Annotated in this window: 64 protein-coding genes (1 of these 64 cut by a window edge); 55 read left to right on the forward strand and 9 right to left on the reverse strand. The window is 42.6% G+C overall.

The window, feature by feature from the left end:
• Positions 1-206 precede the first annotated feature (206 nt).
• The 12 genes from G4D54_01150 (at position 207) to G4D54_01205 (ending at position 9,134) form a co-directional block, all read left to right on the forward strand.
• A complete protein-coding gene (locus tag G4D54_01150; protein QJA01115.1) occupies positions 207-809 on the forward strand; it encodes a hypothetical protein in 603 nt (200 codons plus the stop codon).
• Between the two features lie 11 nt (positions 810-820).
• Positions 821-1,591 carry a hypothetical protein gene (locus G4D54_01155; GenBank protein QJA01116.1) on the forward strand — a complete coding sequence of 257 codons (771 nt, stop codon included), beginning with the start codon at positions 821-823 and terminating at the stop codon, positions 1,589-1,591.
• Entirely contained in the window at positions 1,581-2,519 is a 939-nt protein-coding gene (locus G4D54_01160) for a MucBP domain-containing protein (protein ID QJA01117.1), read from the forward strand. Before G4D54_01155 ends, G4D54_01160 begins: the two co-directional genes overlap by 11 nt.
• A gap of 41 nt (positions 2,520-2,560) precedes the next feature.
• Entirely contained in the window at positions 2,561-4,591 is a 2,031-nt protein-coding gene (locus G4D54_01165) for a hypothetical protein (GenBank protein ID QJA01118.1), read from the forward strand.
• A gap of 16 nt (positions 4,592-4,607) precedes the next feature.
• Entirely contained in the window at positions 4,608-5,177 is a 570-nt protein-coding gene (locus G4D54_01170; protein ID QJA01119.1) for a hypothetical protein, read from the forward strand.
• 14 nt (positions 5,178-5,191) lie between these two features.
• A complete protein-coding gene (locus G4D54_01175) occupies positions 5,192-5,368 on the forward strand; it encodes a hypothetical protein (protein ID QJA01120.1) in 177 nt (58 codons plus the stop codon).
• Positions 5,369-5,372: 4 nt separating this feature from the next.
• A complete protein-coding gene (locus G4D54_01180) occupies positions 5,373-5,849 on the forward strand; it encodes a signal peptidase I (GenBank protein ID QJA01121.1) in 477 nt (158 codons plus the stop codon).
• A 104-nt stretch (positions 5,850-5,953) separates the two neighbouring features.
• A complete protein-coding gene (rpiB, locus tag G4D54_01185; protein QJA05131.1) occupies positions 5,954-6,394 on the forward strand; it encodes a ribose 5-phosphate isomerase B in 441 nt (146 codons plus the stop codon).
• A gap of 19 nt (positions 6,395-6,413) precedes the next feature.
• Positions 6,414-6,725: a hypothetical protein gene (locus G4D54_01190; protein QJA05132.1), complete on the forward strand. Its 312-nt coding sequence runs from the start codon at positions 6,414-6,416 to the stop codon at positions 6,723-6,725.
• An 11-nt stretch (positions 6,726-6,736) separates the two neighbouring features.
• Complete coding sequence (locus G4D54_01195) at positions 6,737-7,465, forward strand: DUF5131 family protein (protein QJA01122.1); 729 nt, start codon at positions 6,737-6,739, stop codon at positions 7,463-7,465.
• A gap of 16 nt (positions 7,466-7,481) precedes the next feature.
• Entirely contained in the window at positions 7,482-7,856 is a 375-nt protein-coding gene (locus G4D54_01200) for a transporter (protein ID QJA01123.1), read from the forward strand.
• Positions 7,857-7,904: 48 nt separating this feature from the next.
• On the forward strand, positions 7,905-9,134 hold the full coding sequence (locus G4D54_01205) for a serine hydroxymethyltransferase (protein QJA01124.1): 1,230 nt from the start codon (positions 7,905-7,907) through the stop codon (positions 9,132-9,134).
• Positions 9,135-9,468: 334 nt separating this feature from the next.
• On the opposite strand, the gene G4D54_01210 is transcribed toward G4D54_01205, so the two are convergent.
• Positions 9,469-10,356, reverse strand: coding sequence for a LysR family transcriptional regulator (locus G4D54_01210; GenBank protein ID QJA01125.1), 888 nt, complete (start codon positions 10,354-10,356; stop codon positions 9,469-9,471).
• Positions 10,357-10,462: 106 nt separating this feature from the next.
• On the opposite strand from G4D54_01210, the gene G4D54_01215 reads away from it, so the two are divergent.
• Both G4D54_01215 and G4D54_01220 read left to right on the forward strand, forming a co-directional pair.
• On the forward strand, positions 10,463-11,734 hold the full coding sequence (locus G4D54_01215) for a cation:proton antiporter (GenBank protein ID QJA05133.1): 1,272 nt from the start codon (positions 10,463-10,465) through the stop codon (positions 11,732-11,734).
• A 229-nt stretch (positions 11,735-11,963) separates the two neighbouring features.
• A complete protein-coding gene (locus tag G4D54_01220; protein QJA05134.1) occupies positions 11,964-12,770 on the forward strand; it encodes a hypothetical protein in 807 nt (268 codons plus the stop codon).
• A gap of 253 nt (positions 12,771-13,023) precedes the next feature.
• Here the strand turns inward: G4D54_01220 and G4D54_01225 are convergent, their stop codons facing one another.
• The gene (locus tag G4D54_01225) at positions 13,024-14,985 is read right to left on the reverse strand and encodes a BglG family transcription antiterminator (GenBank protein ID QJA01126.1); all 1,962 of its coding nucleotides are present in this window, start codon (positions 14,983-14,985) and stop codon (positions 13,024-13,026) included.
• A gap of 278 nt (positions 14,986-15,263) precedes the next feature.
• Between G4D54_01225 and G4D54_01230 the strand changes: the two genes are divergently transcribed.
• The 8 genes from G4D54_01230 to G4D54_01265 all read left to right on the forward strand — a co-directional run bounded on the left by G4D54_01230 (position 15,264) and on the right by G4D54_01265 (position 21,762).
• Positions 15,264-15,707 carry a PTS sugar transporter subunit IIA gene (locus tag G4D54_01230; protein ID QJA01127.1) on the forward strand — a complete coding sequence of 148 codons (444 nt, stop codon included), beginning with the start codon at positions 15,264-15,266 and terminating at the stop codon, positions 15,705-15,707.
• 13 nt (positions 15,708-15,720) lie between these two features.
• Positions 15,721-16,035: a PTS fructose transporter subunit IIBC gene (locus G4D54_01235; GenBank protein ID QJA01128.1), complete on the forward strand. Its 315-nt coding sequence runs from the start codon at positions 15,721-15,723 to the stop codon at positions 16,033-16,035.
• A gap of 24 nt (positions 16,036-16,059) precedes the next feature.
• Positions 16,060-17,148: a PTS fructose transporter subunit IIC gene (locus G4D54_01240; GenBank protein QJA01129.1), complete on the forward strand. Its 1,089-nt coding sequence runs from the start codon at positions 16,060-16,062 to the stop codon at positions 17,146-17,148.
• A 5-nt stretch (positions 17,149-17,153) separates the two neighbouring features.
• Positions 17,154-17,606, forward strand: a complete 453-nt coding sequence (locus G4D54_01245; protein QJA01130.1) for a hypothetical protein — start codon at positions 17,154-17,156, stop codon at positions 17,604-17,606.
• A gap of 38 nt (positions 17,607-17,644) precedes the next feature.
• A complete protein-coding gene (locus tag G4D54_01250; protein ID QJA01131.1) occupies positions 17,645-18,919 on the forward strand; it encodes a class II D-tagatose-bisphosphate aldolase, non-catalytic subunit in 1,275 nt (424 codons plus the stop codon).
• 279 nt (positions 18,920-19,198) lie between these two features.
• Positions 19,199-19,627, forward strand: a complete 429-nt coding sequence (gene tnpA, locus G4D54_01255; GenBank protein QJA01132.1) for an IS200/IS605 family transposase — start codon at positions 19,199-19,201, stop codon at positions 19,625-19,627.
• Positions 19,599-20,702, forward strand: a complete 1,104-nt coding sequence (locus tag G4D54_01260; protein ID QJA01133.1) for a transposase — start codon at positions 19,599-19,601, stop codon at positions 20,700-20,702. The genes tnpA and G4D54_01260 overlap by 29 nt, the downstream gene beginning before the upstream one ends.
• Positions 20,703-21,078: 376 nt before the next feature.
• Complete coding sequence (locus tag G4D54_01265; protein QJA01134.1) at positions 21,079-21,762, forward strand: HAD family hydrolase; 684 nt, start codon at positions 21,079-21,081, stop codon at positions 21,760-21,762.
• Positions 21,763-22,209: 447 nt separating this feature from the next.
• Here G4D54_01265 and G4D54_01270 read toward each other — a convergent pair whose 3' ends face one another.
• A complete protein-coding gene (locus tag G4D54_01270; GenBank protein ID QJA01135.1) occupies positions 22,210-23,958 on the reverse strand; it encodes a carbohydrate-binding domain-containing protein in 1,749 nt (582 codons plus the stop codon).
• Between the two features lie 187 nt (positions 23,959-24,145).
• Between G4D54_01270 and G4D54_01275 the strand changes: the two genes are divergently transcribed.
• From G4D54_01275 to G4D54_01295, 5 genes are all read left to right on the forward strand, one after another.
• Positions 24,146-24,862, forward strand: coding sequence for a response regulator transcription factor (locus G4D54_01275; protein QJA01136.1), 717 nt, complete (start codon positions 24,146-24,148; stop codon positions 24,860-24,862).
• Positions 24,863-24,864: 2 nt separating this feature from the next.
• Positions 24,865-26,193 (forward strand): GHKL domain-containing protein, encoded by a 1,329-nt coding sequence (locus tag G4D54_01280; GenBank protein QJA01137.1) that lies wholly within the window; start codon positions 24,865-24,867, stop codon positions 26,191-26,193.
• Positions 26,194-26,498: 305 nt separating this feature from the next.
• Positions 26,499-28,322: a leucine-rich repeat domain-containing protein gene (locus G4D54_01285; GenBank protein ID QJA01138.1), complete on the forward strand. Its 1,824-nt coding sequence runs from the start codon at positions 26,499-26,501 to the stop codon at positions 28,320-28,322.
• A gap of 261 nt (positions 28,323-28,583) precedes the next feature.
• Complete coding sequence (locus G4D54_01290; GenBank protein ID QJA01139.1) at positions 28,584-29,261, forward strand: hypothetical protein; 678 nt, start codon at positions 28,584-28,586, stop codon at positions 29,259-29,261.
• A 72-nt stretch (positions 29,262-29,333) separates the two neighbouring features.
• Complete coding sequence (locus G4D54_01295) at positions 29,334-29,645, forward strand: hypothetical protein (protein ID QJA01140.1); 312 nt, start codon at positions 29,334-29,336, stop codon at positions 29,643-29,645.
• A gap of 38 nt (positions 29,646-29,683) precedes the next feature.
• Here G4D54_01295 and G4D54_01300 read toward each other — a convergent pair whose 3' ends face one another.
• Positions 29,684-30,376: a hypothetical protein gene (locus G4D54_01300; protein QJA01141.1), complete on the reverse strand. Its 693-nt coding sequence runs from the start codon at positions 30,374-30,376 to the stop codon at positions 29,684-29,686.
• 437 nt (positions 30,377-30,813) lie between these two features.
• Between G4D54_01300 and upp the strand changes: the two genes are divergently transcribed.
• Genes upp through atpC form a run of 11 tightly spaced genes read left to right on the forward strand, consistent with a single transcriptional unit; the run spans position 30,814 to position 38,262 of the window.
• Positions 30,814-31,434, forward strand: coding sequence for a uracil phosphoribosyltransferase (upp, locus tag G4D54_01305; GenBank protein ID QJA01142.1), 621 nt, complete (start codon positions 30,814-30,816; stop codon positions 31,432-31,434).
• Positions 31,435-31,436: 2 nt separating this feature from the next.
• Positions 31,437-31,628, forward strand: a complete 192-nt coding sequence (locus G4D54_01310; protein QJA01143.1) for an AtpZ/AtpI family protein — start codon at positions 31,437-31,439, stop codon at positions 31,626-31,628.
• A 16-nt stretch (positions 31,629-31,644) separates the two neighbouring features.
• Positions 31,645-31,995 (forward strand): hypothetical protein, encoded by a 351-nt coding sequence (locus G4D54_01315; GenBank protein QJA05135.1) that lies wholly within the window; start codon positions 31,645-31,647, stop codon positions 31,993-31,995.
• Positions 31,995-32,702: a F0F1 ATP synthase subunit A gene (gene atpB, locus G4D54_01320; protein ID QJA01144.1), complete on the forward strand. Its 708-nt coding sequence runs from the start codon at positions 31,995-31,997 to the stop codon at positions 32,700-32,702. Before G4D54_01315 ends, atpB begins: the two co-directional genes overlap by 1 nt.
• A gap of 28 nt (positions 32,703-32,730) precedes the next feature.
• Positions 32,731-32,976 carry an ATP synthase F0 subunit C gene (gene atpE, locus G4D54_01325; protein ID QJA01145.1) on the forward strand — a complete coding sequence of 82 codons (246 nt, stop codon included), beginning with the start codon at positions 32,731-32,733 and terminating at the stop codon, positions 32,974-32,976.
• Positions 32,977-33,021: 45 nt separating this feature from the next.
• Complete coding sequence (atpF, locus tag G4D54_01330; GenBank protein ID QJA01146.1) at positions 33,022-33,540, forward strand: F0F1 ATP synthase subunit B; 519 nt, start codon at positions 33,022-33,024, stop codon at positions 33,538-33,540.
• Positions 33,528-34,079 carry an ATP synthase F1 subunit delta gene (gene atpH / locus G4D54_01335; GenBank protein ID QJA01147.1) on the forward strand — a complete coding sequence of 184 codons (552 nt, stop codon included), beginning with the start codon at positions 33,528-33,530 and terminating at the stop codon, positions 34,077-34,079. Before atpF ends, atpH begins: the two co-directional genes overlap by 13 nt.
• A 12-nt stretch (positions 34,080-34,091) precedes the next feature.
• The gene (locus G4D54_01340; protein QJA01148.1) at positions 34,092-35,612 is read left to right on the forward strand and encodes a F0F1 ATP synthase subunit alpha; all 1,521 of its coding nucleotides are present in this window, start codon (positions 34,092-34,094) and stop codon (positions 35,610-35,612) included.
• Between the two features lie 3 nt (positions 35,613-35,615).
• Complete coding sequence (gene atpG, locus G4D54_01345; protein ID QJA01149.1) at positions 35,616-36,455, forward strand: ATP synthase F1 subunit gamma; 840 nt, start codon at positions 35,616-35,618, stop codon at positions 36,453-36,455.
• Positions 36,456-36,466: 11 nt separating this feature from the next.
• Complete coding sequence (gene atpD, locus G4D54_01350; protein ID QJA01150.1) at positions 36,467-37,867, forward strand: F0F1 ATP synthase subunit beta; 1,401 nt, start codon at positions 36,467-36,469, stop codon at positions 37,865-37,867.
• Between the two features lie 2 nt (positions 37,868-37,869).
• The gene (atpC, locus tag G4D54_01355; GenBank protein QJA01151.1) at positions 37,870-38,262 is read left to right on the forward strand and encodes an ATP synthase F1 subunit epsilon; all 393 of its coding nucleotides are present in this window, start codon (positions 37,870-37,872) and stop codon (positions 38,260-38,262) included.
• Between the two features lie 573 nt (positions 38,263-38,835).
• Here the strand turns inward: atpC and G4D54_01360 are convergent.
• The 3 genes from G4D54_01360 to G4D54_01370 form a co-directional block, all read right to left on the reverse strand.
• On the reverse strand, positions 38,836-38,985 hold the full coding sequence (locus G4D54_01360; protein QJA01152.1) for a hypothetical protein: 150 nt from the start codon (positions 38,983-38,985) through the stop codon (positions 38,836-38,838).
• Positions 38,986-39,027: 42 nt separating this feature from the next.
• Positions 39,028-41,841 (reverse strand): sigma 54-interacting transcriptional regulator, encoded by a 2,814-nt coding sequence (locus G4D54_01365; protein QJA01153.1) that lies wholly within the window; start codon positions 41,839-41,841, stop codon positions 39,028-39,030.
• A gap of 189 nt (positions 41,842-42,030) precedes the next feature.
• Entirely contained in the window at positions 42,031-42,507 is a 477-nt protein-coding gene (locus tag G4D54_01370) for a PTS sugar transporter subunit IIA (protein QJA01154.1), read from the reverse strand.
• 550 nt (positions 42,508-43,057) lie between these two features.
• Here G4D54_01370 and G4D54_01375 point away from each other — a divergent pair.
• From G4D54_01375 to ychF, 16 genes are all read left to right on the forward strand, one after another.
• The gene (locus G4D54_01375; GenBank protein QJA01155.1) at positions 43,058-43,348 is read left to right on the forward strand and encodes a PTS sugar transporter subunit IIB; all 291 of its coding nucleotides are present in this window, start codon (positions 43,058-43,060) and stop codon (positions 43,346-43,348) included.
• A gap of 25 nt (positions 43,349-43,373) precedes the next feature.
• On the forward strand, positions 43,374-44,720 hold the full coding sequence (locus G4D54_01380) for a PTS galactitol transporter subunit IIC (GenBank protein QJA01156.1): 1,347 nt from the start codon (positions 43,374-43,376) through the stop codon (positions 44,718-44,720).
• Between the two features lie 122 nt (positions 44,721-44,842).
• Positions 44,843-45,061: a hypothetical protein gene (locus G4D54_01385; protein QJA01157.1), complete on the forward strand. Its 219-nt coding sequence runs from the start codon at positions 44,843-44,845 to the stop codon at positions 45,059-45,061.
• Positions 45,058-46,047: a dihydroxyacetone kinase subunit DhaK gene (gene dhaK / locus G4D54_01390; GenBank protein QJA01158.1), complete on the forward strand. Its 990-nt coding sequence runs from the start codon at positions 45,058-45,060 to the stop codon at positions 46,045-46,047. The genes G4D54_01385 and dhaK overlap by 4 nt, the downstream gene beginning before the upstream one ends.
• Positions 46,047-46,694, forward strand: coding sequence for a dihydroxyacetone kinase subunit L (gene dhaL, locus G4D54_01395; protein QJA01159.1), 648 nt, complete (start codon positions 46,047-46,049; stop codon positions 46,692-46,694). Before dhaK ends, dhaL begins: the two co-directional genes overlap by 1 nt.
• Before the next feature lie 19 nt (positions 46,695-46,713).
• Entirely contained in the window at positions 46,714-47,754 is a 1,041-nt protein-coding gene (locus G4D54_01400; protein ID QJA01160.1) for an alcohol dehydrogenase catalytic domain-containing protein, read from the forward strand.
• A 47-nt stretch (positions 47,755-47,801) separates the two neighbouring features.
• Positions 47,802-49,130: an RNA polymerase factor sigma-54 gene (rpoN, locus tag G4D54_01405; GenBank protein QJA01161.1), complete on the forward strand. Its 1,329-nt coding sequence runs from the start codon at positions 47,802-47,804 to the stop codon at positions 49,128-49,130.
• 14 nt (positions 49,131-49,144) lie between these two features.
• Entirely contained in the window at positions 49,145-49,927 is a 783-nt protein-coding gene (gene rhaD, locus G4D54_01410) for a rhamnulose-1-phosphate aldolase (protein QJA01162.1), read from the forward strand.
• Between the two features lie 153 nt (positions 49,928-50,080).
• Entirely contained in the window at positions 50,081-50,749 is a 669-nt protein-coding gene (locus G4D54_01415) for a class II aldolase/adducin family protein (GenBank protein ID QJA01163.1), read from the forward strand.
• Between the two features lie 558 nt (positions 50,750-51,307).
• A complete protein-coding gene (locus G4D54_01420; protein QJA01164.1) occupies positions 51,308-51,754 on the forward strand; it encodes a D-tyrosyl-tRNA(Tyr) deacylase in 447 nt (148 codons plus the stop codon).
• An 11-nt stretch (positions 51,755-51,765) separates the two neighbouring features.
• Positions 51,766-52,614: a bifunctional methylenetetrahydrofolate dehydrogenase/methenyltetrahydrofolate cyclohydrolase FolD gene (gene folD / locus G4D54_01425; GenBank protein QJA01165.1), complete on the forward strand. Its 849-nt coding sequence runs from the start codon at positions 51,766-51,768 to the stop codon at positions 52,612-52,614.
• Position 52,615: 1 nt separating this feature from the next.
• A complete protein-coding gene (locus tag G4D54_01430) occupies positions 52,616-52,813 on the forward strand; it encodes a hypothetical protein (GenBank protein QJA01166.1) in 198 nt (65 codons plus the stop codon).
• Positions 52,814-52,827: 14 nt separating this feature from the next.
• Positions 52,828-53,043 (forward strand): DUF951 domain-containing protein, encoded by a 216-nt coding sequence (locus G4D54_01435; protein QJA01167.1) that lies wholly within the window; start codon positions 52,828-52,830, stop codon positions 53,041-53,043.
• A 171-nt stretch (positions 53,044-53,214) separates the two neighbouring features.
• Positions 53,215-53,412, forward strand: coding sequence for a helix-turn-helix transcriptional regulator (locus G4D54_01440; protein QJA01168.1), 198 nt, complete (start codon positions 53,215-53,217; stop codon positions 53,410-53,412).
• Positions 53,413-53,417: 5 nt separating this feature from the next.
• Positions 53,418-53,828 carry an NADH-quinone oxidoreductase gene (locus G4D54_01445; protein QJA01169.1) on the forward strand — a complete coding sequence of 137 codons (411 nt, stop codon included), beginning with the start codon at positions 53,418-53,420 and terminating at the stop codon, positions 53,826-53,828.
• Between the two features lie 72 nt (positions 53,829-53,900).
• On the forward strand, positions 53,901-55,004 hold the full coding sequence (gene ychF / locus G4D54_01450) for a redox-regulated ATPase YchF (GenBank protein QJA01170.1): 1,104 nt from the start codon (positions 53,901-53,903) through the stop codon (positions 55,002-55,004).
• A 166-nt stretch (positions 55,005-55,170) separates the two neighbouring features.
• Here the strand turns inward: ychF and G4D54_01455 are convergent, their stop codons facing one another.
• Together G4D54_01455 and G4D54_01460 are read right to left on the reverse strand one after the other, a co-directional pair.
• Positions 55,171-56,526, reverse strand: coding sequence for a DUF3887 domain-containing protein (locus tag G4D54_01455; protein QJA01171.1), 1,356 nt, complete (start codon positions 56,524-56,526; stop codon positions 55,171-55,173).
• A gap of 62 nt (positions 56,527-56,588) precedes the next feature.
• Positions 56,589-57,443 carry a patatin family protein gene (locus tag G4D54_01460; GenBank protein ID QJA01172.1) on the reverse strand — a complete coding sequence of 285 codons (855 nt, stop codon included), beginning with the start codon at positions 57,441-57,443 and terminating at the stop codon, positions 56,589-56,591.
• Between the two features lie 209 nt (positions 57,444-57,652).
• Here G4D54_01460 and G4D54_01465 point away from each other — a divergent pair, with 209 nt between their 5' ends.
• Positions 57,653-57,671, forward strand: partial view of a transcriptional regulator gene (locus tag G4D54_01465; protein QJA01173.1) — the start only. Its footprint extends 305 nt past the window's final position; only the first 19 of its 324 coding nucleotides appear in the window; the start codon lies at positions 57,653-57,655; its stop codon lies off the right edge, out of view.

Below are 57,671 nucleotides of genomic sequence, written 5' to 3' on the forward strand. Positions count from 1 at the left end.
AAGGCACTTTAGAGCCAGCCATTAAAGATAGTATATTTGGTAGGCCTTCAGAGCGTGAATAACGCCGCTGGTAACAAACCCTTATAGGGATTACACAATCCATTAGTTCGATTAGTGGCTATGATTTATATAGTTGTGACCATATTGAGACCTCTTATATATATAATGTAAACATAAGATAGGAATTAAGATGAGGAGTGAATGATATGAATAAGAAAATGGTATTAATGATTTCCGCTGTTCTATTACTGGGCACATTTGCCGTCAGTGGAACAATTTCTTATATGGTTGCTAATACAGATGCAGAGCATAAGGTAAGCGCAGGTAATCTAAATGTAAAACTGATAGAGTCAGAAAAACAAGCTGCAAAGGTGGTACCTGGTGAGCGAATTGATTATCCGGTGAAAGTGAAGAATACAGGTGATTATCCACTCTATGCAAAAATAACGGTAAAAAAATACTGGAGTGAAGACAATAAAAAATATTATAACGGTAATTCTAGTTTGATTACACTACTCAATAAAAACGGGGATGATTGGATTATAGATGATGAAACCGATACGAATAATAAAGAGGTTGTATATTTTTATAGTAGAAAGCCGATTGAACCTAATAAAACGAGTTCAGAATTTATTAGTCAGGTTGCAGTCTCAGAGAACGTATCGGTTAAGGATCGCACTTTAAAATTAAATGTGGATTGTACCGTTGATGCCATACAGAATATCGATGTAAAAAACGCAATGATGGCTGAATGGGGTCTTGATGTGAATATCAGTGATGATGGTATATTGAGCATTGAGAATGAATAGGAGGCAGTAGTATGAAACATAGAAGACAATTGGCCGCAGTAATCATGGCTGCTATGCTGATAGGCGGTACCACTATTTTAAAAGCTGTAGAAGAAGAAAATCCGGGAATTGTATTCACCGGTGATTCTCAAAATTATTTCAGCTTCAATGTAGATAAGAATGAGTTTTCTAATAAATTTACTGGAATGATACCAGGAGAAACAAGAAGTGAGGAGTTTACTCTTTCTAATCAAGATGATAGGGAATTGAGATTTTATATTAATGCTTCCGTGCTTTCGGATCTTACGAATGACAATATATCAGCAAGTGGTGCTGTGTATACGATTACTTTGCTACGAGATGGAGAAGAATTTTATCGTGGTATAATTGGCGGGGTAGAAGGAACTCTCAAAGATCTGAATAGTGGAAATATCAGTCAGAATCAACTGATTGCATCTCTGAAAAAAGGTGAAAGCAGCAGAATAACAATGAAAATAGGAATCGACGGAGAGTCAATGAATAACGATTATCAAAATACAGTTGGTCAGCTGCGGCTGGAGTTTAATGTAGAGCAAGGGGAAGTTGCTACACCGGATGATGTAGTAATAAAAAAAGAGAATGTGATTTATGTAGAAAAACCGGTTAAAAAAACAACAGAAAAGAAAAAAGATAAAACAATTTTAGAAAGAATAAGTACAGGAGATACAACAGCAGTAGGGCTGCTGGCAGTAATCGTATTTATCAGTGGAGCAGCAGGGATATTGATAATAAAAAGAAAGGGTGTTAAGCAGCATGAAAAATAAACAGATAAGACGTGCAGTAACAGCAGCCTTTGTCATGATCGGAATGGTGATTTCGAGTGGATCTTTGCATGCAGCACAAAAACAGTATGAAGTGGTATTTAAAGCAGCGCTCCATGGTACATTTAATCAAAAATCACTCGATAGCAGATGCGAATTAGAAAATAGTAAAAAAGCTGTATGCTTGATAAACGCAGGAGCATTATTCCCAAAAGCACCGGAGGTCAGTGTGGAAAGCGGATATCGTCTGAAATCTGATTTCTATCGTGCACCTTCTGAGACGGTAGAAGAAAGAACGGTCGTTGTTGCAAAATACAGTAGGCTTATAAATGGTCTGGAATATTTGATTCGTTATGTTGATGAATCTGGAAATGATTTAACAACACCAATCATTCGAACTACGGAAAAAGGAATGGAAGAAACAGCTTATGCGAAAATAATCGAGGGATATCAGACAGATGCTGAAAGTAAAACGATGAGAATCGACAAAGACAAAACGGAAATTATATTCCATTATACATCTACCACAGAGGCAGTAGTACGGGTGGAGGAATCGACACGGACAGAAGAAATAATAACAAATGCAGAAACACCAATTATAGATATGATAAATTCACAACCAGAAGCTGCACCTGTAACTGTTAATAATCCATTGTCTGAAGTAAATCAAAATAATGCATCGAATGAGAATAATACGTCAAATGAAAATAATACAACCACTGAGAATAATCAAGATACTCCGTTAACAAATGGTAAAGAAAATAATAAAGATAATGGAACGGATGTGGAAAATAATGAAACACCAAAAGCCGGTGGAACAACCGAATTAAAGGATGTTCTGCCCTATGCGGCAGGTGGTATCGGTATCCTGTCAGTGCTGTTTGCAGCATTCTGGCTTATAAAGAAAAAGAAATTAAATGAACAGGAGTAAGAACCTGTGCATAGAAAAAAATCAGTAAGAGGAGGGTTCTTATGAAAGGGAAAAATATAAGAAAAGGTATTACCAGCGTTGCAATTCTATCATTGGTACTGTGCCTGATGTCAACAGGGGTAATGCATGCAGAAGATGATGAAACAGTATTCACACCCAGTCAGGACCAGTCTGCAGAAGAGAAGACTGCTGCAGGTGAGCAGGAAAAACAGACTGTTTCAGATACAACGGAGGAACAACAACAGACACCTGTTTCAGAAAATCAGTCAACGTCTGCAGCTACAGAAGAAGAGGATGAAAAGCAGGAATCACTTGAACCTGTAGGAAAAACAGAGAGCAGCATTGAGGAGAAAGATACTGCACTGACGGAAAAGATGCAGGATAGTACAGTAGGAAGCACATTGGAAGGCAATACAGGTGAGCAGCAGGATAAAGCGGACAAGCAGGAAGAAAAGGCAGCGAATATAAATAGGTTCCGTGCTGCTATGAGTTCTAGTCATTCAGGCAACCTGGTTTTTCAGGATCAGTCAGATACCGTATCCTCTGAAATCCGTAAGAAAACTGAAAATGGGAAGACTGTATATACTTTGTATGTAACAATACAGGAAGGAGCCGTTGGCGATCAAATTATTGATTTAGGTACAAAAGCTGTTGAACTTTTCGATAAAGAAATTTATTCACCTGGGGACAGTGCAAGCTATTCAGTTGTTATTGAAAATCATTCGGGTAAATCTTATAAGTATAAAGATAACTCATTTATTGTGACAACGCCAAATGCAGAGGGCTATGGTGTAAAACCTGATCCAAACTATCAAGTTATTGGCTTCGACGGTCAGGAGCTGCCGATTAAATTTCTTGCTGCCAGAGCATACAATGATGCATTGGTGAAACTCTATGGTGTTTCAGGGACAGCACAGCTTAGTTTAAGACATCTACTTGGTGTTTATAAAAAATTGGAAACCGATGGATATTATGGAAAAACATACACAGGTTCTGAAGCATTATCACGCTTCTATCTTGACTTCTACAATAATAAATATGGAAGTGCTGCAAAAGAATTATATGAACTTCCAACAGATGCCATTGTTGATATTCAAGGTGGATATGGAATTGCAAACTCAACATGGGTTACGATCACGACAACAGAATTGAATTCATTGGAATCGGAGTATGGTGAAATCATAGATAAGTATCTTGCTGTAAAAAACGTTTCATCAAAAAATGTATCAGTTCAGTTAAAAGAAATGGAGCCTCAGCTTTCAGCAACCGGTTATACATTTTTCTATAGAGAATTGTTGCATGTTGCTTATGGTGGTGAATCTACTGTAAAAGACTTTTTATCAAAAAGTCCCAAATGGACAGGTAATAACACTGCAATTGGAAATTATATGGCAAATACAAATGGAATTAGAGATAGTGTAAATAAATACATGAGAGACAATGCTGTTTTAAATACTAATGATAGCTTAAAAGCGGATCAGATACTTGGAAGTGACGATGGATCAAAAATGGTTCTTCATTCAGCATTTGCTTTAGATGGACCGCATATGGGGAATGCATATATGAGCTATCAATTTGCATGGTACAATACCATCACCTTGGAGGAGGCAGAAGAACCTGTTGGTAATATACAAGTAAATAAAACTATCAATAAGGAAGCTGTTGATTTTGCACAGGGTGATCCAATCTTTATATTGAAAGCTGAAAACATAAATACAAAAGATACCTATTACAAATTGGTTCGCTTTCATGAGAATAGTGCTGCTACACAAAGTGTAAGCTTTCATAATCTTCCCATCGGTACATATCGTATAAGCGAAATGATGGGCATCCGCTATGATTTTGGTAATGTCAGCGTTACAAGCAGAGAAAATTGTGCTGTAATAGACGGTCAATCCGTGACGGTTGATCTGAATGCAGCAGTAGCAGATAAAGAAGAGGCTGCAGCGGATATTACATTCTCTAATGTTAGAGTAAACGATACGTATCTGTCTGATAGTGATACCGTTGTCAACAGATTTCGAGTGGAAAATGGAGAAGTAAGCACTGTAACACAAGATTATTTAAAATAGAACTGGAGGTGTCAGAATGAATAAAAATAGAACGAATAAAGTACGCATACTGATAGCGGTATTTGCTGTAGCATTGCTTGCGATGCTTGTGGTACCTTCCTCCTATGCATATTTTACAGCAAGAGATACAGCAAAAACAGAATACACTTTTGCAAATATAGATACAGAAATTGAAGAGCCGCAGCCAGAACTGCAGCCGACCTACATTATCAAAAGACCAAGTATCAGAAATAATGGAGACACCGGTTGTATGGTAAGAGTGCGACTTAACGCCAGCCCTGAAAGGCTATTTAAGCAAGGAGCATTGGAACTGGATGTAAATACCGGCGAATGGATTAAGCGTGATGATTACTATTATTATAATAAGGTGCTGGAACCAGGAGAAACAACGAGTAGTGTAATAAATGGGATTTTCATTAAAGATAAAAATCAGCTGACAGAGGATTTTGATGTATCAATTACACAGGAATCCATTCAGTACAAGATCAGTAACAATGAGGAGTATTTAGATGCAAAAAATGCTGATGGTACGATCAATATGGATACTGCCAGTCGTATATGGGAAATTTACGAAAATCAAAGATAAGCGGAGGCATAGCCATGGAGCAAATACGAAGGAAGAATCAAACATTTATCATTGAAATAAAAGGTACAGAAAATCAATCCTGGCAAGGATGCATCACTTGGACAGATACGAATAAAAAAGAATGCTTCCGAAGTGCACTTGAAATGATTAAGCTGATAGATTCAACATTGAATGAGAATGAAGAAGTATAAACTGATGAGTATCGCTGGAACTATTTGTGTCGTTCTGGTAATACTTGCTGCTTTTCCTTTCACACTGCCTAGAATATTTGGAATTGAAATATATGGAATCCTTACAGGAAGTATGGACCCAGCATGTCCTACAGGTTCTCTGGTATATGTAAAGTCCGTTAACCCTGAAAGTCTGCAGGAAAAGGATATTGTCACATTTCAAAAAGGTAATCTGGTAATCACTCACCGTGTAGTAAAAAATGATGTTCAAAAAGAGGAGCTGATAACAAAAGGTGATGCGAATAATGCCAATGACATACAACCAGTAGCCTATAAACAAATTAAGGGAAAAGTTGCACTTACGGTTCCTTTACTGGGATATTTGGCATTAAGATTGAATTCTGCTGCGGGCATTTCTGTCTGTGTGATTATACTCGCCCTTGGTTTGATGCTCTGGGTACTTGGAGATATGATGAGTATAAAGAAAAAGTCGTTAAGTTAAAACGGCTTTTTTATAAAGAATTCATATATGAATATTTTCATATGACTTAGAGTGTTTTCTTGCTATAATATAGATGTTAAAAAGAAAAGGAGTGTAGAATGTATATGAAAATAGCGGTAGCTTGTGATCACGGTGCTTTTGAGTATAAGGAAATCGTGAAGGAAATGTTAACGGAAATGGGACATGAGGTCGAAGACTTCGGATGTCATGGATGTGAGTCTGTGGATTATCCGGACTACGCAGGACCGGCTGCACAGAGTGTCGCAGATGGTAAAAACGATAAGGGAATCGTTATCTGCGGGACAGGAATCGGTGTCAGCATTGCCGCCAACAAGATTAAGGGAATCCGTTGTGCGCTTTGCAGTGATCCGGTTAGTGCCAAACTGACAAGAGAGCACAATAACTCCAATGTGCTGGCGATGGGACAAAGAATCATCGGTGTGGAGCTGATGAAGGAAATTGTACGTGTTTGGGTAAATACCGAGTTTTCCCATGATGAGCGCCACCAGAGAAGAATTAATAAGGTAATGGCTCTGGAAAAATAATATGAGGAAAACTGCAGAAATGCTGCTGTCCTTGGCCGTTCTGTATGTATACGGATACCGTTTGAAGCAGCGTCAGGCTGCCTGTCCCTTTTATAAGGTTTGGCATGGAGATGAAGAAATCATACAAATACGTCTTTCCGGTGTCGTTTCTATTCAGAAAGGGCAGAGAAAGGTATTCGGTTATATCAGCAGCTGTGATGAGATGGAACAGGATATCTGGAAATTTCATGTCAGACTGCGCAGGCACGGCGGTATTCTCTGCTTTCGATATGCAGCGCAGAGTCTTCAGCAGCTTTCTGCGGATGGCAGTGTCCTGCATACATACAGGTGAGGATGAAGTCTATGGCAAACTGGAACCCCTGGCATGGCTGTCATAAGATCAGCGCCGGATGTGAGCATTGCTATGTATACCGGATGGACGAAAGACATGGCAAAGAAACCGGTGTTGTTACCCGTCTGAAGGACTTTGATAAGGTTTTGCACAAAAATCGCAAAGGTGAATACAAGATAGCATCCGATGAAATCGTCTATACCTGTTTTACCAGCGATTTTTTTGTAGAGGATGCAGATGCATGGAGAGATGAAGCATGGAATATCATGCGACAGCGCAGGGATTTATTTTTCTTTATGATTACAAAGCGAATTGACAGGCTGATGAAATGCATTCCGTATGACTGGGGAACGGGATGGGATCATGTGGGAATCGCCTGTACGGTGGAAACGATGGAGCGCGCAGCGTATCGTCTTCCCATTTATCAGGCAGCACCTCTGCGTCATAAGTATGTGGTATGTGAACCGCTGCTGGAGCCCTTAAACCTGAGGCCCTGGCTGGATGATAGCATTGAAGAGCTGATCGTCGGAGGAGAAAGCGGACCACAGGCAAGGGTCTGCCGGTATGAGTGGATTCTCGATTTGCGCAAGCAGTGTGAGGAAAAGGGCATATCCTTCTGGTTTAAGCAGACCGGTGCAAATTTTGTGAAGGACAATATTCATTACCGCATACCGCGCAGGCAGCAGCATTTGCAGGCAAAAAAAGCGGATATCAACCTGAATCCGGAAATCATCTTATAATGCTAAGGAGGAAGACATGCACAAAATCAACACAAGACTTGTTAAAATGATGAAGGCCGTTGAGCTTGTGATTGCCGTGTTGTTAATGATCGCCATCGCAATATCAACGCTGGCAACGGTATGCTTTGGGGCGGAGTCTCTTATGAATCAGAGCTTTCAGCTGGATGCCATACTGGAAAAGGCACTGACTCTGGTTGTCGGGGTGGAATTTGTAAAGATGCTGATTCTGCATACACCGGAATCAGTGATCGAGGTACTGCTGTATGCGGTTGCCCGTCAGATCATTATATCGCATGAAAGCGCCATGGAAAATCTGGTAGGAGTGCTGGCAGTGGCACTGATTTTTGTTGTAAAGAAATATTTCCTGATGAACGCAGAACAAAAGAAATGACAATATAAAAATCTGTGGTAAAATAGAGGCATTAAACGGAGGTAGCGTATGAACGATAAGAAAATTCAGGAAGCCATTGAAAGAGAAGCAGAGCGCCAGCTGTATAATATCGAATTGATTGCATCAGAAAATTATGTATCAAGGGATGTACTGGAGGCTGCCGGAAGCATACTGACAAATAAATATGCAGAAGGCTATCCGAGCAAGCGTTATTACGGAGGCTGTGTACATGTTGATGAGATAGAAGAAATCGCAAGAGAGCGGGCAAAGCAGCTGTTTAACGCTGAGCATGCCAATGTGCAGCCGCACAGCGGTTCTCAGGCAAATATGGGCGTATATTTATCTGTTTTACAGCCAGGTGATACCGTACTGGGTATGAATCTGACGGCAGGAGGTCATCTGACACACGGACATCCTTTAAACTTTTCCGGAACGTTGTACCGGTTTGTGGATTACGGTGTAACAAAGGACAGTGAAACAATCGATTATGAGGAGGTGCGCAGAGTCGCATTAAAGGAACAGCCGAAGCTGATTGTTGCCGGTGCGAGCGCGTATCCAAGAGTGATTGATTTTGAAAAATTCCGTGAGATTGCGGATGAAGTCGGTGCATATTTCATGGTGGATATGGCACATATCGCAGGACTTGTAGCGGCAGGAGAACATCCAAGCCCGGTACCTTATGCGGATTTTGTGACAACGACGACACACAAAACACTGCGCGGACCCCGCGGTGGATTGATTCTCTGTAAAAAGGAGCATGCGGCACTGCTGGATAAAAAGGTGTTCCCCGGAATGCAGGGCGGACCGCTGATGCATATCATAGCGGCAAAGGCAGTTTGTCTGCAGGAAGCGATGCAGCCGGAGTTTAAGGCTTATGCGAAACAGGTTATCGCGAATTGTGCAGTGTTGAGCAATACGCTAAAGGAAGAAGGCTTCCGCATTGTGAGTGGAGGAACGGATAATCACCTGATTCTCGTCGATGTGAAATCCTCTCTGGATATGAGTGGAAAGCTGGCAGAAAAGCTGTTGGATGAGGCCGGTATCACCTGCAATAAGAATACAATCCCATTTGAAACGGAAAAACCGTTTGTAACGAGTGGTATCCGTCTGGGGACTGCGGCTATGACAACAAGAGGCTTCAAAGAAAATGAATTCCGTCAGGTTGCTTTATGGATCAGCCGTGTATTGAAAAATGCAGAGGATGAAAAGGTGCGTGACGAAGTACGAAACGAATTGCGTGCACTTACTGTTCAGTTTCCACTGCCAAATGAAGGATAATTGTAACGATGCTATAGGAGTGGTTTAGAATTCTTGAAACTGGTGGATCTAAAAAATCTGCCAGCTGCACCAAAAAATCAGACAAGAGGTCAAACATCTCTTGAGGCTGGAGGATCTAAATGCACTCCCAGCCATAACCGTAATTACACATAATACCGTCCAGCCTCTCATCTTATGCCAGGATATAGAGGAAAAGAAGCCTCTCAAATGCTTGATGTATACAGGCATACGGGAAGCTTCTTTATTTTTTTATAATACTCTTGAGAAAGCATCCGAATATGAAGTCCACTCTTTTTCATATGAAGGCGCGGAAGCAGTATCGGATAGAAATGCTTTACTGTAGCTTGCTATAGGTCTTTTTCAGCTCAAGCAGCACATCCACATGCTGAAAATCCTTCGGATATACCAGATTGATCTCCCGTATCATTGTGGAATTGGTGATGGGGATGGTTTTGAGCCGTCCCTTCTGTTCATCCTCCTTGCAGGCATTGTGTGACATGATGGATACACCCATGTTGCTCATGACAAGTTCCTTTATGGTGGCGAGTGAATCCGTTTCAATCAGAATCCGATAATTGCGGATAGAGTCACGCTGTGATTCCAAATAATTCTCGAAAATCTCTCTGGTTCCTGCTTCTTTGGAACGTAGAATAAAGCTTTCTTCAAGCAGCTCATTCATATTCACACTACTGCGATTTGCCAGCGCATGCTGCGGTGATACGATCAGACAGAGGTAATCGGTATCCAGAAGAATGGATTGATATTTATCTGATGTCAGCCGTCCGTCGATTATCGCAAAATCTGCTTCATATAATTTCAGTTTATTATAAATATTATTTATGGAATCTGTAATCAAATTTATATGCACATCGCTGTGTTCACGACAGTATGCCGCAAGCAGCTGAGGAATGTAATACTCACCGGCGGTCGGTGTTGTAGCGATATTAAAACGATGCAGATTGTTTTTTGCGTCCTCCAATGCCTGGTGTGTATTGTTGTATACTGCCATCATGCGGTGGGCATATTTCACCAGTATCTCACCTTCCGGCGTCAAAATCAGATGTTTTCTGCTCTTGTGAAAGATTTTGATTTGGAATTCTTCTTCCAGTTGTTTAATCTGATGACTGATGGCAGGCTGTGTGAGATGTAATTGCTTTGCTGCTTTTGTATAGCTCTTGCAGGTGATCAGCGTCAGTAGCGACACAATTTTTGTATCAAGCATAGGATATCCTCCTTATAATAAATTATATTGATAATAAGCTAAATTATTATAATTAGATTTTATCATCGTTTTCTCATATAATCAATGGTGTGAGGAGGCGGTTATGATGATAGCTGAGGTTTTACAGAAACAAGGGAATGCAGGAATCATTCTCTCTATAGCCATTATTCTGCTCGCTGGCTTTCTTTGTTCCAGGGTTACAAGAAAGCTGCACTTCCCCAATGTGAGCGGTTATATAATTTCGGGGATACTGATCGGTCCCTGTGTATTGCATCTGATACCCTTTGAGATTGTTCAGGGGATGGATTTCATGACGGATATCGCTCTGGCCTTTATCGCCTTTGGCGTAGGTAAGTATTTCAGAAAGGATGCTCTGCTGAAGCAGGGAGGAAAGATTCTAACGATAACGATATTTGAAGCACTGACTGCCGGTGCCTGTATCACCATTGCCATGGTGACGTTCTTTCATCTGCCCTGGTCCTTTTCGCTTCTGCTCGGTGCCATCGGGTGTGCGACAGCACCTGCATCAACCATAATGACGATACGCCAGTATCATGCAAAAGGCAACTTTGTGGATACTATTCTGCAGGTCACTGCGCTGGATGATGCGGTTGCTCTGATTGCGTTCAGTGTCTGCACAGCACTTGTGGAATTCATGCATTCGGATCAGGTGCTGGAATGGTCGCTGATCCTGCTTCCGATTTTGTGGAATGTTCTTGCTGTGGGACTTGCTGTTTTACTGGCATGGGTGCTGAACCATATCATCAGTGAAAAGCGCTCCAGTGATCATCGTCTTGTTTTGGTAATTGCTATCATTCTTTCTCTGACAGGAATCTGTAGCTGCTTTGCTATATCACCACTGTTATCCTGCATGGTGCTGGGTGCTGTTTATATCAATTTATCCGGAAACAAAGACCTGTTTCGTCAGGTAAACGGCTTTACTCCGCCCATCACCCTGCTGTTCTTTGTGTTATCCGGTATGCGTCTGGATTTACGCGCTCTTGTATCCTGTGGTCTGATTGGCATCGTTTATTTCTTTGCACGTATTCTTGGAAAGGCAGTCGGTGCATGGACAGGGGCAAGTCTGTCACATGCCAGCACATCAGTACGGCAATATCTGGGTCTTGCGTTGATACCGCAGGCAGGCGTTTCCATCGGCTTGGCTATTCTCGGACAAAGACTTCTTCCATCTGCGGAAGGAACAATGCTTTCGCTCATTATTCTATCGAGTGCAGTCCTGTATGAGATGATCGGTCCCGCATGCGCTAAGCTGTCACTAAAGCTTTCCGACAGTATCGCAAATGATGAAGGACGGGAAAAGGGAAATGGTGCAAATCATCTCAAAGTGATTTCACAGAAGCTGCATGGAAATCAATAACTTTCACGTTCTGCCCACCTTCCGCATGCTTCCCAGGAAAAAAAGGGATGCACATACCTTGATGAGCATCACGTATTTCGTAATTCATGATTCCCATATAATGAGATGCAAAAAACTATTCTGTAATCTCCTCTTTATGAAATAGACTTCTTAAATATTGAAGCTGACAATGGTATACTATAGGAAGAGAAAGGAAAGGGAAGCAATGGAGAAAATTACGAGGGTATTTATGACAGGTATGCTGTGTCTGCTGGTGAGCGGCTGCAACAATTCAGGTAACAGCACAGCGGCAAAGGAACAACAGGAAACCCTGTTTAATGAACTGAACCGTGCGGCGGAAAAGTGCGTTGAACGCGGTAATCTGCAGATCGACTGGCAGTATGCAGGACAACAGGATTTGAAATGCGATGGCAAAGAGCTGGAGGAAATCAATGTGGGGCCGTCAAGAAACATAACATTATATGATTTTAAGCACCAGCGAAGCATATCCTATTTCTATGCGCTTGAAGATGCCGACCCGCAGGTGGAAGATAAAATCGGTATGGCCTGCAGCTACATCAACGGCTATTATGTAGAACTGAGCTTTGCGGAAGTACAGGGAAAACGAACCTTTCAAAAGGCAGAAAACCGTAGAAATAAACGTAAGGAAGCATTTCCATATACGGAAAATGATTTTGCCATGATTGTCCGGGATGTTGATAAGGACTATTTTCATATCGAAAAGGAAGAAAACGATAAGGAAATTGTCTATACGCTGACAATGTCGGATAAGGATCAGACAAATCAGCGGTATAAACAGGATGCGCAGGAGCGGGGAGAGGATGCAATGCGTATTGATAATTGTACACTGGATACAAATGAAATCATTGATCAGAAGCTCGTATATCATGTAAATACAGACGGTTATCTGAGCTTGGTTGAAGCTTCAACGACATGGCAGATCAATGATGTGAAAAAAGAAGTAAAGTATACCGCTTCCTATGAAACCTTTGATACATTTGATAGCAGTGTATTTGAAGAGGCGATAACATATTAGGACAAAAGCGCTTTATGGTGGCTGATGAAAATGTATAGGCGAATTCTAATTTTATAAAGATAACTGCTTCATGAAAATAAAAACGCTTTGTTTAACTTTCAGCTTTAGTAAATACGGTCATAAAAACAGACGATACAAAGATCGTCTGTTTTTTAGGCCTCTCGTTTTGCTTCCTATATCTGTTGGATTAAAAACCATAGGACGGCCAATTTTATAGAAAGAAAGCATTGCTTTTTTCATTATGGTCAGAGTTTTATTGACAGTGCTCCTGCTTCATGCTTTTTCCATACAGCACACCGATGATTTCCTCAGCTGTAGATGCTTTCTGGATATTCCCGATGAAATCCTCAGAGCTGATGAGGTGATATAGATCCTTCAAAAGCTTTCTCATAGTATCCTTTTGTTCAAAGGAAACAGCTATGAATAATACCACGCTCACCATACCGTCACGCCAAAGAATCGGATCATCCAGCGTAACCAGCACGATGGCGGTCCGGTTGACATACTTATCAGATCCGTGCGGTATTGCGATACCATTTCCGATTTCCGTAGAGGAAACCTTTTCTCTGTTCTTTACGCTGTCGAAAAAGCCATGCTCCACATAACCCTTTTGTAGCAATATACTGTTTGCCTTCTCCAGAATCTCCTCTTTCGTTTTGCATTTTTGATGAACCAGAATCGCATCGGTACTGATTGCCTGCAGCAGATAATGGAAGCGGGATTCTCTGACATCCCGAATAAGCCTTTCATAGGCTTGCGAGATTCTCTGTATATCCAACCTGTCCGCAACAGGAGAAATCACAACAGAGGGGATATCGCTGATATCCAGATCCATGGTGGATATGATGAAATCAAAATGGCGGAGGTACTCTGTTTTTAAATCGTGGATGCTGATAAGCTCAATTACGTCAAAGGTCGGCAGATTGATTTTTATTTGATTTTCTATCAGCATCGCATTCGCCTGTCCGCAGTTATAAACAATAGCTATTTTTTTCGAGAGGTTATGACGCTCCAAAGCAGCCTGAAAGTGAATGAGAATAAATCCTATCTCATCATCGGATAATGTGAAACCAAGCTTTTTCTCCAGAATACTGGAGGCAAGAGAAACGACCGAGAACATGGCGGTATACTGCTGTTTGATTTGCAGAATAAAGGGATGTGTAATCTTGATATTGTTTTTTAATCGGGCGATCATCGGAATGAAGTGCTTCGACAGTCCTGTCTTTAATATATCATCGGATGAGAAATCTGCATTGAATATATCGCCGATTGAGGATATCAGCTCATCGACGGTTTCCTGAATGATAGGGGAATACCCGGCTTTTGCGCTTTGCTCCTCATGATATACACCAGATAGACGGGCATTGACCCATCGGGTGTCAAGGTCATTGATGGTAATGCTTTGGGTATGCACGAGCCATTGTATCATTTCTTCTGTGATTGGATAGGTTTTTAAAACGTGAAGCTCTGTAACCACCGGTCTGACAGGAGCTTCTGTCAGCTCACAGCCCTTTCTGATTCTTTGAATAAAAATGGAATACGATATGAAAATCTGTGCGTAATAATTGGTATCCAGATGGAAACCAAGCTTTTCCTGCGCTATATCAATCATTTTCTTTGCGATTGACTGTGTGTCCTCATCGACATATCTGGATAAGATCTTACGACAGAGGCTGAAATCCATGATTTGATCCTGTTGCGTCAGAGAGCTAAGCTCCTCAAATATAAACTTGCGCTTTGCACTGCGTATACGCTGCTCCTTTGCGGTGATCCTCGTGCCGCTTTTACTGCGGCTCAGCAGAATATCCAGCTGTCCCAGCTCTGCCTCCACCCTTTCCAAATCCTTAACGATGGATGTGGAGCTGACACGGAATTCATCCGACAGCCTTCGTACGGAAATGCTTTCGTCAAACATTAAGAGCTTCTCCATGATTTTCTTTCTTCTGCTTTCACTTGTAAAGGTTTCCTGCATCTCCTGTTGCATGGATTTTTGCAGCTTTACAAGAGCGTTTCTATCACCCTCCATACGGATACCCACCCCGTGCTTTGCCGTGATATCCAATCCGTATTCTCTCATATACCAGCGCAGCTCTGTTATATAATTGGAAATTGTTTTATTTGATACCATGAGCTTCTCTGCGAAATATCCGGTTTTACGATAATCGCTTTCTTCAAGTAAGAGATTCAGAAACTTTGTAAGAGCAGATGCTTTCATATGATTTCTCCTCCTGCTTCATTAAGACAGAAACTTCCTATCTACATCATAAAACGAATTCATAGAAATTGAAATAGCAACTTGCTTCTGTTCAAAGTGGAAAATAAAATACACCTGTGCGTGAGGCAGAAGTGGGGGTGCAGTTAAAACCAGCAAAAGATGAATATCGCACGGATATATCTGCCGTGTGTTTTTCTTTCCACAACTTGTGGAATAGAGTTGGTATTTCAAAAAAAGACCCACACAGATACAATGAGGGCGTAGAAAGGAGTGGTCAAATGTTTGAACAGTCGATTGTGAAGGTGTCCGAAAGAAAATTCCGGACAAAGAAAGAAATCATAGCCTACTTATCACAGCTCGCTGCAGCTGCAGGAAAAATCGATGATATGGACCGCTATATCACAGCAGTGCTGCAGCGTGAGGAAACTGCATCAACTGCGGTGGGGTTCAAAATCGCGATACCACATGGGGAATCAGATGCCGTCACGCAAACCTTTGTTGCGTGTGTTCAGCTGAAGCATCCCGTTGTGTGGGATCATGATGAGGTCGATCTTGTATTTATGATCGGAGTGCCGCTGTCGAGCAGAAACAAAGAGCACCTTCGTATTCTTGCAATGCTGAGCCGTCACTTAATGAAGGAAGACTTCCGCAGAGAATTGCGTGAAGCGAAAACGGATGATGAATTTTATGAAAGGATTAAATTTTTAGAAAACGAAAGATAAGGAGGAAGCGGTTATGAAAATCGTTGCAGTAGCTGCATGTACCATCGGTATTGCACACACTTACATGGCACAGGAGGCCATTGAACAGGAATGTAAAAAACGCGGATATGCATGTAAAGTGGAAACACAGGGCGGTATGGGAATTGAAAATGAATTGGATGAGGATGAAATAGCGGAGGCAGATGCTGTCATCCTTGCCATTGCCATCGGTATTGAGGGAGAAGAACGTTTTGAGGAAAAAGAGGAAGCCGGAAAAATCATTAAAATCGATCCGTCCGTAGTGATCAGAGATCCGGCAGAAATCATCGATCGGGCAGAGAAATTATAACATTAAATAAAGTGAGGAGAGCTTATGTTTAAAACTATAGGAAAAGATTTAGTTAAGGCGTTTAATACCGGAGTATCCTATTTCCTTCCGGCTGTTGTCATCGGCGGTGTGTTCCTTGCATTTGCGCTGGCAACCGGTGAGGCAGGCAGCGACGGCATGAAGATAACAAATTCCTTTATGCAGAATATCAATACCATCGGTTCTGCAGGTATGGCGATGATGATTCCGATGCTGGCAGGGTATATCGCATACTCCCTGGCTGGAAAGCCTGCACTGGCACCCGGTATGATTATCGGTTATATCGCAAACAATCCGGCTGGAGATAACAATGTTTCTACAGGATTTCTGGGGGCGATGATTATGGGGATTCTGGTTGGCTATGTGTGCAAATGGATCAAAAGCTGGAAGGTGGGACCGACGATCAAGTCCATTATGCCGGTTCTGATTATTCCAATCATATCCGCGTTGATTTGCGCTCTGGCGTATCTATATATTCTGGTTGGACCTCTGGGGGCGTTGATGAAGGCTTTGACAGAGATGCTCAGCGGTATGCAGGGGGGCAGCGCAATCCTGCTTGGAATTGTAATCGGATTGATGACAGCATTTGATATGGGTGGTCCCATTAACAAGACGGCATCAGCATTCACAATGGCACTTATGGCTGAGGGGCTGTATGGACCAAACGGCGCATTCCGTGTTGCCGTGGCAATCCCACCGCTCGGATTGGCATTATCCACCTTTATTTCACGTAGAAAATATGATAATGCTGAAAAACAGCTGGGAGTTACCAGCGCCTTTATGGGATTGATCGGAATCACTGAGGGAGCGATACCATTTGCCGTAAAGGATATCAAGCATGTGCTTCCCGCAATTATGGGAGGCAGTGCCGTGGGTGCAGGTCTTGCAATGATGCACGCCATTGAGTGCTATGTACCTCACGGCGGAATGATTGTTGCTGCTGCGACGAATAAGCCGCTGCTGTATACGCTGGATATGGCAATTGGTGTCATTGTGACTGCACTCCTGCTCATGATTCTCAAACCGAATCTTGAGGATAAGGAAAAAAAGAAGGTTGGAACAGCCGCTGATCAGGGCAGTATGCCTGTGAAATAGCTGGTATGCTGCACACAGTCGTGTTGGGTATGGATTATAAAAGGGCTGTATTGTATGAAACCCGTAACATGGAATCCCACAGGCAGTTCACCTTCATCGGGGATGAGAATGCAGAGAATAAATACAGGCGGAAGGAAGATAGCAGCGATATTTATAGGGAATCGAGCGTATATCTGCTCAGGAAAATGGAGCCGCAGGACTGTCATGCACTTGTCTATGCGGATGAGGTAATGCTGGTGAATGACACAGATCAGATAAAGCTGTATGCAGACTATCTTACAGCTGTGTTCAGCATGCGCGCTCAGACGAATTTTGGACAGCCGCTGCAGATTTTATATGAAAAGGAAGCAGAACAAGCCGTACAGTGTTTTCTAAATAAAGTCGTACAGCATTTGTGTCCGTCAGCAGCTTTCTGGTATTACCGGATGGTCACAAGAAAAGGATTGGCGTCATTTTAATAAATAGCCGGCAGGCGGGAAAGGAAGATAGGATCGATATGAATAAATTACCAATAAAAAAAGTCGTAGAAGGACTATTAAAACTGCAGGATACAGGGGAAAGTGCAACGCTTCTTGGCATTGGGCCGATGTCACCGAATCTGTTACAGGCAAGCTTTGAAATTGCAAGAGATTATGATTTTCCGCTCATGTTTATCGCAAGCAGAAATCAGGTTGATGCAGATGAGCTGGGGGGCGGCTATGTCAATGGCTGGAATCAGAAGCGCTTTCGCGAGGATATCCGTAAGATTGCGGATCAGGTAGGCTTTGACGGTCTTTACTACCTCTGCCGAGATCATGGAGGTCCATGGCAGAGAGATAATGAACGTAATGCCCATCTATGTGAAGAAGAAGCTATGAAGCTGGCACGTCAGTCCTATCTTGCGGATATAAAAAACGGGTTTGATCTTCTGATGATTGATCCGACAAAGGATCCGTTTGAAATCGGAAAGGTGATTCCGCTGGATGTGGTTTTACAGAGAACGGTTGCACTGATTGCTTACTGTGAAGCAGAGCGTAAACGTCTTGGACTGCCGGAAATCGGTTATGAGGTAGGTACAGAGGAAACTAACGGCGGATTGACATCCACTGAAAAATATCATGATTTTATTGAAAAGCTGGAGAAGGAGCTGCAGGCAAACGGTCTGCCGATGCCGACCTTTATCGTTGGACAGACAGGAACACTGACCAGAAAAACCGAGCAGGTGGGCACCTATCATTTCCACAATGCGTATGACCTTGCTGCTATGGCTAAGAAATACGGTGTTGGATTGAAGGAGCATAATGCGGATTATCTAGATGATGTGACGTTACTGGAGCATATTCCTGCAAATGTGACCGCAAGCAATGTCGCTCCGCAATATGGTACAGAGGAAACAAGAGCATATTTGAAGCTGTGTGATGTGGAGGATATTTTGAAAAAGGAGGGTCTGATAGAAAAAACCTCTGATTTGAGAAATACTCTGCTGGTTAAGGCAATCAAAACAGAGCGCTGGAGAAAATGGATGATGGGCGAACAGCGCAATCTGCAGGTAGAGGATATCTTACAGGACAAAGCACTGTCACTGGATATTCTGGATATCGCAGGCCACTATGCTTTTCATGATGCAGATGTCATTGAAGAGCTCAATGTGCTGTATGAAAATCTGGCGAAGCATCACATTGACGGACAGCGGTTTGTTGTTGATCATATCAAGCGTCCGCTGCAGCAGTATGCGGAATGCTATCATCTAAAGGGTGTCACAACCCGCATCCGTAAGACAATGAAAGAATAGTATGATACAGAAGTCAGAAAGGAAGGTCTGGCTTCTGTTTTAACAAACAACAGGCAGAAGTCCCCCATCTCTACGACGATAAGTAGATGGAGGGATACTCTGTATACCCTATGGGCGCACTCTGTGTACCTTACAGGCATACTCTGTACACCCTACGGGCGTGAATGCAGCCATATTACCTTTGGCTTTCCCTTTACAAGCATGGCAAATCAGGCCGTTTTGTGGTATAATATGAGTATGAAAACGATTTCGGTCGATATAGCAAAATGAGGTGTATTTATGCTTGATTTAGACAGTAATGCTCATTCGGTGTTTGCTCTCCATTATCATTTGATTATGACAACGAAATATCGGCGTCGTGTGTTCAATGATGTCATTAGTGGTCGTGCAAAAGAGATCTTTCTTCATATTGCCAGATCCTATAACATCTCTCTTCAAGAATGGAACCATGATGTCGATCATATTCATATCCTGTTCTCTGCTCACCCTAACTCTTGTCTCACAAAATTCATCAATGCATATAAGAGTGCCAGTTCACGTTTATTGAAAAAAGAGTTTCCTGAAATTCGTGAAAAACTTTGGAGGGAAGCATTTTGGAGTCAGAGCTTCTGTTTGATCAGTACAGGAGGAGTCACCACCGACATCATCAAAGCTTATATCGAAAGTCAAGGTGAGAAGAATGGTGTCAAGAAAAGGGTATCAGTTTAGAATCTATCCACACAAGGAGCAAGAGATCCTCTTTATCAAAACATTTGGTTGTACTCGTTTTTTATATAATCATATGTTAGATGACAAAATCAAATATTATGAAGAAACTAAGAAGATGAAACAAACGACCCCTGCATCCTATAAGAAGGATCATCCATTTCTCAAGGAAGTAGATTCTTTGGCATTAGCAAACGCTCAACTTCATTTAGAAGCTGCTTTTAAAAAATTCTACAAAGAAACAGATATCGGCTTTCCGAAATGGAAATCAAAGCATCAGGCGAAACAAAGTTACACGACGAATATGGTCAATGGAAATATTAGATTATTTAGTATGATACAAAATCAAACGACCTATCTACGTTTACCAAAGGCAGGTAATGTAAGGATCCGTATGCATCGCATACCACAGGGGATCTTAAAAGCAGTGACGATAAGCAAACAGCAGGATCGTTATATTGCGACATGTCTGTTTGAATATGAAAACAAAGTAGAAAGGAAAGAAGTCGTACATGTATTAGGTCTTGATTATTCGCAAAAACATCTATATGTTGATAGTGAAGGTCATGTATGTGACTATCCTCATTTTTATCGTGCAAGTGAGAATCGATTAGCAAGAGAACAACGCAAACTTTCCAAGATGGTCAAAGGAAGTAATAACTATAAGAAGCAAAGGAAAAAGATAGCCAGGCTACATGCCCATATAGGACAGCAAAGAAAAGATTTTCTACATAAAGAAAGCAGGAAGATAGCCAATTCCTGGGATATGGTTGTTGTAGAAGATATCGATATGAAGGCAATGAGTCAGGCATTGAAGCTAGGAAAGAATCTTATGGATAATGGCTTTGGGATCTTGAGAAATTATTTAAAATACAAGTTAGAAGATGGAGGGAAACGATTTATAAAGATCGATAAATGGTATGCAAGCAGTCAGCTATGTAATCACTGCGGAGCAAAGAATAAGATAGGGTTAAATGAAAGAACCTATCAATGTCCGAAATGTGGTTATATAGAGAATCGTGATATCAATGCAGCAAAGAATATACGTGATGAAGGCATACGATTCCATATGAGTTAGGAAATAAAAGATATAAAGAACCGCTGGACGAGCGGGGATAGCTTGCTTATGCTTAGGACATTGGTTCTATCGAACAAGAAGCTCCCACTTCTATGCTAGTCTTAGCATAAGTGGTGAGAGTACGTCACTTGTAAAGCGGATATGATAGACTACGCATAGGGTTTAACAGGATCGATCTTGGAAAAACCTGGTCTATGTAATTGGCTGGCGAACAGCCGACAGAAAATAGAAGGAGAAAATCCGATCCTGCTGTTAGAGAACAGATTTTTATAAATATGGCATATCTGCATAAATCACGCTTGACTGCTGTATGATTGTTGGATACAATCTCTGTGAAAGAAAATGTATGTGCAGAAAGCCTGCAGGAGGTAAGACGATGACAAAACAGATAACACATATATGCTTCGATCTGGATGATACATTGTATGAACAGATCACGCCCTTTAAACAGGCTCTGCTTTCGGTAAAGCCTGTGCAAGAGGAGTTGCTGCGGGAAATCTATGCAAGCTTTCGCATGCACAGCAATGAACTGTTTTTCCTGCATCAGAGAAAGGAAATTTCCTTTCAGACCATGCATATAAAACGGATACAGCTAGCAATGGCAGATTATGGTATTTCGATAAGTGATAAGGAAGCAGAATGCTTTCAATTGAATTATCAGCAGGGACAGTATGCGATTTCATTAAGCAAAGACACTGTACAGCTGCTTGCATATGTAAGCAGCAAAGGTGTGAAAATCAGTATGATCACCAACGGGCCGGAAGAACACCAGCGAAGAAAAATAAAGAGTCTGGGTCTGCAAAGCTGGATTGAGGAAAAGGATATCCTTATTTCATCTGCAGTTGGTATTTCAAAGCCGGATTCACGCATCTTTCATATGGTGGATCAAAGCGCTCTGTATGTTGGAGATTCCTATGAAAATGACATCATCGGGGCGAAAGGGGCCGGATGGGATGTTATCTGGCTGAATAAGTACGGACTGCCGGATAAAAGCGGTTTGGCAGATTATATCGTACAGAATGACGGAGAACTTCTGCAGCTGATCAGGCAGCTTATTTGAAGTCATGCCGCTTGTACTTCAGTTGATTTCATACGAAGTAACCGCGATGGCATGAATCTGAAACAGCGGCTTTTCACTTGCGGCTGAACTAGAATGTCTCATATATCATGTGGGGTACAAAGGGTTTTCCATTTGTATGAAGGTACACCGGCAGACAGTATTTTTTAAAAGAAAAAGAGGTGCATATGAATATTTATATAATGGTGTCTGATAGCATATGATTTCACATATTCATTTATCGCAAACAGGCAGTACCTTGCTTTTATATGAAAAAAGTCAATGCTCAGCATAGGTTCTTTCTTACATTAGGGTGTTTGCAAACAGGGAGAAATCAACTTCTATTGATAGTTACGATAGTGTTGATTTCTCCCTGTTTTTATTTACCCACAATCGAGTAAGAACCTCTGCATACAGTCATTGACTTTTCTATTTGTTTAGAGCTATCTGTTACATTTTATCTTTTTGATTTTTTCTTCTTAAGAGCAGACATCCCATACCTGTCAGTGTGACCGTGGACAACAGATACCATAACTCTATGTATGTCGTATTCCCGGTAAACGGAGCTTTAGATTTTTCTTTCTTGATTTCCTTAGCATCACTTGAAGGGGAAACCGGCTGCTCCTGATCTTTCTCAGCTGCCGTAATTATTGTGAAGCTGCATTCCGCAATACCGGTTGAAGAAATGATTCGTAGGGTGTGCATACCCGGCTGCAGCTGCTTCGTGCAATCCGGTAACAGAGTGATTACGGTACTGCCTTCCTTAACCGTGTATTGATTTGGTGAAATGATATTTTCGTCTATTTCCAGTGCAATGAATTCCTCATAAGCGGTATTGGCTGTAAATGAAGCCTGTTCCCCTTGCCGTATACTCTGATTGGCACCCTGTACGATTAATGCAGGAATGACGGGTGCTGGCTGCGGCTTTAATTCCAGCTGATTGATTGCATCTACCAGCGATTTTGCATAGGTATCCAGTATCTTTTGCTCTGTGATATTTTTATCCCATGGAATATTCAGTATGAGATCATACAGCTTCTGTCTGGACGCATCTGTATAGCACTCTATCTGTGCCGGTACTTTCTGCAGAGCATCGTGTATTCCCGTATAATCCGCAGAAAGATAAACCAGTGCATCTATTTTTGCTTTAATATCCGTATACATAGCATCTACTTCGTCCTGCTCGTAAAAGTGTTTATCCATCTTAACAGCCTTCATACTCTCCTGCAGGGCGTTCCATCCATTGGACATATAGAGTGCTTCATTCAGATCGTTTACCTGTTTCAGTAATGCATGCAGTCTTATGTAATCAGCCGGCTGCACCTGCAAAGTTACGTTTCCTCCGTATAGCTGGGGAGCCTTTACATCCCATGAGGTAAGATCATGTATGATGATATTCCCCAGTATATTGGATATTGCTGTCCTTGTTGAGTGTATTGAGATATCAGCATTAGACATCGTGATATCCGCATCCACCTGTTCTCTGCGGTTTCGATACAGGCCGCGGTCTGCCTGAATGGACAAGGCGCCCCCGTCAATGGTGATTGCATTATATACAGCACTGCCGTCATCTGTAAAAATACCGATACCATCCGGTGCGTTAATATCCAGGGTACCGCCGTGCAGCTGAAATTCACCTATCAGATACAGGCCTTCCGACCCTGTCACAGTAACGGATACGGCACCACCATTTTGTATATAAGACTCATTGGTAACAAGCCCTCCCAGAAAAGCGTTTTCAGAATCAATGACAAGGGACCCACTGTTCAAAATCAGATTATCCAGATTTAAACCGCAGGGGGCGTTTAATTCAAGACTTCCATCGCCTTCGACTGTTTTTGTTTTGTACTCTCCGGGAAAAAGAATCACCCAATTCTCTGCCAAGCCTGTTTGGGTACAGGTGATGGTATTACGGCCCTTCAGGATGATGGATACATCCTTATCTCTAGGCAGTATGATACCGTTAGTATCTGTGGTATCCAATGTGAAATCCTGCAAAATAAGCGTATAGGAGCCATCTGAATTTTTTATCCACTGCCAGCCTTCTGTGGCATTTTGAGCGGAATCCGCTGCCTTTGACAAATCAAGTTTCTGTGTCCGTACAGTCGCAGCTCTCACAATAACAGTATGCATACCGGCCGGACATGTCCATATGGAAATGAAGATAAGAATTAGAACAATTCGAATTTTTTTATACATCACGGCTTCCTCCCTTTATGTTTATGTATTATCCGATGTTTTACAGCTTCATTATTTCAAAAACTTCATCATAATACTATAAAATGTGCATGAGCCGTAAAATCCATGCATAAGCCGGAAGAAAGCAGGTAAAATACGTGCTATAATTTGAAGGAAGAAGAATCTTTCTTTTGGGAGGAGAAACGATATGATTGTAGCTGTCTGTGATGATCTGCAGGCTGATCGTGACGTGCTGGTAAGCTATTGTAAACGATATAAAGATGAATATAAAATGCCAATGGATATTCTGCAGTTTGCGAATGCCGGTGAACTGCTGCAGAGTCAGCAGGCCAGAGCATCAGATCTTATTTTTCTTGATATTTATATGGAAGGTGCCAGTGGTATGGATGCCGCGCATATATTAAGGAATAAGGGATTTGACGGAGCAATTGTGTTCACTACGACAAGCCAGGAGCATTATGCACAGGGGTATGAGGTGGAAGCACTGCATTATCTGAATAAACCGGTGACATGGGAAAACTTTTTAGAAGCAATTCACAGAGTGAGAAAGCATGCAGGCAGGGATGTGAAAACGATTCGGGTAAGCAATGGAGCCATGTTCTTAGATGTGCCATTGGATACGATTTGTTTTATAGAAGTTTCAGGAAGGAAAACGATCCTGCATACCACCCGTCACAATATCGTCAATCGTGAATCACTGTCTCTTATAGAGGAACGTCTGGGTGGAGATCCGTTTTTAAGATGTTATCGTTATTATATTATCAATATGGATCATGTTTTACGTTTAAATGATCAGGGATTTCTTATGACAAATAAACAACTGATACCGATTTCAAGAGACAATCGCAGAGAAATCAGAACGCATTATCTGTCCTATGTATTTGATAAAGTGGAGGTGAAGTGAGTGTGCACGTTGTATGGGAGTTAATCGTAACCTTCATTGAGGTTTCCATGACTGCAGGATTTGTTCTATATGTGTTGCAGGATCATTTGAAAACAGGCAGAAGTAATACCATGCTTGGGGCGGCTGTTATTGTATCGATGATAAGTATCCTTGATACGGCTTTTTCCAATACGATCAGTTATCTTCTCCCGTTTGATTATACAACTCTGACAGGTATGGTATGGCTGTTGATTGCATATGCTGCCATATCTTACGCAACAGAGGAACCGCGAGATCGGGTACTGTTCCTTCTCTTTTTATCCATGAATGTATTGCTGCTAAGCAGAAGCACGACGCTGCTGATTTATCATGTTATTTCTCCTGAACTCCTGCAGGGTGAATACACATGGATGGATATCGCCGGTTACGGGATTCCCAATATCTTCATTACATCCGGATGTGCGTACATTACAAGTCGCTATTATCAGAAACTGAGGTTTATTCATACATCAAGTAACCATCTATATCTCGTTCCATTGTTTTTCTATTTTTTAGCTGCATTTCAGATAAATCTGTATCCGGTTGATGAATATGTGTTTGTACTATTTATGAAAGTTATCGTAATTCTTTGTGCTTTTATGACATATTCCCAAATGATTCAGGCGGTGATCAATGCTGCTAAGGCGGTACAGGAAGCAGAGTTTCATAAGCAGCTCTCCTATCAGCTGAATATTGAGAATACACGTATTTCAGAGCTGGAAAGCCATGCCGAGGAAATCCGGCATATTCGCCATGACCGCCGCCAGCATGTACAGGTATTGCGGGGATTGCTTGAGCATGAAGATATTCAGAAGGCGCTCGAATATCTTGCGGATTATGAGCAGAGTATGGCAGAAGCTATTAAACCATCACTTTGTGAGAATTTTGTCGCAGATACCTTGTGCAGAAGGTATGCTGCACTGGCTGAGCAGTCAGATATTCACTTGGAAATTACAGTGGCGTTTCCACAGAATACAGGCATTGCCGGCAGCGATATCGCTATCATACTGGGGAATTTGTGGGAAAATGCAATCACTGCTGCCTTGGACTGTACGGATGCAAAACGTTTTATCTGCTTGTGGATACAAACACAGAAGGACAAGGTACTCATACGCATGCAAAATGGCTACGTCGGAGAAATTCATTTTGAAGAAGATAAATTTTATTCTACAAAAAAGGGAAGAATAGATAGAGAAGGCGTCGGCATTCGCAGTATCAGAGCGGTTGCGGAGAAATACGGCGGTCTAGCGGAATTCACGTATACAGATGATACTTTTACAGCCTCAGTAGTGCTGTATATCTCGGCCGAATAGAGGGGATAACTGTTAAGCAACCTTATAGGAATTACTTACATGTATAAGGCATGATAGAATCTTGTGCTGGGCTGGTATTTGAATGATTCTGATAAATGAACGAGCTCGCATAAGTGTTATAGTAAACTAGAAATTTAGATTATATGTTAATGGTGCATAAAGCAAACTCTGGCTTTACTAACATGCTATTGTTCTTATTTAACTTACTCTGTAAGATAAGATGGTTGCTTTACATTGTATTATTGAAATAATATTGACGAATTAAACATAAAGGAAAATATGTGTATGGAAAGGATATGAATATCATGAAATCTAGAAGTAATGTGAGAGTGGCAAGGAAGAATTTGTTGACATATAGTATTGCAATAGGTGTTTGTGTGCTTCTGATGGGTTTCAACAGCCAGGCGGTACAGGGAAAACAAATAGTGTATAATCACCAGGGACAGACTAAACAACTATTGCCAGGTGAACAATTCAATACTGATGGTATAACATATTATGTTAGAAATGAATCGAGTGAGGTCATGGTTTATAGTGGGAGATCCTTAAAAGGGGAAGTGGACATTCCGGAAAGGGTTTATGACTTTTCAAATACAGAATACACGGTAACTTCTATAAAACCAGATGCGTTCAGAAATAATTCTGAAATTTTGCGAGTATCAATACCGGACAGTGTCACAACCATAGGCGATGCGGCCTTTATGGGATGCAACAGGTTGACAAGTATAGATTTGGGAAACGGTCTTCGGGAAATAGGGTCAGAGAGCTTCGCAGATACTGCACTAACTGAAATCATTATCCCAGGGAGTGTTACTTTGATAAAGGATAAGGCATTTAGCTCCTGTGCAGATCTGAAAAAGATAGAGCTGACAGATCATATTAAGGCGATAGGCAATAATGCATTCTTAGATTGCAGCAACTTAAATGATGTCATATTAAAAGTTCTGCAACAATTCGATTACGAATCTGCTGGTAAAATTAATGGAATTCTGATACCGAACCATAAAAGTATCACCTCTATAACAGTTGATGATGATGCGATATTTACAAATCTATCTGACAGCAAAGTAGAAATTATCGGAAGAAATCAAAATGTTTATACTGTAGATGAAGGAAAAACATTATCCTATGCAGAGCCAATGCGATTTCATATCGCTGAAATGAAAGAACATTTGTACACTTTCAACTTATCAGGCATGCTGCCTAAAATACCTGCAGGCCAAACATTTGGGAATATAGAATATACAATTAAAACAGGAGGCACTGCTGGAAATGTGTTAAGTGGTGAAGCAAAGGTGGAAGGAGAAAACCTGTTGTGCCCGGTGAAGGCAGTATCATCGGGAGGCTCACAAGATATTACAATCTCATTTCAGAGTGATCATTATACTATTATTGATGCTGTATTAACTTTAGAAGTCATTCCTGTAAAGCCGTTAACCATAGAAGGAATCAGTATGTATGGTGGTGTCTATAATGGAAAACCATATTCTTATACTGGAAATCCGGTTGTGAAAAACAGTAGTCATAATGTTATGAATGATGTGCAGCTTACGTTCTTATATGAGAGTGAAGATGGCGTCTATTCATCTGAAAAAGCTCCCAAAGATGCAGGTAGTTATATATTAACTATATCTGCATCAGATAAAAGTCTTCAGTATACAGGGACTACACGACTGAAATTTGTTATTGCAAAGAAAACTGTGACGGTGAAAGCTGATAATCAGATTATGACAGTCAATAATAAGCTTCCGGAATTTACTGTAAACTATGAGGGCTTTATAAATAATGATAATGAGAATAATGCAGCTTTGGACAGCATTGCTGTTGCAGAATGTAGGACGAATGGAAATACATTAGGAAATTTTGATATTACTTTTAGCAGAGAAGCAGTTTTAAATGATACAGCGGGTAAAAATTATGAGATTAAAGAATATAAAAATGGGCTACTCACAGTAAAATCAGCTGTAATAAAGCAGGATACAACTAAGATAGAAAAACCGGAAAGTGTAGGTGAGTATCCAAAAACAGGAGATAATAACAATCTGGCTATATGGATGGGATTTCTGTTCGCTTCTGTCGGGCTTATTGGATATATTCATTTAAAACGAACTCACAGTAGAAAAAAATAAAGATAACAGTTTTTTTTAATGATGAAAATTCTTCCAGCCACAGATGAATGAAAAGCTATACCGTTATTCATATGAATGTTATGTTGACAGCTTTTCAGGAGAATTAGAATAATTTCTATCCCGCGTGATACCGAACAAGTGTGTAAGAACGTGCTATAATATAGACGAATGGAAAAAAGGGAAAATACCTGCTTATATCTATTGTTATATAGGCAGGGAATCTTCTTATGTATTTTTCATATGAATAAAAAAGGTGATTGCGTGAAAGAAAAAATGACGAAGGAACAGAAAAAGCAACTGCTCAAAGAAAGGAATACTCCACCGCATTTAAGTATTCTTGAAGAAATTGGCAATGCCATCAGTCATGGTGCAGGAGCTGTCGCGGCTCTGATTGGAATGATATTACTGCTGCTGAAAGCAGACAGTAATGCAAAGATAGCGGCTGCACTCATTTTCGGCGGCAGTATGTTTCTTCTGATGCTGATGAGCTGTCTGTATCATGCGTTTAAAAGTGATTCCAAGGTAAAAAGGCTATGGCGCAGATTTGATTACACTTCCATATATTTTCTGATCAATGGAACGTTTGCCCCAATCTGTCTTGTGTTTGCGAACAGTTCACTGGCTCTGCTTCTGTTTGCGATACAATGGCTCCTGGCACTGGTTGGGATTATTATGATTCTGGTATATGGACCCGGAAAATGGCCGGCACTGCATTATACATTATATTTTGTGATAGGATGGAGCGGTGTGTTTTTTCTTGGGGATATGTATCAGCATAATCAGCCGCTGCTTTGTATGATACTAATGGGAGGAGTGGTCTATACACTCGGAATGATTCCGTTTTCCAAGCACCACAAGGGTGCGCACTTTTTATGGCATCTGTTTGTACTTTCCGGAGCACTTTTGCACTGGATCGGAATTTATTTCTTTTTGTACTGATGGTTTGATTTTTTTTGGCCCTTTTCTTAACAGGCTGCCATTTATGCAGATTTCTTTTGGGGTGCGATGCCGTTGACAGGAATGTTAATTGCCATCCTTGCTATATATGGCGTAATGCATTTTATTAGGTGCTTTCATGAACTGATAATCTATGCAGAATATAAAACCAGTCATCGTGATGACTGGTTTTATGGTAGTGATGGTATTACAAGAGAAGATACTTTGTATGAATTCGCAGCATCCCGTCATAAACAGTTCGAATTTGATTGTGCAGACGGATATAATCATAGCCATCATGCAGCTGCTCAAAAGCGAGCAGCTGACTTCTTATCTATTCTGAAAAACATTTTGATTATCTCTTTCAAAAAACAGCAGTTTTTTTAGGTATGCATGCATTTACTGTAGCTCTCCATCCGTATCGTTTATTTTAATTTTTCTATTACTGATTTCAGAGACTCCATCTCACCAGTGACGTTATTACGGACGTTTAATTTGTTTAAATCGTAAGCTTCGTGCTTTACTTTATTCTGAGCAGGTAAATCAATCTCTCTTAAACCGTCTCCCATATCAAGAAAAGCATATAAATTCTTATCCTTATAGTGTTTCATTAGGGCGAGATAGCATTTTCCTGCCTCTATTTCCATAGTAGGTTCAAATGTCGCATTATAATAGCGATTCTCTCTTTTTTTACGGTATTCCTGTGTTGTTTCATTATAAAATTCAGGATTTCTTATCTGCTCATATTCATTGATGGGAATAAAACCACCTTCCTTTGCATACGTGTAAATGTTATTTTCTTTTATAGTCCCATGTACTGTCTTATCAACAAGGAATTTTCCATATGTAGTCGGTGCAGCATCAAAAAAGTTCATATCTGAATAATCAATGCTAATGACTTTTATAATTGCAATATCGGTAGCTGCTTTTTTTAAGTCTTTTTCATCGCGGGATAAAGTGCAGCGCATAAGCTCATTCAGCTCACTATTCTTTCGTATTTCATCAGAGATAAAGGTGGAGGTAGGATATTCAATGATTGAAGGTTTCGGAGCGTTTTCAGCTTTCATTGAGCATCCACTCAACAATATAAAGCTTATAGAAATAAATATTCTTTTCATGGTATTCTCCTTTGGTAGATATATTATGACTAAATAGTTAAATTACGTTCGAATATGCGCCTGTCCTTAAAATCATATATTTAATAATCTGATTTGTAAAGAGGAGATGTCTTTTAAACGGAGTTAATGTCACTGGAATCGAACAAACCTGTTCCTTAAATTCAAAGATTTAAAACCGCTTAGAATTTTTACATGATGCTTATGGATTCAGGGATTGAAAAAATGCAAAGAATAAACATTTTCAGGACATACATAATATATAGGAAAGCACTTGAAAAAGGTGGTGAAAAAATGCACAAAAGGGGGAAAAAGCAGGGTGTTCATGGTATAATAAAAGCAACGTGGCCAGAATTTATACAATTCATTTGAATTGTCTGTCTACTGTTGGAACGGATTATGGTACGCTATATCCGTATTGATTATGTAAGGAGATTATTATGCTGAAAGTCTTACAACATCCATTGATTACGCATAAGCTGACACAGATGCGTAAGAAGGAAACCGGAACAAAGGATTTCCGTCAGAATCTGGACGAAATCGCAGGCCTGATGGCTTACGAAATTTCCAGAGATTTCCCGCTTCAGCCAGTCGAAATTGAAACGCCTGTCGCAAAGACCACAACCTATGAGCTTGCGAAGGAAATCGTACTGGTGCCGATTCTTCGTGCAGGTCTTGGAATGGTGAATGGAATCTGTGATTTGATCCCTACCGTTAAGATTGCACATGTGGGGCTGTATCGTGACGAAGAAACACTGGAGCCTCATACATATTTTGAAAAGTATCCGAAGGAAGTAAAGGATGCCATCGTCATGATTGTCGATCCGATGCTGGCAACCGGAGGGAGCGCAATCGCGGCCATTGACATGGTGAAGAAGCAGGGGGCGAAAAATATACGCCTTGTTTGTCTTGTTGGGGCTCCGGAAGGAGTCAGAGCTGTAGAAGAAGCACATCCGGAAGTGGATATCTATCTTGCGGCACTGGATGAAAAACTGAATGAAAAAGGGTATATCGTACCCGGACTTGGAGATGCAGGAGACCGTATTTTCGGTACGAAGTAGTCATGAAGGAAGCGTATCAGGCTATGCGGCTGATGTTTACCATGGTACTTGCCTGTGGGGCAGCGGTATGGATCGGTGCCTGGCTGGATGATGTATTTCATACCTCGCCATGGTGTCTTCTGATTCTGTTAGCCTACGCCATCATCTCCAGTTTGTATCTGATGATTCGAAAGCTGGGTGATGATCATGAATGAAACAAGGAAAATGGGAATGGAGATCCGTATACTTACCCTGCTGCTCTGTGCGGCAGGCTGTGTGGTCTGCATCATCCTGTTTCCCGGAGCCTGGAAGCAGGGCGTTATGGGTATTCTGATCGGCTCCTTAACCGGTATTATGGGCTTCAACATGATCCAGAACATGGTTGGGCACATTGACGGGGAACTGGCGGATATCAAATCCCGTGCATTTCGCTCCTATACGCGAAGATATATGCTGTATGCCGTTATCTTTGCCTTAAGCGCCATTGCAGGGGCGCATATTGCGGCTCTGCTGGTGGGAATGCTGCTTCATAAGTGCAGCATTCTGATTTACAGCTGGAAACACAGAAAGGAGGATGAGTAGTGGACGATAAGTTTGACGGAATCGTTTTGACACTGTTTGGACACAACATCGAATTTCAGCAGTCGATTATCAACTGGCTGATTCTCTGTGTGCTGTTTTCCATATTCTTTATCTGGGCCGGCAAAAAGTTTGAAAAGGCCGATGTTCGAAAGGCGCCGTCAGGAATACTTCTGATTACAGAAATGATTACCGGGCTGTGTACCAATATTATCGGAGATAACCTGAAGCATGAAACGAAGCATTATCTGTCGTTTCTGGGTACACTGACCATGATGATGGCCGTCAGCAATCTTTTGGGACTTCTCGGACTGCAGCCACCGACATCCAATCTAAGCTTTAATGTTACCCTTGCACTGATGATGTTTCTGACCATTCAGTATAACGGTATCAAAAAAGGCGGGCTTGGCGCACGTCTGAAGGAGCTGACGGAGCCGATGTGGCTGCTTACGCCGTTGAATGTCATTGGTGAGCTGGCACTTCCGATTTCGCTTTCCATGCGTTTGTTTGGAAACATACTGGCAGGCTCCATTATTATGCTGCTGGTGTATACAATGATGCGAAGCTTTCTCCCGTTCGGAGTACTCGGCTACATTGCGACACCGTTTCTGCATGCGTATTTTGATGTGTTCTCAGGTCTGATACAGACCTATATCTTCTTCACGCTGGCAAGCTTCTTCCTTAGTGAACAGGTTGCCCCGGAAGAATAACAAATGATGTTAACAGGAGGAAAAAATTATGGAATTCAATGAATATTTTGTACAGGGTATGGCACTGTTAGGTGCAGGTATTGCAATGATCGCCGGACTAGGTCCTGGTATCGGACAGGGTATCGCTGCCAGCAAGGGTGCGGAAAGTGTTGGACGCAATCCGGATGCTGCAGGTAAGATTCGTTCCATCATGGTACTTGGTATCGCTTTGGCGGAAACAACCGGTATCTATGCATTGATTGTTGCCTTGATTCTAATCTTCATGAAAGGGTAATGTCATTCATCATGAAGCTATGAAGAAAGGAGGTATTCGCATAGTATGGATTTTGATATAAATGCCTATCTGCGGCTGAATCCAATGGATATGATCATGGTCTGTGTATCAACGCTGATCATCATCGCTATTGCAAAGCATTTCTTCTGGGACAAGGTGCTTGCCTATCTCGATGCACGCAAGGCTGCCATTCAGGCAGATATTGATGCAGGTATGCAAAGCAGGGAAGCAGGAGAACAATACAAGCGCCAGTATGAAGAGCAGATGGCCAATGCCCGCGGCGAGGCTCATGAAATACTGGAAAGTGCCAAAGCCAATGCCGTTCAGGAGAAACGTGAAATTCTGGCTGCCGCAAGAGGTGAAGCCGAAGCGGTGAAGGAAAAAGCACGGAAGGATATCGAGCGTGAAAAGGTACAGGCTCGTGCAGAAATGAAGGATGCAATCGTGGATGTGGCATTTGAAGCCGCAAAACAGATTGTTAATAAAGAACTGGATGAAAGTACACATAAGCAGTACGTGGATGATTTTATCGAGCATGCAGGTGATGAGTCATGGCAGGCATAGCAGCAAAAAGCTACAGTGATGCACTGTTTGCACTTGCACAGGAGGAGCAGAAGCTTGATACATTCAAGGCAGATGTATGCATGATGGATGAACAGCTGAAGGCGTATCCCGATTTCATGCGGGTACTGACGCATCCCAAGATTCACAAGGAAGAAAAGAAACAGACGCTTGCGTCTGTATTCGGCAGTGAAGTCGATCATATGGTTTTGAATTTTGCGAAGCTATTGATCGATAAAAGCCGTTTTCAGAGTTTTCACGATATTACCAGAGAGTTTGTAAAGCAGTATAACAAGGTAAACAATATCGAAGTGGCACATGTCCGTACAGCAAAGAAGCTGGATGCTGCGGAAATTAAGCGTCTGAAATCTATGCTGGAGGAAAAGCTTTCGAAAACTGTGGAATTACACATACAGGAGGATCCGGATCTGCTTGCGGGACTGCGCATAAAGATCAATGATATGGTTCTGGATAATACCGCCAGAAGCCGTATGGATAATCTGAAACAGCTGGCACAGAGTGAGCCTGTGCAGGAAAGTTAGAGGTGAGTGCGAGTGAGCTTAAAGCCAGAAGAGATAAGTAAGCTGATCAAGGATCAGATTCGCAGATATGATGAGGATCTGGAAATCGATGAAACTGGTACGATTATCACCGTTGGTGACGGTATCGCGCTGATTTACGGTTTACAGAATGCGATGGCCGGTGAGCTGCTTCGTTTTCCCGGAGATATTTATGGAATGGTACTGAACCTGGAGGAAGAGCACGTTGGTGCTGTTTTGATGGGGGATGACTCCAACATCCGTGAAGGCGATGAAGTAAAACGTACCGGTCGTATCGTAGAGGTTCCCGTTGGTGACGGTATGCTGGGACGTGTTGTCAATGCACTTGGACAGGCAATTGACGGAGGAGAACCGATTAAAAGTGATAAGTTCCGTCCGGTAGAGCGTGTGGCACCCGGTGTTATGACAAGAAAAAGTGTACATCAGCCGATTCAGACCGGCTTGAAAATCATTGATTCCATGATTCCAATCGGTCGCGGTCAGCGTGAGCTGATCATCGGAGATCGCCAGACCGGAAAAACGGCGATTGCCATTGATACGATTATCAATCAGAAGAATAACAATGTAAAATGCATCTATGTTGCCATTGGTCAGAAGGCCAGTACGGTAGCACAAATCGTAGAAAAGCTGCGTTCCCACGGTGCCATGGAGTATACGACCATTGTATCCTCCACCGCAAGTGAACCGGCTCCGTTGCAATATATTGCGCCGTATGCAGGTTGTGCAATCGGCGAGGAATGGATGGAAAACGGTGATGATGTGCTGATCGTTTATGACGATTTGAGTAAGCATGCGGTTGCCTATCGTACCATGTCCCTGCTGCTGAAGCGTCCGCCTGGGCGTGAGGCATATCCGGGAGATGTCTTCTATCTGCATTCCCGTCTGCTGGAGCGTGCGGCAAAGCTGAATGATGAGCTTGGCGCAGGAAGTCTGACAGCTCTGCCAATTATTGAAACACAGGCTGGAGATATTTCCGCCTATATTCCGACAAATGTTATTTCCATCACCGATGGACAGATCTTCCTGCAGACGGAGCTGTTCAACAGTGGTGTACGTCCTGCCGTTGACAGCGGTCTGTCCGTTTCCCGTGTAGGTAGTGCGGCGCAGATCAAGGCAATGAAGCAGGTGAGCGGTTCCCTGAAGCTGGAGCTTGCGCAGTTCCGTGAGATGCAGGCCTTTGCGAAATTCGGAAGTGATCTGGATGCGGCTACAACAGAAACACTTGCCCACGGTGAGCGTTTGACGAAGCTGCTGATTCAGAATCAGTATGATCCGCTTCCGGTAACCCATCAGGTGTTATCACTGTTTGCGGCAAAAAACAAATTTCTGAAGCCGGTTAAGGTGGAGGATGTTCAGCTGTATGAAAAAGAAATGCTGAAGTACATGGAGCGAAACCATGCGGACATCTTAACGGAAATCGAAGAGAAGCAGGCGCTGGATGATGCATTGAGTGCGAAAATCAAGGCAGCATTACAGGCGTTTGAGACTGAATTCAAGAATATGATAGAAGGATAATGTATGGCAGCAGGTAAACTGGAGATCAAGGCGCGCATCCGCTCTGTAGAATCTACCAAAAAGATTACGAAGGCGATGCAGCTGGTAGCCACCAGTAAGCTGAAGAAACAGAAACAGTACATGGAAGAAAACAGGGAATATGCACACTATCTGAAAGAAACCGTGCAGGAAATTCTGTCTTCCATCGAGCATTCCAGACATCCGTATCTGCAGAAGCAGGAAGGAAAACCGTATACCATCGTCTTTACAAGTGACATGGGGCTGTGTGGCGGCTATAATGCCAACATCTTCCGTATGCTGCAGCATGAAATCGGCAATGAGGGTGACTTTGTCATCATCGGAGCTCGTGGAGCCAACTGGATTCACAATAAGGATTTTCATGTTGTGCAGAGTGAAACGGATCTGGAAGAGGACTGTTACAGTGAGCTGGTCGGTGTAGCTGATCATGCATTGGAACTGTACCGCAAACAGGAAATATCGGAAATACGTATTTTATATACACACTTTGTTAATTCTGTAACCTTTGAACCGAAGCTGATTACGCTGCTTCCGGTGGAAAAGGAGGAACGAGAGAAAGCAACGACTGCAGAAACCATCTTTGAACCTGCGGGTGACCGTATTCTGGATACCCTGGTACCGATGTACGTGCGTTCCCTGCTGTACAGCTATTTCCTGGAAACGAAAACGAGTGAACAGGCAAGCAGACGTATGGCAATGGAAAGTGCAACGGATAATGCAGAGGAGTTGAAGGAAACTCTCGAATTACAATTCAACCAGGCGCGACAGGCCGCAATTACCCAGGAAATAACGGAAATTGTCGGTGGTGTCAACGCTATGGAATGAAAGGAGCAGCCATGAGTAAGAATACAGGAAAAATCGTACAGGTCATTGGCCCGGTAGTCGATGTTGCATTTGAGAACGGAGATTTGCCGCAGCTATTGACCGCTATTGAAATTCCTCTGAAAGACAGTGAATCTCTGATTGTCGAAGTTGCTCAGCATATCGGTGATGAACGTGTCCGCTGTATCGCTATGGGCGGTACAGATGGTCTGGTTCGTGGAATGGAAGCCATTGATACAGGATCCGCAATCCGTGTACCGGTGGGAAAAGAAATTCTGGGAAGAATGTTCAATGTCCTCGGACGTGAAATTGATGGTCTGGGACCTGTAGGAACGGATAACACACTGCCGATCCACAGACAGGCACCGGGCTTTGAGGAGCAGCAGACATCCGCAGAAATGCTGGAAACAGGAATTAAGGTCATTGACCTGTTATGTCCATATTCCAAGGGTGGTAAGATTGGTTTGTTTGGTGGTGCGGGAGTAGGTAAAACCGTACTGATTCAGGAGCTGATTCATAATATCGCCAAGGAACATGGTGGAATGTCCGTCGTTACCGGTGTAGGGGAGAGAACCCGTGAAGGAAACGACATGTATCATGAAATGAAGGACAGCGGTGTCCTTGATAAGACCGTACTGGTTTACGGACAGATGAATGAATCACCGGGTGCCAGAATGCGTGTCGGTCTGACCGGGCTGACGATGGCGGAATATTTCCGTGATCACGACCATCAGGATGTATTGCTGTTTATTGATAATATTTTCCGTTTTACCCAGGCGGGAAGTGAAGTAAGTGCCCTGCTGGGACGTATGCCAAGTGCAGTAGGCTATCAGCCGACACTTGCGACAGAAATGGGACAGCTGCAGGAGCGCATTACATCCACGAAGGATGGTTCCATTACCTCTGTTCAGGCAATTTATGTACCTGCGGATGACTTGACAGACCCGGCTCCGGCTACCGCATTTACCCATCTGGATGCGAAAACAGTTCTGGACCGTGATATTGCGGCACTGGGAATTTATCCGGCTGTTGATCCGCTGGAATCCAGCTCCCGTATATTGGATCCGCTTGTTGTTGGTGAAGAGCATTATGAAGTTGCCCGCGGAGTACAAACTATTTTACAGCGCTATAAGGAGCTGCAGGACATCATTGCCATTCTGGGTATGGACGAGCTGAGTGAGGAAGACAAGATTATTGTCAACCGTGCCCGCCGTGTCCGTAACTTCCTGTCACAGCCATTCCATGTTGCGGAGGTGTTCTCCGGAATCAAGGGCTGCTATGTATCCCGTGAGGATACGGTACGCAGCTTCAAGGAACTGCTGGATGGTAAATACGATGATCTTCCGGAACAGGCCTTCATGTTCGCATCAACGATTGAAGAGGTTGTCGAGAAAGCCAAGGCGCTGGAAAACTGAGTATGATCAAAATCAAGATCATTACGCCGCTGGGTCTTTATAAGGAAGGCGAAGTCGGCGGCGTGCATGTACGGACGGTGGAAGGAGAAACGACAATTCTTCCCAACCACATGCCAATCGTTGCAATGCTGACAACATGCAAATGTTCTCTTATGGAAGGCAGTGAATATAAGGATTATGCAATTGCTGGCGGACTGCTTCAGTTTGCGGACAATGAGATGCGTATCCTTGCAGATGCGATTGAAGGCCGTGAGGAAATTGATATCGAGCGTGCCAGACGTGCAAAACAACGTGCTGAAGAGCGTTTGAAGAAAATGGATAACCGCACCAGCATGAAACGTGCTGAGGTCGCATTGGCAAAAGCAATTAACCGTATCAAGGTTTACGGTGGTTAAAATTATAGGGATATCAGAATCATCTGGTATCTCTTTTTTGTGAAGTGAAGCAATTGAATATATATTATAAAAATTCATGATTTGTTTACTTTTCAGCGTACCTGCAAAATTATAGTTTATGCCATGGCTATAGGCAATGTATAAGACTCTATGGTAAAGAATGCAGTGAGTTCTTTGACGGGCAGATTTATGATGCGTTCAGGTTTGTGGATATCATGCAAAGCGCTGATAAAAGCATTGATTGTTCATTATGTTGATGTATGTTTGCTGAATCCTCCCGCAAAAAAAGAAAGGAATGTAGAAGTCTGTATTTATATCCGGGAAAAGCAGTCTTACTGAAAAGGATATCACTCTGTTCAATAAGCAATATCCTAAGCTTAAAACGGGTATCTATATTCCAGCCTATTGATTTTAACTGTTCCCTGACATTCTTCGTAGTGTAGAAACGATTTTTTCTAGCTTGCGGATGTAGACGAAAAAGGGAATCCAAATATTTATGAAATACAACAGATATTTGAATTTCCCTATGTATATGTATTCGTTATGGATGAAGTACTGTATAACTATAAAAGCTTACTTCCTTCTTCTCAACCTGTCAAAGCCAATTTGTATGAGGACAATCAGAAAAGCGATGAGCATATTTTCCAATGCAGCTGACCGGTTGAAAACCATCATGATCAACACAATAACCGTATATTCGATTAAGTAGATTTTTCCATTCATATTCGTTCTCCTCAAAATGCTGCCTGCATCGCGCTTCCACTGTTATGCAACAGCTGCATCATATGTATTCGGATACAGGGTGATCATCATATAACAGATTTCATCATCACTGATCTCAATTTCAAAGGCCTCCTCAATGGACTTGATATGGCTTCTTATTTTCTGAAAAATCTCTTTATTACTGTCCAAATAGGGCGTCTTATGGTCAAATATGATTGTCTTATTTGCTATGATACGCTCAATCATAAAACCGATATGGATAATTAATGAGAATCCGGTAGAGGCTCTGTTTTTTTCTTCATACTCCAGATCATCAAAAAGATTTTCTAAAAACTCCGCGGCAACCTTCTGAACAGCCAGTGGATTTACATACATAACATGCTGGGCCAGAAATCCTGCAGCTTCCTCTGCACTCTGGTCTGTTTTTTTATGCTTTGTCTTTTGTTCGCTTACTCCTGTTTTGTTCAGAAATTTAATGAAATTCTCCTTTTTATCATCGGTAACCAGTTCGGATATATGAAAGAAAGGGGCATCCACATCAATATGTACATTTCCAATGACTGCAACCAGATTGTAGCTGTCCACGATTTCCTGATAGGTCTCATTTTTCTTTTGAAGCTCCTCATTGCTTAACGCAAATACATGGATGTAGCCAAGCGAATTTTCCTTTAATATTTCAACAATCATATTTTTAAATGCGATACTTGTCCCCTGACCGGATGAACATGCGGATATGATTGCAGGCTCTTTCTCTGAGCTTGCAAAAGCAGGCTCAAAGCGGTTTTTAATCAGATATTCATTATAGGTGAGGTCAATATGCTCATTGCGATTCAGCATGATGTGCGCAAAGTCCAAAGCAATCGCTGTGGATACGTTTGGAATCGTATGTGTGGGGATACCGGTATCTCTGGTCAGCTTATGTCCAAAATCCAGAAGAGAGCCCATGTCCGCCAGAATCATCACACCCTTTTTGAGATGCAGACTCTCGATTTCCTCCATAAACAGCTGGTAGCTCTGATTGACATCCTGTGTCAGCGGCATATCAAATGCCCTTACAAAATCCGTATGCAGCAGGCGGTTGCATACCTCTGCTATGCTGGATGCCGTATTGCCATGAGCAAGAATATATAAGGCAGCCTTTGATGAATTATCCGGAACAATATCACTTGTAATATTCTTGATCAGCAGCTGAAAGAACTTTTTCTCATCCGTTGGCAGACGCAGAGAAAACTTGCTTTCGATCCTGTCGATCATATCATCAACAATCGCATCACCTGTTTTCACAGGCACGGAGCTGCTCTCCGTCAGCTTTATTTTCCGCAATCTGTCAATAAGAAATTTTAAATGAAAGGCCAGAACGAGGATGCTCTGCTCCGTTATTTTTACAGACAGGCGGTTTTGTATTTCCTTCATGACCTCCAGTGAGAAATCGACAATGCGCGGCTCGATAATCTTATAAAGCTCATCCTTGTTTACTGTTTTAAAATACATGCTGTTGAGAATTTCGTCATAATAGGAAGACACTGCGGAGGATATGCGAATTGCGACCTCATCGCTCGTCAGTCCCTGTCTGGAATAATTGCGAATCTCATCAATCAGACTGCAGTATGCTTCTTCATTCAGTACGTTTTCCTTTACATGTGTAATCTCATTGGAAGGTGTGATTACCAGGTCATAGTTGTAATTCTCATAATTGTCGGTGAAGGTATATCCGATTTTCCTATACTTTTTATAAGCCTCTCGGATATTGTCTGACAGAAATACATAGGGAACCTTGATTTCACCGAATTCCTTGGTTTTACTTTCAAGGAAAGAGCGGGCACAAAGTATTTTTATTTCAGAGGCAAGCTGTCCGATATTTTCTGTAAAATCATACAGGGTGATGGCTTTCACAATATCCGCATCAATGATATAGGTACGCTGTGTAAGGATCGCCTCCTTGGAAAAGAGATGCTCCATGATTTTCAGCTTTTCCTGTAGCGGGCGCTCGCGCAGCGGCGGCAGATTGATCGTAAGAGGGATTCTGCGCTTAAAGGTTTTCAACAGGACATCCTTCGGATTTTCTGTTGTAGCTCCAATGATGAGGATATCCGCTTTCCGTATCGTATTTGCTTCCCCCATCTTGCGGTACTGTCCGGTATCCATAAGATAGAATAACAGCTCCTGTCCCTCCGGAGGAAGTCTGTGAATTTCATCGAGAAACAATATTCCGTGATTAGCTTTTTCAACAAGACCCTCCGTTTCCTGATCCGCGCCGGTAAAAGCGCCCCGGATATGTCCGAACAGCTGTGACAGTAAAAGCTGTGGATTGTGATAGTAGTCCGCACAGTTGAATTCCACGAAGGGATATTCCTTTTCACTCATACCTTTTATTTTTCTGCCATAGTCATACATTGTATGCGCGAATAATGTCTTTCCAGTGCCGCTTTCTCCGGTAATCAGTGTGTGCAGCCCCTTTGGCGGGTATAAAATTGCGGACTGCGCCTGCTTAATCTGTAAAGACTGGCTGCCGTCATGGCCAATCATGATGGAAAAGGAATCTGCCTCCTGTTCTTTTTTGAAAAACAGATTTCTGATTTCCTCCGGGGTATAAACACTCTTTTCCAGGTGAACATGCAGTTCCTTCTTTACGATATCCACAGGAACAAATAAAACAGGTCGGGTTTCAATTTTAATAAACAAGCCGTTCTTGACAGCCGTATTCAGCATGGTACTGACCGTCGAACGGTATGTGTTAAAGTGATCAGCGATATCCTTTGCTGTGATTCCGAAATTCTCTTTCTTCTGAATTCTGTTTTCCAGATATTCCCTTGTAATGACAGAATAGATATAATCGAATACTTCCTGCTCAGACATATCTACACCTCTTTTCTTTTATGAATGCATCGTTTGTTTTACCATGATGCAGCAGTACGTTTATTAATGAATGTGCAGTTTGCCATTGTGCAAAAGAGCACTGCAAATGCCTTTCTCTATTGTATTGCATGATATCTGTGCTTTGTTTCTGCGTATGAAATGTTGCAGAAACGTACAGACAGCACCCGTTTAGGATAAAAGCTCAATCAATGAGTTCATAATCTCCTTTGGCGTGGTGGAAGCTTTAATCCGCTCCATGGATTCCTTCTCTGAAAACATTCCGACAAGCTTTTGCAGAATTGTCAGCTGATGCTCAGCACCATTCACAGCGAGCGTAAAGATGATATTTACCGGTACGGTTTCATTATCTGATCCCATTAGTGTGAAATCCACAGGGGTTTTCAGCTTTGTAATGATGATTGCCGATTTCTTAACCGTATCCCTTTCCATGGGATGAGGGATTGCAACCTTAAGTACCTCCGTGGGTAATGCTGTCGGGTACAGCTTTTCTCTTTTGATAACTGCATCCGCAAACCCTTCCTTAACATATCCCTTCCGGTATGCATCCTCACCGATTTTTTTGATAGCATCCTCAAAATCCTCTGCTTCCAGTGTTAATTCTATCAGTTCTTCAAATAATAAATCCCTTATATTGTATTTTTCCATAATTGAATACCTCCCGCTTTTTATTAAAGCAAAAATCTTGCCAAACTATGGAATTATAAGCTGATTCTGAAATATATCTGAAAATTTATGAGAAAATGCTTCCCTTAAGCTCCTGTTTATCGTGCTGAAATTTATCACTATGCTTATGCAGATAACATGCAGAGGTTGTTTGTGATACCATAGGGGCATGGAAAAGCTATAATTTACAGAGCATATTCGTTCGTGATTGAAATCTCATTTAAAATTATAGCATAGAAAATATAAAAGAAATAATAAATAAATGCAGTTATCTGTAAGCATGCATGAAAGGGATATACGTTATAAAAAGAGCGTTGGGGAATTTGGGTTACATATATAAGGAAGCATATTGGAAAAACAGCCATTCTGTAAGACATAAGAAGAGGCAAAAAAGCATTTTTGCATATAGCTTCCCTATGCTTTCTCCGGTGTAAAAACAGAAGAAAAAGTGTCTGTTCACTGGAATTGGCAAAATTTTTGCTTTATTAAATAGGCGTAAACGACCTGAAAGATGGTTAGAAAGGAGAATGAGATGAAAACAATTATCGTTGCTTGCGGAGGTGGTATCGCAACCTCGGCTACATGCGCTACAAAAATCAATATGGCGCTGGAAGAACGCGGATTGAGTAATCTGGCGAAGGCCGAGGCTGTCGATATCAAGTCACTTGATAATTTCATCAAGACTGCAGATGTCTATGTATCCATTACCCCGATGCGCGGTGTGGTACAAAGCTATGACATTCCGGTAATCAGCGGGATTCCGCTGCTGACAGGAATGGGCAAGGATGCCTGCATTGACGAGATTGTCAAAGCATTAAAGTAAAAGAAAAGAAGAGGAGAAAAAAATTATGGAAATGTTAGCTACCGTATTCCAGGGTCTTCTGGACCTGGGCGCTGCCGTATTTCTTCCGATTGTGTTATTCATTATCGGCTTGATCGTAGGCATGAAACCTGGCAAGGCGTTCTCATCCGCATTGACCTTAGGTGTTGCATTTATTGGTATCAATTTATTGATTGGGTATATGGGGGATACCGTCGGGGCTGCTTTCACAACAATCGTTGAGGGATCAGATAGTACATTAAAGTATATCGATATGGGATGGGCACCGGCCCTTGGACTTGCGTGGCAGTGGCAGTATGCGTTCCTCATGTTCCCGATACAGATTGCCATCAATGTTATCATGCTGCTGCTCGGATGGACGAACTGTCTGAATGTGGATATGTGGAATGTAGGAAACAAGGTGTTTACAGCCTTCCTTGTCACAAGTGCATGCAATAATGTGATTGTTGGCTTTATCGTTGCTATTGTACAGATTATCGCGGAATTAAAGAATGCGGATTACACGAAGTATCAGATTCTGGAGCTTACCGGTGTTCCTTCTGTAGGTATGCCGCACTGTATGTTTTTAAGTAATATCTTCTTCTATCCGATTGCAAATATACTGGATAAGATTCTGCCAAATACAAAGACGTTGAATGCGCAGGAAATACGTAATAAAATCGGTATCTTCGGTGAAAATCACGTACTTGGCTTCCTGATGGGAACCATTATCGGTCTTGCGGCAGGACAGGGTTCCGGTGCATTGCTGCTCGGTGTACAGGCAGGTACTGCATTGACCTTATTCCCGATGGTTTCCAAGCTGTTTATGACCGCACTGACACCGATTTCCGATGCGGCAAGTGAATGGGTGAAAAAGAAATTCCCTGGCCGTGAGCTGATCATTGGGCTTGACTGGCCAATTCTGGCAGGGAACTCTGAAATCTGGGTTGCCATCATTCTTACAATTCCGGTTGCATTGATCTTCTCGCTGATTCTGCCGGGAAATACTGCACTGGTTCTTGGAAATCTGATGAATGTCTGTGTTTGTGTACCACTGTTCCTGGCAATGAAGGGCGATGTGCTGAAAATGTGTATCGTTTCCTGGATCTGGTGTCCGATTTTAAGCTACGCGGCATCCGTTATGGGACCGCTCCTGACTAGTCTTGCAAATACTGCCGGAACCTACAACACCGATATCACATGGTGGGGCTGCGATATTGCGGAAATCCGTTTTGCAATATATGAAGCAGCAACTGGCAATATGATCGGTATCGTGGCATGTGTTGCTGTTGTGGCACTGGGAATTCTGTACTTCCTGAAGCTGGCACCCGCAAGAGAAAAAGCCGCAAAGGAACGTCTGGAATCCGGACAGTAAAAAAGTGTCTTTCCTTCTGTATGTTGTAATATAACCTATGGAAAAGCAGCTTATGTCGCTGCAAATTGACACAGTATCTATCATAGTAATGCAATAAGCAAAATGAAGAATGAGGTGATCCTATGAGCAGATTTCAACAGTTTTGGTGGTATATAGGCGTTTGTATGACAGCTGTCGCGCTTCTTTTATCAGTAGTGACACGCAACTGGGTGCTGGCAATACTCTGCGCCGTTTCCACTGCCGGACTGCGAAAATTAAATGACAAGGTTGAATTACCGAAGGTATATACGCAGAGGGGGATTAAAAATGAGTGGTTTACACCAGGGAGACAACAGAAATGAAAAAGATAATAAATAATCCGAATGCCGTTGTTGAAGAAATGCTGCAGGGTATTGAAATCGCGAATCCGGATGTTTTATATGACAGGGAAGGCGTCGTCATTGCCCGCAAGGAAAAAAGTGATAAGGTCGGGCTTGTATCCGGAGGAGGCAGCGGTCATGAACCGGCGCATGCCGGCTATGTCGGCTATGGTATGCTGGATGCCGCAGTGAGCGGTAATGTGTTCGCATCGCCGTCCCCGGACCGGGTGCTGCGTGGAATTCAGCTTGCAGACTCCGGTCATGGTGTTCTGCTGATCATAAAGAATTATGCCGGAGATATCATGAACTTTGAAATCGCAGAAGAGCTTGCCGGCATGGAAGGTATCGAGGTTGATCATGTCGTTGTGAGGGATGATGTTGCTGTTGCGGAAAGTGATGAATCTACTGGCAGACGTGGTATTGCAGGAACAGTATTCGTGCATAAGCTTGCCGGTGCGAAAGCAGAAACAGGGGCATCCCTTGCCGAGGTTAAGCGTGTTGCGGAAAAAACGATTGAGAACGTAAGAAGCTTTGGTGTATCGTTATCAGCCTGTACGATTCCGGCGGTCGGCACTTGCGGCTTTACGATTGAGGAGGACTGCATGGAGGTCGGTATGGGCATCCACGGTGAAGCAGGTATTGAGAAAACGAAGCTGAAGCCGTCAAAGGAAATTGCGGATATCATGGTAAACAGAATCCTTGCGGATAAGGACTATGGACATAGCGAGGTTGCAGTCATGATCAACGGTCTGGGTGCCACTCCTTTGATGGAATTATATATTCTGGCTTCTGATGTGCATACCCGGCTATGTGCCGAAGGTCTGAAGCCGGTCAAATATTATGTTGGAAACTATATGACGGCTATTGAAATGGCAGGGGCATCCTGCAGTATCCTACAGCTGGATGAGGAATTGAAAAGGCTGCTGGAGTATCCAAGCAATACCCCGGCATTTAAGGAGATTGGATAATGGGATTTCAATTACAGACAAAGGATTTTATCCGCTATTTTCAGGAAGCCCGTGAGGTGATTGCTGCGCAGAGGGACTATGTCACGGAGCTGGACTCCACGACAGGGGATGGCGATCACTGGGTGAATGTGAATATGGGATTTGAAAAAATAACAGCTCTGTCAAAGGAGCTGGAAGACATGACGCTGGCAGATATGTTCAAAAAGGTTGGAATGACAATGTATTCAGCTGTCGGAGGCTCCTCCGGGGCGCTTTATGGCAGCGGATACATGGCGGCCGGAAGAGCTTGTGCCGGCAAAGCTGTGCTGGATGTACACGGTCTGTATGAGGTGTATGACGCCATGCTGCAGGAAATCATGAAGCGTGGAAAAACAGAGCCCGGACAGAAAACGATGATCGATGCATTATACCCGGCACTTCGTGCATATAGGGAAGGATTGGACGCAGGCAGGCGTGATGAAGAAATCATTCAGGATTTTATGGAAGGCGCCGCAAACGGTGCGAAGCGTACAAAGGAAATGGAAGCTGTAAAAGGAAGAGCCAGCTATCGAAGCGATAAGGGTGTAGGGCATCTGGACCCTGGAGCTGTTACGCTGGCTATGCAGCTGGAATGTATGGGAAATATGATATTGAATACATTGAAATAAAAAACAGGAGGAGATACTTATGATGAAGAAAATACAATTTTATGCACCCGGTGATATCCGTGTGGAGGAGGTGGAGATACCTGCACCGAAAGCAGGAGAAATCGTTATCAAAAATGAGGTTACCTTAACCTGCGGTACAGATGTGAAAACGTATAAACGTGGATACCGCTATGAACCACCGTTCGGCATGGGGCATGAAGCAAGCGGTGTCGTATATGCTGTCGGTGAAGGGGTTACCGGGTTTAAAGTCGGTGATCGTGTGGTTGCACACAATTCTGCATCCTGCGGAACCTGTTACTATTGTAAAAAGGGACAGGAGTCCATGTGTGTGGATCTGATTCAGAATCAGTTTACCAACGGAGCCTATGCGGAGTATCAGCTGATTCCGGAAAGAATCGTCAAACTGAATACCTTCCATATTCCGGAAGGAATGTCCTATAAGCAGGCTGCACTGCTGGAACCGCTGGCTTGTGCCTTGTATGGAACGGAAATGACGAACTTTGATCTCGGTGACTACGTTTGTGTAAACGGCTGCGGTCCGATCGGTCTGATGTTTGTACGTATGTGTGTATTGAGAGGTGCACATGTTATCGCCTGTGATATGACACCGGAAAGACTGGCACTTGCGAAAAAGCTGGGTGCTCAGGAGATCATCAATATTAAGGATCTCAACGGTAAGGATCAGGCAGAGGCAGTGAAGGAGCTGACACCGGATGCGCGCGGTGTGGATGCGGCAATTGAAGCTGCCGGATTACCGGAGGTATGGCAGATTGCCCTGCGTATGGCAAGACCTGGCGGAGAGGTTCTGTTCTTCGGCGGTACGAAAAAAGGCCTGGAGGTACCTGTGGATACAACACTTGTACACTATTCTCAGCTGACATTGAAGGGCGTGTTCCATACAACTCCGCAGCATGTAAATGCAGCCTTTGAAATGTTGAAGATGGGGGCAATCAGTGCAGAGGATTTTGTACAGAATGAATACTGTATTGAGGATACTGAAAAGGCGATTGTAGAGCACGCTAGCGGTAAGGTTATCAAAAACTGCATTGTATATAAATAAAAACACAGGGAATTGAAAACTGCGTTTTATGGATGTATAATTCAACTATGAAACAGTCGTTGGAAATTATACAAAATCAGAAACAGAAATTCTCATCGAAGCTCGTACCCTCTATGGAAATCCTGGCACTTTCTCAGCATGAGCTGGAGTCCCTGGTCGATGCAAGTCTGATGGATAATCCGTTCTCTGATGTTGATCAGAATACAATATCCTTAAAGACCAGAGATGTCGATTTGGATTTTAAGCGGGTTCGAAAAAAGCAGAGTGAGCTTCAGGAAATTGTATATGCGGATGAAAGTCAGGATGATTTGTTCGAGCATGTCATCGTGCAGCTCTATCCGCATATGCAGACAAAAAAAGATGAAGAGGTTTTTACCGTATTATTAGAGTCTTTGGATTCCAGAGGATTTCTTTCAGAAACACCGGATGATTTGTGCAGATTCCTGAATATAAAGAAGACAAGGCTGCTGCAGTATTTGCATGTCCTGCAGCATGTAGATCCGAAGGGATTGGGCGCAAAGGATACCGGAGAATGCATATGCATTCAGTTATCGGAAATCGAGGGCTCCACTCTGGCACAGCATATCGTATGTTCTCATCTGGAGGCACTCAGTACAGGAGATTTTTTGAAAATTGCGAAGTTGGAGCATACCGATGTGGAGCATGTAAAACAGGCGTTGTCGCTGATTCGTTCACTGAATCCCATACCCGCAAACGGCTTTAGAGTACGGGAGAAGACGGTGTTTATCATTCCTGATGTATATATAAGGAAAGAAGATTCTACGTTTCTTCTGGAAATGAACGCCAGACTGCAGGATAAGCTCAGTATGAATACGGAAAACTATGAGCTTTACAAATCAGCGGCTTGCAATGCGGAAGCAAAGGCCTTTCTGAAGGAAAAGCTGAATGATTTTAAATGGCTTCAATATAGTATTTCCAGAAGGTCGGTGACGCTGAAAAAAATCATAGCCTTTCTGGTTGAATATCAGGCCGCCTTTTTCCAGACAGGAGATGAACGTGCATTGAAGCCGCTACGCCTTGTGGATATCGCAGAACAGCTAAAAATGCATACCTCCACCATAAGCAGAGCGATTTCCGGTAAATTCTTTCAATGTGAATATGGAACCTACTCCTTTCACTTTTTAGTGCCGAGATGCTATGAACGGCAGGGAGAAGTGACAGCCTCCATAGATACTATTCGAAACGAGATTAAGGAAATCATCCGTTCTGAGGATAAACAGCATCCCTATTCCGATGAGAAAATTCGTCAGCTGCTGGAGGAAGACGGATTTGTGATATCCAGAAGAAGTGTAACCTTATACCGAAAGGAATGCGGCATACCGTCCTCACGGAATCGAAAGACTATCCATATATAGAAAGGATCGTCATAATGAATATTTTAGACGTAGCATTTGTAGAAGAACTCGTTGATGCCTGCCAGTATTTCTGGGAAGCAGGATGGGGAGAATATCATGCAGGAAATATCAGCTATCTTCTTTCAGATGATGAATTTGATCAGCTGAAGGAGTATATGCAGGTGTCGGCATCTGTTGATGTTGCCTTTGATACAGCTGGCTTAAAGGGAAAGGCATTTATTGTCACAAAATCCGGAGCATGCTTTCGCACAATGAAGAAAAAGTATGAACGGGATCTGGGAATCATTCAGTTCAAGGAAAACGGATATGATATTCTGTGGGGACTTGATCAGGGAAGAGGAAGACCAACCAGCGAGCTTCCCGCCCATGTACTGTGTCATCGTGCAAGGCTCGCAGATGATGCAAACAACAAAATTGTAATGCACTGTCATCCAACCTACCTGAATGCAATGACGATGATTCATGAGCTGGATGAGGAAAGCTTTACACAGACCTTGTGGAAGATGAATTCCGAGTGTGCGCTGGTGTTCCCAGAAGGACTGGCAGTATTGCCCTGGATGAAATGCGGAGAAGGTCCGATCGGTCCGGCGACAGCTGATAAAATGAAGGATAAAAGGGTCGTTGTGTGGCCGTTCCATGGTATATTCTCGAGTGGCAATTCCATTTCGGATGCCATCGGCTTGATTGAGGCAATCGATAAAAATGCGTATGTATATGTTCTGGTGAAAGCCAATATGATGCATGGAATGACCGATGAAAATGTACGGGAATTGAAAGAACATTTCGGACTGAGCTGATTTCTTCAGCTTTCGATTATGGCAAGGAAAAGGAGACAGCAACTTCTTTTCCTTTTGTCATAGAGGAAACATATGTCTCATTGGATAGTGTTTTGATCAGCTTCTTTTGGAATGAAATAAAAGAGAAGGATATGAAAAGGAGAGGAACCTCATATGTTAGAGCATTTAAAAAAGGATGTTTGTGAAATAGCAAAGCGTGCGCAGAGGGATGGCTTATGTAAACACAAATCAGGGAATTTTTCTGCCCGTGATGCGAAAAGCGGCTATATTGTTATTACACCGACCAGTGTTGATCGCGAAATGCTGACACCCCGTGATATGATTGTTATGGATCTGGATGCCAATGTTTTGGAGCATGCATCCGGATTACGACCGACGAGTGAAGCCTTGATGCATTTGATGATTTATAGGACGAGAAAGGATGCGAGGGCAATCGTGCATACACACTCCATGTATGGCACCACGTTTGCTTTGTTGAACAAACCGATTCCGGCAATCGTATATGAGGTCGCAAATTTCGGGCTCACCAAGGCGCGTATTCCGGTAGCACCCTATGGCCGCCCCGGTACGATGGAGCTGGCTGATTCTGTTGTTGAGGTCTGTAAGGAGGCGGAATGCTTTTTACTGGAAAAGCATGGTACGGTTGCTTTTGATACAAGAGATATTTACGAAGCGTATTTAAAGGCCAATTACATTGAGGAGCTGGCACAGTTGTATTATAATGCGCTGACAGTACATCAGGGAAAGGAACCGGAAGCTTTTTCACAGGAGGAGCTGCAATGCTGGGAGTATCCAAAGGAAATCAGCTTCGCTGATGAATAATGTCAGTCAGTTTTTAGCGCGGAGGAGGATTCTCCATAGGTTAAATGTGTTATATGGAAATGCATAAGGAATCCGGATATGTATGTTCATGCTGTGTGTCATCTGATATTGCTTTTCAACAGAAAATGCAGGCATGAACAATATAGGAAGTGAAAGCCCAATACTGGGCTTTTTCTTGTATATGGCTGCATCGTATTTTGTCGGCACATATACGAAATGTTTGAAATACGCAGAAATCCAATGCGAATGCTATGGATAAACCGGAATCAGGCTTTGCCCTTGTGACAAAGGCTGACAGTATGCTACAAGATATCGTCTGTCACAGCTATTTAAAGATACACAAAAAGGATGAATTTGTTTTATCGTCAACGTCAGCTTTTTCCATAGGAATGATTCAGAAAGCTTGATGCAAATGAAAATCATTGTTTCTTTGAACAACTAATTCCTGCTTCATATATGTTTATTTTCGGAATCTCTCCCTAAAATGAAAAATATTCAGAAAATAGAATTGTGTTTGTTACAAAGTTACGGTATACTAGGAAACAGCGAGGTGACATCATGAGAGTATTGCTACAGAGGGTACAGCATGCAAGTGTGCGTGTTGATGGAGCTATAACAGGAAGTATACAGCAGGGATTTCTGCTGCTGGTGGGAATTACGCCGACGGATACCGAGGACATCATGAGGAAGATGGCAGGAAAATGCGCACAGCTTCGTGTATTTGAGGATGAAAATGGAAAAATGAACAGAGGGCTTCAGGATATCGGTGGCAGTATTCTTTCTATATCACAGTTTACGCTGTATGCGGATTGTAAACGGGGAAGACGCCCGGGATTTGAAAAAGCGGCACGCGGGGATTTTGCACAGCCGATGTACCATGCATTTAATGAAGAGCTCCGTACTTATGGTATCCATGTGGAAACGGGGATCTTCGGTGCGGATATGAAGGTGGATTTACTGAATGACGGTCCGGTTACAATTTTGCTGGACAGTGAAGAATGGTAGGAGGAAGTGAAATGGGCACAATTTTATATGGAAGTGAAATAGCGAAGGATATACGTACCTCGTTGAAGGAACAGATTGATGAGCTGCGTGAGAAAGGAAAAAGGATTCCGAAGCTTGTTGTGATTCTGGTAGGGGATAATCCTGCCAGCCTGTCCTATGTGACCGGTAAGGAAAAGGCGTGCAGAGAAATCGGAATGGAAAACATTCTGCTGCGGCTGCAGGAGGATACCACAGAAGAAGCGCTTTTGGCGGAAATTCACAGATTGAATACGGATACCTCCATAGACGGTATTCTGGTACAGCTCCCGCTGCCAAAGCATATGGATGAGCATAAAGTTCTGTTTGCTATTGATCCGCAAAAGGATGTCGATGGCTTTCATCCATATAATATAGGAAAGCTGATGCTGCAGGAGGATACCTATCTGCCCTGTACTCCAAAGGGAATCCTGCGTATGCTGGACACTGCTGGATATTCTGATTTAAGCGGTCTTCGCGCAGTCGTCATCGGCCGCAGCAATATTGTTGGAAAGCCGGTTGCGCACCTGCTGTTAAACCGCAATGCCACGGTAACCATTTGCCATTCTAGGACAAGGAATATCGAAGAAATCTGTGCGGAAGCGGATATCCTGATCGCATCCGTTGGAAGTCCCCGCCTGGTTACGGCTGACTGGGTGAAAAAGGGAGCTGTTGTCATTGATGTCGGCATTAACCGTGTGGATGGCAGGCTGTGCGGTGATGTGGATTTTGAGAGAGTGAAAGACAAGACGGCCGTAATTACACCGGTACCTAAGGGCGTTGGACCGATGACCATTGCAATGCTCTTGGAAAATACGCTGGAATCCTATCGGAAACACCGCTGATATGCTGATAGAATTTTTGGGTGAGATACTGGTTGAGGGACTGGCATGTGGGACCTACGGTCTGATGGAGCTGTTTCTTGACAGCCTGTATAAGGGCTGGAACAAAACGCTGAAGAAGCTGCTGTGTGTGCTTATGGGAATCACCATGTGGATTCTGATAGGGTATATGATCATCGGAATTCTGGAAATTGTCTTATAAATGTGGAGGTGCTTATGATAGAAAAAGATTATGATCTCAATGATATCGTCGAAATGAAAAAGGAACATCCATGTCATAAATCAAAATATTGGAAAATTATACGTATGGGGGCAGATATTCGCATTAAATGTCTGGGCTGTGGTACAAGTGTGCTGTTTCCCAGAGTGCAGTTTGAAAAGAAATTAAAAAGAATTATAGAAAAGGCTCCCGGAGAAACGAATGAAAACTGACATCCTATGTGATGTCTTTTTTATAAGGTAGGGGAAAGATACAACAGCGCCTTATACTTATAATAATAGCAAGGACAAACCTATTCAAAGCATTAATAAAATATGAATGTAAAATATAATTGACATAATAGAAAATAAAGCATACAATAAAAGGGAAGAGGAAGTGGTGCAATGGCGAAAAATCTGAAATTGAAGGCCGCGAGAGCAGCGATGGATCTGACACAGGAACAGCTTGCAGAAAAAGTCAGTGTAACCAGACAGACAATCAATGCCATCGAAAAGGGAGATTATAACCCAAGTATAAATTTATGTATTACCATATGCCGGGTATTGGGAAAAACACTGAATGATTTATTTTGGGAGGAGTGAAGATTATGAAAAACTTTGATGAACGACAGGAACAGGTTCGCGGCAGAATTATGACTCGTGCCTTCCTCATAACGATTATACTCATGTTACTGGCTGCATTTCTAAACGATATGCATCTGTATGATTTCGAAAAGAATGTCGGCTTTGGAGAAACGCTGATCAGTATTGTCTGTATTGCTATAACATACGGCTCTGTGGCAAGTATTTTAAGTAACTCTTATTTTGGTCCGCTGAAGGATGGCAGAATGGCGTTTATTGCTTATGTATTTACCGCGTTGTCGGTCGTGCTGGCAGCCTTGACGATCTTTGATCTCATTCGCGGAGAAACACTGGCAGTTATGAATATCATTTCCCTCATGATGGTGTTTAGTATCAGCATAAGTTTGTGGATCCGTAGGACAGATTGGAAGAAATAACGGATTCCCCGTATTTGCTTGCATATATGCGAAAAAAACGATAAAATGGTAAAGCGAGAGGAAGGATAGTATATGCCATTAACTGCAGGAATCGTCGGATTGCCCAATGTCGGTAAATCCACATTATTTAACGCCATTACAAAAAGCCAGGTAGAAGCTGCGAATTACCCGTTTGCGACCATACAGCCAAACGTTGGAGTCGTGGAAGTGCCTGATTATAGAATCGACCGTCTGGTGGAGCTGTTTCACCCAAAGAAAACCATTTATACAACCTTTGAATTTACGGATATTGCCGGTCTGGTTAAGGGAGCCAGCAAGGGAGAGGGGCTTGGAAACCAGTTTCTGAGCAACATCCGTCTAACGGATGCCATCTGCCATGTAGTACGCTGCTTTGATGATGCGGATATTACGCATGTCGAAGGAAGTGTTGATCCGATACGTGATATTGAAATCATCAATCTGGAGCTGATTATGGCGGATTTACAGACAATTGATAACCGTTTAAGCAAGGTGGAGCGCAAGGCTGTCACGAATAAGGACAAGGATGCACTTGCAGAGGTTGTCGTTTTGAAGAAGCTGAAGGAAGCGCTGGAGGCCGTAAAGCCTGCGCGAAGTGTAGAGCTTGATAAGGATGAGCTGCTGCTGATTAAGGCATTCAGCCTTCTGACTATCAAACCAATGATTTATATAGCAAACATGTCGGATGAGGAAATCGCCGATCCGCAAGCCAATCCATATTTTCAGAAGGTGAAGGAGCTTGCAAACTTGGAGCATAATGAGGTTGTTCCTGTTTGTGCGAAGATTGAAGAGGAGCTTTCAGAGCTGGATAAAGAAGAGAAAACGGAGTTTTTGAACGAGCTTGGAATTCAGGAAAGCGGTCTTGATAAGGTGATAAAGACAGCATATCATATTTTGGATTTATGCACCTTCCTGACAGCCGGAGAGGATGAATGCCGGGCATGGACATTTCATCGCGGAATGCTGGCACCGCAGTGTGCCGGTGTGATACACACGGATTTTGAGAAAGGCTTTATCCGTGCAGAATGCTATAAGTTTGATGACATTGATAAACTGGAAACTGAACAGGCTGTAAAGGAGGCAGGAAAGCTGCGTCTGGAAGGTAAGGAATATGTTGTTCAGGATGGAGATGTTCTGCATTTCCGATTTAATGTTTAGGAAACAAAGCACCTGTTGATGCAATTCATTTATCATATGTAAAAAGAGGTTTCTTCCCATTGATTGTGTAGAATAATCCGGGAAGAAGCCTCTTTTTGCCTGTTTTAGGTCAATTTTTCTGCATATTGATATATGATTTATATAGTATTCAATTTATAGAATATCATCATTTTTTAATAAAACTTGCCATATCTTCAATAAACGCCTGATTTACATGACCCTTTGTTTTGTACTCCTCATTCGTCGGTGTTCCTTCTCCATCTATCATAAGGTGCGTTGCGTTCGGATAGGTTGTGAATATCCAGTTTTTATGCGTTTCAAAATTCTTCCTCCAGATTGCCTGATCTTCTTCTGTGACCTGATAATCACGCAGACCCTGTGCACATAATACAGGGACCTTGATATCCGCAGCCTGCTGAACAGCATCATAGGACAGCAAATCCTTTATATAAGCCTTTGACATACCTCCGAAAAATATTTTGGCATCACTCAGCTCATCAATTCGCTGCAGATCCTGCTGATCCTGTTTGTACTGTTCGATAGCTGCCTGTTCGTCCTTTGTTATGTTTCCATCCAGCTTTGCCAGATAGGTAACCTGTTCCATCAGCAGCTCATCCAATGCTCTTGCAGGGGCAGCCATCATGATATAGCCTGCACAGCCGTCCATTTCTGCTGCGATTCTTGGAATCAGATAGCCAGAGAGACTATGCCCCAGGATATAGATTTTATTTGTGTCAATCTGCTTTTGCTGCTTCATCTGGCTGAATGCTGCCACAGCATCGAAAATTACCTCCTGCTCGACCGTATCCTTCACTGTAAAGGATTCAGGATATGTGTAGGTTCGCTTATCATAGCGGTAGCTCGCAATACCCTTTTTCGCAAGTCCCCAGGCGATATCCTGAAACGGTTTGTTATCGTAAATGGTCTCATCCATATCATTCGGTCCGCTTCCCGCCAGAAGAATTACAAGCGGAAAGCTTTTACCCTCTGCCGGAGTTGTCAGTCTGCCGCTCAGCTTTTTTCCATCGGCAATTTGCAGCTCAACTTCACGCTCCTTGACACCATCCGGAGCTTTCGCTGCTTTCTTCTGTGATTTGTACGGCTTAAAGAACAAGCCCTGAATTTGATCCTGTTCATTCAGGCTCAGCTGAATATTGGTATTCTGTTCCTCCATACGGCATGGTATCATGATGATTGTCGAATTCTGATAGCTTTGTCCATAGGGCTGCTCTGCCTCAATCAGTGATCCGAGACTGTCATTATAGGCATCCAGCTGCTTCTGGAAGGAATCCTCCCGTACAGCCTTATGCATTTGCTCATCATATGCATAATCCTTCTGCAGCTTATCATATTTGCGCTGCGTCAGATCCTTTACAAACTGAAGTGCCATATCACTTTGCTTGTCACTCAGCACGATATCCGTAACCTCATCGGACTGTCCCTTCTTCTCTTTTTCGCCGCTGCAGGCTACCATAAGAAAACATAGCAGACAGCATATGACAATTTGAATTTTCTTTTTCATGTTTTACCATCCTTTTTTTTTCATTGTATCACAATCATAAAGAAAAAAAAGACCGAAGGGGTCTAATTTTCATTTGCTATAAAAGACTTTAATTCCTCAAAGCTGTTTTTGGCATCCATGTAGCCCTGTTCATATAATTCCCGCAATCTGGCTTCATTTTTCTCCAGACGCGAAATTTCCACGGGAGAGCTTGGGCGTATGAGGAAGACACTTCCTTCCTTTTCCATTAAAGCAAGCTCATCCAGTGTGCGGTTATAGGCGATATGGCGTGTTTCCAGCGCCTTGATGAATTTCGGATACTTCTTATAGCTGCGGCGGATCATCGGCAGCAGATTGTTTTTTCCTTTGCGGTATTCTTTACACTGTGTGAGTACAACAATATTTTTTGTATATCCCATCTCCTGAAATTTATGGATGGGAATGCTGTCTGTTGCGCCGCCATCCAGCAGCTTTTTTCCATCAACTTCGACAATTCTGGAAAGCAGGGGCAATGATGCAGAGGCACGTACATAGATAACATCACGCTTCATATTGATACACTGCAGGTATTCTGCCTTACCGGTTTCCAGATTGCTGGCAACGGCATACAGCTTTGTATGCGATGTATTAAAGGCATCAAAATCATAGGGATCCAGTGTATTCGGTATATCCTCATACACAAACTTTGCTCCGAAGAAATCTCCGGTTTTCAGCAGAGAGGATACGCTCATATAGCGCTTATCCTTTAAATAGGCGGTATTGGTACGGTACGCTCTGCCGATCTGTTTGGATACATAGCTGCACGCATGACAGGCACCTGCGCTGACGCCAATGACACCGTCGGTATATAAATTCTGTTCCATAAAGAAGTCCAGCACACCGGCAGTATAAATTCCGCGCATGCCGCCTCCTTCCAGAACAAGTCCAAGCTTACTCATTCTCTTCACTTCCTTTATGACCTGTATATTATAGCACAGTTTCTACCTACTTACACACGAAGGTAAAAATCAAAATGGCGTTATCATAGGAAATCGTGGTGTGACAATAATTTTACAGGCAATATCCATATTTAGTTCATTTAGGGTTTGTAAATACGTTCCATAAGTGATAAAATTAGCATATAACAAGACGAGAGGAGAGCGTGTTTATGAAACTAATTTTAGCGA

This window comes from [Clostridium] innocuum (genome assembly GCA_012317185.1).
GTDB classification, from domain to species: domain Bacteria; phylum Bacillota_I; class Bacilli_A; order Erysipelotrichales; family Erysipelotrichaceae; genus Clostridium_AQ; species Clostridium_AQ innocuum.

What these genes read in the sequence shown, in the direction of transcription:
- G4D54_01150 (QJA01115.1), top strand. Translation starts at nt 207, where the DNA reads ATGAATAAGAAAATGGTATTAATGATTTCCGCTGTTCTATTACTGGGC.
- G4D54_01155 (QJA01116.1), top strand. Translation starts at nt 821, where the DNA reads ATGAAACATAGAAGACAATTGGCCGCAGTAATCATGGCTGCTATGCTG.
- G4D54_01160 (QJA01117.1), top strand. Translation starts at nt 1,581, where the DNA reads ATGAAAAATAAACAGATAAGACGTGCAGTAACAGCAGCCTTTGTCATG.
- G4D54_01165 (QJA01118.1), top strand. Translation starts at nt 2,561, where the DNA reads ATGAAAGGGAAAAATATAAGAAAAGGTATTACCAGCGTTGCAATTCTA.
- G4D54_01170 (QJA01119.1), top strand. Translation starts at nt 4,608, where the DNA reads ATGAATAAAAATAGAACGAATAAAGTACGCATACTGATAGCGGTATTT.
- G4D54_01175 (QJA01120.1), top strand. Translation starts at nt 5,192, where the DNA reads ATGGAGCAAATACGAAGGAAGAATCAAACATTTATCATTGAAATAAAA.
- G4D54_01180 (QJA01121.1), top strand. Translation starts at nt 5,373, where the DNA reads ATGAGTATCGCTGGAACTATTTGTGTCGTTCTGGTAATACTTGCTGCT.
- rpiB (QJA05131.1), top strand. Translation starts at nt 5,954, where the DNA reads ATGAAAATAGCGGTAGCTTGTGATCACGGTGCTTTTGAGTATAAGGAA.
- G4D54_01190 (QJA05132.1), top strand. Translation starts at nt 6,414, where the DNA reads ATGCTGCTGTCCTTGGCCGTTCTGTATGTATACGGATACCGTTTGAAG.
- G4D54_01195 (QJA01122.1), top strand. Translation starts at nt 6,737, where the DNA reads ATGGCAAACTGGAACCCCTGGCATGGCTGTCATAAGATCAGCGCCGGA.
- G4D54_01200 (QJA01123.1), top strand. Translation starts at nt 7,482, where the DNA reads ATGCACAAAATCAACACAAGACTTGTTAAAATGATGAAGGCCGTTGAG.
- G4D54_01205 (QJA01124.1), top strand. Translation starts at nt 7,905, where the DNA reads ATGAACGATAAGAAAATTCAGGAAGCCATTGAAAGAGAAGCAGAGCGC.
- G4D54_01210 (QJA01125.1), bottom strand. Translation starts at nt 10,356, where the DNA reads ATGCTTGATACAAAAATTGTGTCGCTACTGACGCTGATCACCTGCAAG.
- G4D54_01215 (QJA05133.1), top strand. Translation starts at nt 10,463, where the DNA reads ATGATAGCTGAGGTTTTACAGAAACAAGGGAATGCAGGAATCATTCTC.
- G4D54_01220 (QJA05134.1), top strand. Translation starts at nt 11,964, where the DNA reads ATGACAGGTATGCTGTGTCTGCTGGTGAGCGGCTGCAACAATTCAGGT.
- G4D54_01225 (QJA01126.1), bottom strand. Translation starts at nt 14,985, where the DNA reads ATGAAAGCATCTGCTCTTACAAAGTTTCTGAATCTCTTACTTGAAGAA.
- G4D54_01230 (QJA01127.1), top strand. Translation starts at nt 15,264, where the DNA reads ATGTTTGAACAGTCGATTGTGAAGGTGTCCGAAAGAAAATTCCGGACA.
- G4D54_01235 (QJA01128.1), top strand. Translation starts at nt 15,721, where the DNA reads ATGAAAATCGTTGCAGTAGCTGCATGTACCATCGGTATTGCACACACT.
- G4D54_01240 (QJA01129.1), top strand. Translation starts at nt 16,060, where the DNA reads ATGTTTAAAACTATAGGAAAAGATTTAGTTAAGGCGTTTAATACCGGA.
- G4D54_01245 (QJA01130.1), top strand. Translation starts at nt 17,154, where the DNA reads ATGCTGCACACAGTCGTGTTGGGTATGGATTATAAAAGGGCTGTATTG.
- G4D54_01250 (QJA01131.1), top strand. Translation starts at nt 17,645, where the DNA reads ATGAATAAATTACCAATAAAAAAAGTCGTAGAAGGACTATTAAAACTG.
- tnpA (QJA01132.1), top strand. Translation starts at nt 19,199, where the DNA reads ATGCTTGATTTAGACAGTAATGCTCATTCGGTGTTTGCTCTCCATTAT.
- G4D54_01260 (QJA01133.1), top strand. Translation starts at nt 19,599, where the DNA reads ATGGTGTCAAGAAAAGGGTATCAGTTTAGAATCTATCCACACAAGGAG.
- G4D54_01265 (QJA01134.1), top strand. Translation starts at nt 21,079, where the DNA reads ATGACAAAACAGATAACACATATATGCTTCGATCTGGATGATACATTG.
- G4D54_01270 (QJA01135.1), bottom strand. Translation starts at nt 23,958, where the DNA reads ATGTATAAAAAAATTCGAATTGTTCTAATTCTTATCTTCATTTCCATA.
- G4D54_01275 (QJA01136.1), top strand. Translation starts at nt 24,146, where the DNA reads ATGATTGTAGCTGTCTGTGATGATCTGCAGGCTGATCGTGACGTGCTG.
- G4D54_01285 (QJA01138.1), top strand. Translation starts at nt 26,499, where the DNA reads ATGAAATCTAGAAGTAATGTGAGAGTGGCAAGGAAGAATTTGTTGACA.
- G4D54_01300 (QJA01141.1), bottom strand. Translation starts at nt 30,376, where the DNA reads ATGAAAAGAATATTTATTTCTATAAGCTTTATATTGTTGAGTGGATGC.
- upp (QJA01142.1), top strand. Translation starts at nt 30,814, where the DNA reads ATGCTGAAAGTCTTACAACATCCATTGATTACGCATAAGCTGACACAG.
- G4D54_01310 (QJA01143.1), top strand. Translation starts at nt 31,437, where the DNA reads ATGAAGGAAGCGTATCAGGCTATGCGGCTGATGTTTACCATGGTACTT.
- G4D54_01315 (QJA05135.1), top strand. Translation starts at nt 31,645, where the DNA reads ATGGAGATCCGTATACTTACCCTGCTGCTCTGTGCGGCAGGCTGTGTG.
- atpE (QJA01145.1), top strand. Translation starts at nt 32,731, where the DNA reads ATGGAATTCAATGAATATTTTGTACAGGGTATGGCACTGTTAGGTGCA.
- atpF (QJA01146.1), top strand. Translation starts at nt 33,022, where the DNA reads ATGGATTTTGATATAAATGCCTATCTGCGGCTGAATCCAATGGATATG.
- atpH (QJA01147.1), top strand. Translation starts at nt 33,528, where the DNA reads ATGGCAGGCATAGCAGCAAAAAGCTACAGTGATGCACTGTTTGCACTT.
- atpG (QJA01149.1), top strand. Translation starts at nt 35,616, where the DNA reads ATGGCAGCAGGTAAACTGGAGATCAAGGCGCGCATCCGCTCTGTAGAA.
- atpD (QJA01150.1), top strand. Translation starts at nt 36,467, where the DNA reads ATGAGTAAGAATACAGGAAAAATCGTACAGGTCATTGGCCCGGTAGTC.
- atpC (QJA01151.1), top strand. Translation starts at nt 37,870, where the DNA reads ATGATCAAAATCAAGATCATTACGCCGCTGGGTCTTTATAAGGAAGGC.
- G4D54_01360 (QJA01152.1), bottom strand. Translation starts at nt 38,985, where the DNA reads ATGAATGGAAAAATCTACTTAATCGAATATACGGTTATTGTGTTGATC.
- G4D54_01365 (QJA01153.1), bottom strand. Translation starts at nt 41,841, where the DNA reads ATGTCTGAGCAGGAAGTATTCGATTATATCTATTCTGTCATTACAAGG.
- G4D54_01370 (QJA01154.1), bottom strand. Translation starts at nt 42,507, where the DNA reads ATGGAAAAATACAATATAAGGGATTTATTATTTGAAGAACTGATAGAA.
- G4D54_01375 (QJA01155.1), top strand. Translation starts at nt 43,058, where the DNA reads ATGAAAACAATTATCGTTGCTTGCGGAGGTGGTATCGCAACCTCGGCT.
- G4D54_01380 (QJA01156.1), top strand. Translation starts at nt 43,374, where the DNA reads ATGGAAATGTTAGCTACCGTATTCCAGGGTCTTCTGGACCTGGGCGCT.
- G4D54_01385 (QJA01157.1), top strand. Translation starts at nt 44,843, where the DNA reads ATGAGCAGATTTCAACAGTTTTGGTGGTATATAGGCGTTTGTATGACA.
- dhaK (QJA01158.1), top strand. Translation starts at nt 45,058, where the DNA reads ATGAAAAAGATAATAAATAATCCGAATGCCGTTGTTGAAGAAATGCTG.
- dhaL (QJA01159.1), top strand. Translation starts at nt 46,047, where the DNA reads ATGGGATTTCAATTACAGACAAAGGATTTTATCCGCTATTTTCAGGAA.
- G4D54_01400 (QJA01160.1), top strand. Translation starts at nt 46,714, where the DNA reads ATGATGAAGAAAATACAATTTTATGCACCCGGTGATATCCGTGTGGAG.
- rpoN (QJA01161.1), top strand. Translation starts at nt 47,802, where the DNA reads ATGAAACAGTCGTTGGAAATTATACAAAATCAGAAACAGAAATTCTCA.
- rhaD (QJA01162.1), top strand. Translation starts at nt 49,145, where the DNA reads ATGAATATTTTAGACGTAGCATTTGTAGAAGAACTCGTTGATGCCTGC.
- G4D54_01415 (QJA01163.1), top strand. Translation starts at nt 50,081, where the DNA reads ATGTTAGAGCATTTAAAAAAGGATGTTTGTGAAATAGCAAAGCGTGCG.
- G4D54_01420 (QJA01164.1), top strand. Translation starts at nt 51,308, where the DNA reads ATGAGAGTATTGCTACAGAGGGTACAGCATGCAAGTGTGCGTGTTGAT.
- folD (QJA01165.1), top strand. Translation starts at nt 51,766, where the DNA reads ATGGGCACAATTTTATATGGAAGTGAAATAGCGAAGGATATACGTACC.
- G4D54_01430 (QJA01166.1), top strand. Translation starts at nt 52,616, where the DNA reads ATGCTGATAGAATTTTTGGGTGAGATACTGGTTGAGGGACTGGCATGT.
- G4D54_01435 (QJA01167.1), top strand. Translation starts at nt 52,828, where the DNA reads ATGATAGAAAAAGATTATGATCTCAATGATATCGTCGAAATGAAAAAG.
- G4D54_01440 (QJA01168.1), top strand. Translation starts at nt 53,215, where the DNA reads ATGGCGAAAAATCTGAAATTGAAGGCCGCGAGAGCAGCGATGGATCTG.
- G4D54_01445 (QJA01169.1), top strand. Translation starts at nt 53,418, where the DNA reads ATGAAAAACTTTGATGAACGACAGGAACAGGTTCGCGGCAGAATTATG.
- ychF (QJA01170.1), top strand. Translation starts at nt 53,901, where the DNA reads ATGCCATTAACTGCAGGAATCGTCGGATTGCCCAATGTCGGTAAATCC.
- G4D54_01455 (QJA01171.1), bottom strand. Translation starts at nt 56,526, where the DNA reads ATGAAAAAGAAAATTCAAATTGTCATATGCTGTCTGCTATGTTTTCTT.
- G4D54_01460 (QJA01172.1), bottom strand. Translation starts at nt 57,443, where the DNA reads ATGAGTAAGCTTGGACTTGTTCTGGAAGGAGGCGGCATGCGCGGAATT.